The sequence below is a fragment of the Pseudalkalibacillus hwajinpoensis genome (assembly GCF_039851965.1).
In the GTDB taxonomy this organism is placed as follows: domain Bacteria; phylum Bacillota; class Bacilli; order Bacillales; family Guptibacillaceae; genus Guptibacillus; species Guptibacillus hwajinpoensis_E.
The window spans coordinates 3,456,290-3,513,960 of record NZ_CP156674.1 but is presented as its reverse complement, the minus strand read 5'-3'; the positions used below and the strand labels follow the sequence as shown (position 1 = coordinate 3,513,960).

Genomic DNA, 57,671 nt, shown 5'->3' with positions numbered 1-57,671 from the left:
GTGCCACCCAGAAATAAATAATGTCGTATCCAGTTACTAGAACATTAGTAGGGTAGAATCGGCTGTAATCTTCTGAGGATTCATCTGGCCAACCCATTGTTGAGAAGGGCCATAGAGCTGAACTAAACCATGTATCAAGCACATCTTCATCCTGTTCCCAGTTCTCGATGTCAGCTGGTGCTTCTAGCCCAACATAAATTTCGCCTGTTTCTTTATGGTGCCATGCCGGAATGCGATGACCCCACCACAGCTGTCTTGAAATACACCAATCACGAATGTTCTCAATCCAGTTTAAATACGTTTTCTCAAAACGCTCTGGTACAAAGTTAACCTTGTCTTCCGACTTCTGTAGCTCAATTGCTTGATCTGCAAGAGGTCCCATCTTTACAAACCATTGAGTTGAGAGATACGGTTCCACAACTGCTCCGCTTCGCTCTGAGTGACCAACTGAATGCACATGTTCTTCAATCTTGAAAAGAATTCCTGCATCCTCAAGATCCTTAACAAGCAGTTTGCGGCACACGAATCGATCCATGCCCTTATATTTATCCGCATTCTCATTCATTGAGCCATCTTCATTCATGACAAGAATGCGCTCAAGGTTGTGACGATTACCAATTTCAAAGTCATTCGGGTCATGTGCAGGTGTGATTTTTACAGCACCAGAACCGAAATCCATATCTACATAATCATCAGCAACGATTTCAATTTCCCGCCCGACGATTGGAAGAATCGCTTTCTTTCCAACGAGATGCTTGTAACGCACATCTTTCGGATGAACAGCGATGCCGGAATCCCCAAGCATTGTCTCTGGACGTGTTGTCGCGATTTCTATATGCCCGGATCCATCTGCAAGAGGATAGCGCATATGATAGAAGTGACCCGTTACTTCCTGGTGAATAACCTCAATGTCTGAAAGAGCTGTTTTCGTCTGAGGATCCCAGTTAATAATGTATTCTCCTCGATAAATTAAACCTTTTTCATAAAGTTTAACAAATACTTCGCGAACTGCACTTGAAAGCCCATCATCAAGTGTGAAACGCTCTCTTGAATAATCTAGAGATAGACCAAGCTTCGCCCACTGACTTCGAATGAAATCTGCGTACTCTTCTTTCCACTCCCATGATTTTTCAAGGAATTTCTCGCGACCAAGCTCATAACGGGACGTTCCTTCCTCGCGAAGCTTTCCTTCTACTTTCGCCTGCGTTGCAATTCCAGCATGGTCCATTCCAGGAAGCCAGAGAACATCGTATCCCTGCATACGCTTCACCCGCGAAAGAATATCCTGTAGCGTTGTATCCCACGCATGTCCGAGATGAAGCTTTCCTGTTACGTTGGGGGGTGGAATAACGATTGTATAAGGATCTTTCTTCTTGTCAGCTGTTGCTTCAAAAAACTCTCCATTTACCCAGTAAGGGTACCATTTCTGCTCAGTTGCCTTTGGGTCATACTTTGTAGGCATTGTTAACTCATTGTTCACCATCGTCACTCTTCCTTTCTCTTCTATCAGTCGAAGACAACAAAAAAAACTTCTTGCATCCCTATAAAAGGACGAAAGAAGTTTTTTCGCGGTACCACCTTTATTTACAGCTAAATAAGACCTTTAGCTGTACGCTTCGTTCGAATAACGGGTTTACCGGTTTCTCCTACTCCTCGTTCAGAGAAACAGCTCAAGGGCGACTTCGAATGCTATAATCCTGAGAAATCTTTCAGCGGATGATTTCTCTCTCTAAAGGGTTCACATTCTACTACTCCCTATCTTTGCCTGTCGACTATTTGTATACATAAGTTTACCGTTTTGATACATGACCGTCAAGATACGAAAAGCCCTTTTTCTTATAATAGCCAGGTCGATAGAAACCTAATCACCCAAATTCCTCTTTATACATACCCTAGTTGTATCTAAATTTCATGAAAAGAGTTGATCCCATATGAAGAAACGTTTTGGAGGATTGAATCGTTACCAGCTTCCACCGGCGGTTTATAAATTTAGAGATATATGTGCACAATTCGTACCGCCATTTATTGTATTTCAAACGATACGGACAATTTTGTTTCCAACATCCGTAGACGTATTGATTCTTCTAATTCTTGTTGCACTAGAAGTATGCTTTTATTTCGAATGGATTTAAAGCGATTGTAGTAAGTTGCTAATTCCATTCATGACTTCTATTTTTTTTGTGAATAACCGGACATGCTTAATGTGAGGCAAATTGTATCTATTTTCTTGAAACATCGCAACACTATTGAAAATTGTTTCTGGAAAATACAAATAGCTTGCAAGAAGCGCTTTCTCCTCTTCATATAACGAAAATTGATCTTCATATCTCGCGAGATGCCCTGTTGTTGTAGCTGGATTATATTGAAAAGGACGAATTGATGAGCGAACAAAATAGGCAAGATCTCTAACGGGTGTGTCCGCAACAGATTTCTCAAAGTTAATAAAATAACTCCCACCAGGACCAGTTAAGAAATGAGAAGGTGAACATTTCCCATGACAGAGGACACTTCGATAGCGCTTTGCATCAAGCACCTGAGCATACCAATCATCAAGACTTGATTTTGCGAGATCACAATTCTTCATCATCTGGTGGAATTGTGTAACAAAAGCCAGCTCAAATGGAGAAAGGTAAATTCTTTTCTCAATGGACCCAACGTATTTCTCCATCTCAAATTGGCGACTCTCTCGCAATAGCACCATCTTCTGATAAGACTGGTTTATTACTTCTTCTGAAAAAGATTGTTCCTTCACTGTGTATCCGTGCAATTCAGCCAGGCTGTGAACCATAAGTTCCTCTTTTTGAGCTGGATTGATTTCTCTTTCCTCAATCCACGGCGTTAAGTAGGCAATTCGATCACCTGTGAAAACAAAGGAGTCTCCATATTTTGTTTTCACTAGTGGAACGTAGCCCTGGAAATGAAGCTGCCTAAACCAATTTTCAAGATGAAGCATCCAGTCCATCTGATTTATTTGAAGTTCAGTTTCTTTTATTGCAAAGGACCCACGCTTCGTATCAACTCTAGTTACCTTGCCATGTTTCGATATATGCTCCGGATATAAATCATACTGAAATAGCAGTTCCTCATTCAATGACAACCCCCCTCTTTCTCACGGAGAGCCGCAGGACTTCAATAATCTCCTTTGAGCCTCCCACTCTTTTGTAAACCGATTCATGGTAGATTCAACATCAGCGGACGCTTTTAATGCTAAAATACAGGATCATCATTACTACGGGTCAAACAAGTCCTGTTCTAACCTTTCTTTACATATCCCCTCACCACAGGTAAAAGTTACTTTGATGTGGAGGATTCCTTGTGCTTCTAGCATCTATTAATGTAGCGATAAATAACCACTTTTCTCAGGATGTCGTTCAATTGATTAAGGTTCTTTAATAAGGTCATGGACGGACAGATAACCATCTTTAAAGGAGCTATACGGTCTCCCATCGAGCGTACGAATCATCCTGTTACATAGACTCGCTGATTGTAAAAAAAGACGGTCACGGAAGTTGAGATGATACTCAAGCAAATCCCGCTCCCGCCAATATGATAGCTTCTTTTTCCTTGAATCTGTTATGAATGTATGTGGTCCATCCAACCATGTTAATTCCCAAAAACCATACTCCTTCGCCAGTACGTCTTCTACATCCATTTCCATTACTCCCTATTATCTTATCGACTGCTAGCGATTTACAGGAATGTATAAGATCTGCCCTTCCTTTACCTCATCCTCCTCTAATCGATTTACACGTGCAAGATGACTCGGTAAAACCCGATACCGTTCAGCTATTTCTGTTAAAGAGTCCCCGGGCTGAATAATACACATTTTCATTCTTGAAAACTGCTCTTCTTCTTTTGTAAGCATACTCGTTAAATAAAGTGCATTTTCTTCACGCTGACTTCTCTTTTTCTCTTCTTCTTCAATTCGTTCGTCATCAGGTGACTCTTCATATTCAACCTCATCAACGTCTTCCTGGTTCTGACCAGCATTATAAAAGTTTGAATCCTCTATTTGTCTTGCCATTCGAGTTAAAAAATCATACGAAGGTTCTTCTGTTCCTTCTGCATTTTCATAATCCAGAAGATTAGCGATGTACCGCTCATCCCTTGTTTTAAAATCAACCTGTGGAGTACGAATCACATCTGATGACTCTTCTATGCTTTCATCAACATATTTAACATCTGTTTCCCAGGTGGTTTCATCAGCCTCCTCACTGGCTTCGTCCGTTTCATCAGAAGATACTAGCTCTTGCTCTTCATTGTATGCTTCTCCTTCTGCACGACCTTGATCACCTTGAATACCACTGATTGAAATGTCTGCCTTCAATTGAAGACAATTTGCTTCAAGAAGGGTGTAATCGAATGTATCGACAGTGACGTAAATATCCTCGAGACTTCGAACTCTACTTGAAGGGATCGTAATGTCAACCGGAAAACGGTGTCCAATCGATGCAGTCCCATCTTCTCTAACGTCTACTTCATGAATGGAGCGATAAGCTGATGCCTCATTGTCTTCCTCAGCCTCTTCATCTTGTTCACGCTGTAAATACTCCCCGGACAGGTATAAGCATCCTTTAACAGCGACATAGTCTTCATATTCCTCAATCGAAATGTCAGGATCCAGCGAGATGGACAACACTTCTTCAACTTCCTGTCCTTTCTTTAACCAGACCTGCTCCTCTACGGAGAAATGCAAATATGGGCCATCAGGCATGCTTTCTCCTCCTTTCAAACATTATCCATACATTACACATTTATGACCAATTCAAAGGATTATGTCTAAAACCTTTATTAATACAAAGAACAATCACTCTTGAAGCATTAAAAAAGCTGTCAGCGAAAGACGCTGACAGCTTAGATTATACAAGCTTCGAAAACGCTGCTTCGGCAGCTGCGATTGTTTCATCAATATCATGCTCAGTATGAGCTGTGGAAAGGAAAAGCCCTTCAAACTGTGATGGAGGAAGTGAAATTCCCTGATCAAGCATCTCTTTAAAATAACGTGTGAAATGATCCAAATTAGATGATGATGCCGTTTCAAAATTAATCACATCCTGATCAGTAAAGAAGAAACCAACCATTGAGCCTGCACGATTAACTGTATGTGGAATATTGTACTTACCAGCAGCTTTGGAGAGACCCTCTCCAAGACGCTCTGCTTTTCGTTCAAACTCCTGATAACTTTCAGGTGTTAGTTGTGATAGCGTTTCATATCCAGCTGTCATTGCCAGCGGATTACCGCTGAGTGTTCCAGCTTGATAAATTGGACCGCTCGGCGCGATATGGTCCATGATTTCCTTTTTACCACCGTATGCCCCAACCGGCAGTCCGCCACCGATCACTTTTCCAAGGCAGGTTAAGTCAGGTGTTACATTGTAAAACCCTTGAGCACAGTTATAGCTAACACGAAATCCTGTCATAACCTCATCAAAAATAAGAAGCGTCCCGTTTTCTTCAGTAATACTTCTAATTTCTTCCAGATATCCTGGTTGAGGTGGGACAACACCCATATTGCCAGCAACAGGTTCAATAATAACGCCCGCAATGTCATCACCAAATTCCTTAAACGCATATCGAAGGCTCTCAAGATCGTTGTAAGGAACCGTAATCGTATTTTTAGCAATGCCTTCTGGAACTCCAGGGCTGTCCGGGAGACCAAGTGTAGCAACACCAGAACCTGCTTTAATTAAAAGGGAGTCCCCATGACCGTGATAACATCCTTCGAATTTCAAGATTTTGTTACGTCCAGTATACCCACGTGCAAGGCGAAGAGCGCTCATTGTCGCTTCTGTTCCTGAATTTACCATCCGTACAATTTCAATTGATGGAACACGTTCAATGACAAGCTCAGCCAACTTCGTTTCATAAGTACTAGGAGCTCCAAAGCTTGTACCAAGCTCGGTGACACTCTTAAGACGTTCGACAACTTGCTCATCTGCATGCCCGAGAATCAGTGGGCCATAAGAGAGCACATAATCAATGTATTCATTTTGATCTATATCGTAAATTTTGGATCCTTTGCCCTTTTCCATAAAAATCGGATCCATTCCAACAGATTTAAATGCCCTCACAGGACTGTTTACCCCGCCCGGCATCACTTTGGATGCTTCTTTAAATGCTTCTTTTGAACGATCATAGTTACCCATTTTATAAGCCCCTTTCACGATACTATTGATCTAACCAGCGAGCTGCGTCTTTTGCAAAGTACGTAATAATAAGATCCGCTCCAGCACGCTTCATGCTAGTTAGCTTTTCGAGCACAACCTCCTGCTCATTTAACCATCCATTCTGACTGGCAGCTTTTATCATTGAATATTCCCCACTTACATTATAAGCAACCATTGGAAGCGGGAAGCGATCTTTTAACTCACGAATGATATCAAGATAAGCTAGAGCAGGTTTCACCATCAAAAAGTCTGCTCCTTCTGCAATATCGCTTTCTGCTTCTCTAATCGCTTCAAGACGATTTGCTGGATCCATTTGATAGGTTTTACGATCGCCGAATTGTGGTGTGCTGTGAGCAGCATCACGGAATGGACCATAGAATGCGGATGAGAACTTAACAGCATAGCTCATCACAGGAACGTCAACAAAACCTGCTTCATCTAGCCCCTGGCGGATCGCTGATACAAAACCATCCATCATATTAGATGGCGCAATAATGTCAGCCCCGGCCTTGGCTTGAGTAATGGCTGTTTGCGTAAGCAATTCAAGGGACTGATCATTCTGCACGTAACCGTCTTCGATTACGCCACAGTGGCCATGATCAGTATACTGGCAAAGGCATGTATCTGCAATTACTGTTAAATCCGGAAATTCTGCTTTAATTTGTTTAATAGCCCTTTGAACAATTCCCGTATCACAATACGCTTCAGAACCAATAGCATCCTTATGATTCGGCACGCCGAACATCATAACTGACTGGATTCCTAGCTCAACGACTTCTCTAATCTCCTCATTCAGGTGATCTAAAGAGTAGTGATAAACTCCAGGCATTGAAGGTATTTCACGTTTTACATTTTCTTCCTCAACTGCAAAAATTGGATAAATTAAATCTTCTTTATGTAAGTACGTTTCTCTTACCAGAGATCTCATTGATTCTGATCGTCTTAATCGACGATGACGGTGAAAATTCCCTTTTTCCATTGTTCTAGTCCTCCCTATTATTGAAAGTACTTTTCCAGACTCTCAAGCATGCCTTCTATCGTGTATTTATCAGGAACCACGTGTGCTTTAATACTGTAAGACTGAAGTGTTTTTTCCGTGATGGGTCCGATTACCACTATTGCGATCCCTTTAATCTGGTCTTTCAAATTCTCCGCTTCAAGAAGGTGAGCAAAATGATGTACAGTAGAAGAAGAGGTAAAAGTAATCACATCAACCGCACGGTTTTGGATCACTTTCTTTAATTCTGAACCTGAATCGTAAGGAATCACTGTATCATAAAGAGGCAAATCAGTAACATCATATCCTAATTTCATTAATTGCCTGGGTAATTCTTTCCGACCAAGATTCCCTCTTGGCAGCAAGATCTTCTCGTCCAATAATGCATTACGAGACAGGGCTGCAACAAGGCCTTCGCCAACAAAGTCTCGTGGCAGAAGATTAATTTGGACACCATGATCGTTAAGTGCCCTGGCTGTTTTACTTCCTACTGCACCTACCTTTACGTTATTAGGTAGAAAGGCCTCTTCGAAGAAAAATCTCACGCCATTCGCACTTGTAAATAGAATCCAGCTATACTGATTCAATTCAATCGTATCAAGTATATGAGGGCGTGGTTCGAACGAAATAAGAGGGATTTCAATTGAAAGCCCTCCGCGTTCCTCAATTAATTTCGTGAAAGCTGCCGCCTGCTCCCGAGCTCTCGTGACCAGTACACGCTTTCCTGAGAGCGGGGTTATCATTGATCCAGTTCTTCCTTAACACGGTCTAAAATATCTTTAGCTCCCTGTTCTTTCATTCGAAGGGCAAGCGTATTTCCTACTTGGATTGAATCATTTCCAGATTCCATTTCCTTAATAATGATTGAACCGTCAGGCTCACCAACAAGACCAGTAATTGTAATAGAATCATCTTTTAGCACTGCATGACCTGCTATCGGTACCTGGCATCCACCTTCAAGAGTATGAAGAAACGCCCTTTCTGCCATAACCGTTTTAGTCGTATTCTCATCTTTGAATTTCTCAATAATTTCAAGCAACTCATCATCGCTTTCGCGGCATTCAATGGATAGTGCTCCCTGACCAACTGCTGGTAAACAGAGATCCGGATCAAGGTATTCCGTCACAATATCTTTCGACCATCCCATACGATGAAGGCCTGCAGCCGCCAGAACAATCGCATCGTAATCTTCATCAGTAAGCTTACGAAGGCGTGTATCTATGTTTCCACGAATCCATTTAATTTCGATATCAGGACGGATGGCTTTCAACTGTGCACCACGCCGAAGGCTGCTCGTTCCAATCACTGCACCCTCGGGTAGTTCCCTGAATGTTTTCCCGGATTCAGAAATAATAACATCTCGGTGATCTTCACGCTCAGGAATACAGCCAATGATAAGTCCTTCAGGAAGAACGGATGGCATATCCTTCATACTGTGAACCGCCATATCAATCTCACCTTTAAGCATGGCGTCTTCAATTTCCTTAACAAAAAGACCTTTCCCCCCAACCTTCGAGAGCGTAACATCAAGAATTTTATCGCCGCGAGTTACGATTTCCTTTATTTCAAAATCGACTCCTGGATTCAATTCCTTCAGTTTACTAATCACCCATTTCGTTTGTGTGATTGCAAGCTTACTTCTTCTAGAACCAATAATAATTTTACGCATTCATTATCCTCCAAACTGTTATTTATCCGCTTAAACATACCAGAAATGGAATTCAGAAAATGTTCCTGATAAGAACACATTAATCAGAACAAAACAGAAAGCTGCGACGTTCCACCAGGCTAACGATTTCCCTTCAATATCTCTAGCTACTTTTTGATATAAGTAAGTGCTATAAACTCCAAGCACAAAAAACGAAATAATAACCTTCGCATCAAACAAGCTAAATTGCTCAACTTTTAACATTGCCCAGACGATTCCGAGAATTAAGCTCAACAAGAGCAATGGCACGCCAAGAACGCTACATAAGTATGAAAGCTTCTCAAGCTGAGATAAGTCTCCAAATCTCCTAAGTCTTTTACTCCATTTCTTTCCCTTTAGCATTTGGTAAACGATCAAATACATAATCGAGAAAATAAACGATAAAGAAAATGCCCCGTAAGATAAAAAAGCCATCGTAATATGAATAATTGAAAGCTCAGACATAAGCTGTTCTGTCAACATGCTAGAAGCCTGCTCCTTTGTTGCAAAGAGGTTAATAGCCATGATGCTGAAACCAAGTACATTTGCAAAAAATACAAAGAAATCAACCCGGAAAAACCAGTTAATCAATAGGGAAAGCGAGACAATGACCCACGCATAAAAAAATAACCCCTCAAAAGGTGTCAAAATCGGGAAGCCGCCAATCGTAATGATCTGCATTATCAAAAACGCACTTTGTAGAACCCATACAATAGAAAGCAACCAGAAGGCAAACTGATTTGCCCTCCGGTTGTTTTGCAAGAAATCAATAAAATATCCCAATACACTAAGGGCGTAAAGTAAGATGGTTACGTCATAAAGCCAGCTAGCGTTCGTCACAAATCAGGTCTCCTCTCCTAGGAGCGCAACTGCGATGCCTGTAATAAAGGGGAGTAAGCAACGGATTCATGGTGTCTTTTCTCTTCGTTTTCTTTCACTCGCTGCTTGTGGAGTTCTCTTTCAATCTCTTCCTCTATCGCAAAAATCTTCGTAAAGATTTCAAGTGACTCTTCTGCATTTGGTTCTGCAGCCATTTCCTTCACACGAACAATCGGATCTCTCAGCAGCTGGTTCACTATACTTTTCGTATGTTTACTTAGCACTTTACGTTCTCGGTCAGTTAAATCCGGAAGCTTTCGCTCAATACTCTTCATCGTCTCTGCTTGAATAGAGAGAGCTTTCGAACGAAGCGCTGTAATCATCGGAACAACACCGAGCGTGTTAAGCCATTCTCTGAATTGAACAAGATCCTCTTCAATCATAAGCTCAACCTTCTCAGCTTCCTTCTTTCGCTCAGCGAGGTTTGTTTCAACAATACCTTCAAGATCATCGATATCGTACAAGAAAACAGAGTCCATGTTGTTTAAAGATGGATCAAGGTCTCTTGGAACTGCAATATCCACCATAAATAGCGGACGGCCTCTACGTTTCTTGAGCAACGGTTTTACACTCTGCTCTGTTAAAACGTAGTTTGTTGAACCTGTAGAACTGATCAGAATATCGGCATCAGCAAGAGCAACATCCACCTCATCCATCGACCGAGCTTGTCCACTAAATCGAGATGCAAGCTCTGATGCTTTCTCAAGAGTACGGTTTACTACAGTGACTTGATTTACGCCGTTGCTCTGCAGGTTCTTCGCTGTAAGCTCACCCATTTTGCCTGCTCCAAGAATAACAACATGCTTATTCTGAAGGCCACCAAAGATCTTCTTTGCAAGCTCAACTGCAGCGTAGCTTACTGAAACAGCATTTTCCCCGATTTCTGTGACAGAATGAGAGCGCTTAGCAAGCGTAACAGCCTGTTTAAATAACTGATTAAAAATCGTTCCAGTCGTTTGCGACTCCTGTGCAAGTAAGAAAGCGTCGCGAACCTGTCCTAGAATTTGTGTTTCCCCCAGTACGAGTGAATCAAGTCCAGCTGCCACGCGATAAAGATGCTCAGTTGCAGCGTCATTTTCACGAATTACTAAATAAGGTGAAAAACCTTCTTTTTTAATTCCGAACCATTCAGATAGAAATGCTTTTGAATAATATCTCCCTGTATGAAGCTGATCAGCAACCACATATAACTCTGTACGGTTACATGTCGATAAAATCACAGCTTCTAGAATACTTTTAGAGTGACGCAACTTATCTAATGCTTCAGGAAGATTGTTCTCCTGAAATGAAAGTTTCTCCCGTATTTCAACAGGGGCTGTTTTGTGGTTCAACCCTACGACCAGGATGTGCATCGTTCCACCCCCCAAAAAATTGTTAGCCCAAAATCTCCTGCTATCATATCATTACTAATAATTGTAACATGTGACAAAACTCACAGAGTTAGTAAATGTGAACAGACTATGAAAGCAGTTATGATATGATAAAGTAAGTATTTTCTTTGCTTATTATTAGTAGTCATACAACTATTAATGTACCAGAAAATCAACAGTATAGCAAAAAATGAGTTTTTTTGACATTAGGAGGATTTCCATTGAAACGTCAAAGTGTTTTTCCAGGAGTATTATTTATTGGAATTGGTCTTTTCTATCTAATTCAAACGCTGAATCTTCCCTTCTCTGCTCAGATCACAAACTGGCAAATCATTTTAATCTTAATCGGAATTGCCATGATCATTCAGGGGCTAATTGCTAAAGAAGGACATATGCTTTTCCCCGGCACTCTATTACTGGGACTTGGATTGCATCTCTATTTCATCAATAAACTCTCGATTTGGCCGGATACATGGGGAATGTATGCCCTTATTCTGGGTGCAGCTTACTTAATCACGTATTACAAAACGAAAAAAACAGGGCTTGTACCGGGACTAATATTGCTTGCCATTGCGATTATCGAGCTTCTCTATACTGGCTTAGAAATCTGGCTTGCCTCTACTTTTTCTTTCATTGGTGAATTCTGGCCAATCGTTTTCATTGTTCTTGGTATTTATCTTGTCACGAAAAAAAAGTAAGGAGTCTGCTCCTTACTTTTTTTATCATTTTTATAGAATCGAACTTAGGAAATCCTGTGTTCGTTGCTCTTTAGGGTCATTGAATATTTCATTTGGATGACCTTTTTCTACAATTTTACCATCGTGCATATACACAACCCAATCACCTACTTCTCGCGCAAACCCCATCTCGTGCGTTACAACTACCATTGTCATGCCTTCTTTAGCCAGAGACTTCATCGTAGCGAGAACTTCTCCAACAAGCTCTGGGTCAAGGGCGGATGTTGGCTCATCGAAAAGCATGATATCCGGTTTCATCGCAAGAGAGCGCGCAATGGCGACACGTTGCTTCTGGCCACCGGAAAGCTTATTTGGATATACATCCGCTTTATCCGCTAGTCCAACCTTAGCAAGCAGTTCTTTTCCTTCTTTGACTGCATCAGCACGCTTCAACTTCTTCACCATTAATGGGGCTTCAATAACATTTTCTAGAACCGATTTATGTGGGAATAAATTAAAGTGTTGAAACACCATTCCGACACGCTGTCTAACTTTATTAAGATCGTTTTTCTTCGGGTCAATTGTATCCCCTTCAATAATGACATTTCCGCTATTTTTGATTTCAAGAAAATTCATGCATCGTAGTAGGGTGCTTTTACCTGAACCACTAGCACCAATCAACACGACAACATCACTTTCATTCACTTCTAAATCGATATCTTTCAGTACATGAAGATCACCGAATGATTTATTTAGTTTCTCAACACGAATCATCTGGGCTTTTTCTGTCATCGTCTACACCTCACTTCTCACTTAATCACTTGCGGATAATCGTTTTTCAAGCAGGTTAACCAGCATCGTAAAGATTAAAACAAGAACTAGATAGTATACTGCTACGATTAAAAGATAAGTCATTTCATCAAATGTTCTGGCACCCTGCGTTGTCGCTATGCTGAACAATTCCGGTAGAGCAATAAAAGCAGCTAGAGAGGAATCCTTTAAACCAATAATAAACTGATTTCCTAACGGTGGTAGAGCTCGTCTAAACGCCTGTGGGAGTATAATTCTTCTCATTGCAAGCGTATGACTCATCCCAAGAGAGCGCCCCGCTTCCATCTGACCTTTATCAATCGATTGAATTGACCCTCGGAAGATCTCCGCAATATAAGCCCCGTTATGCAGTGCTAGACCAATCGATGCTGCCCAGAACTTCGGGATGTTAAACTCGGTTAAACCAAAGTAGAAAATAAAGATTTGGACGATAAGGGGCGTCCCTCGAATAACTGCAATGTAAATATTCGCAATCCAATTCAAGATTTTTGATTGTGATATTTTAAAGAGTGCAAAGAAGAGTCCAATAAAGACTGCGATTAGAACAGAAACGAAGGTAACCCTTATAGTAAGCCATAGTCCTTCGAAGAAAACCGGATAACTATTTAATAATGTCTCAAAAAAATGAGCAAAAGTTGGCAAGTGCGATCAGCTCCTTAAGAGTTTGATAACAAACAAGGTTAAAAAGGAATGTGCGCATCGCACACATTCCTTTCCCTTACTCGCTGTCAGGATTCTGGGTGATGTCTACTCCGATGTATTCCTCGCTAAGTTTCGTTAGTGTTCCATCTTCTTTTAGTTCGGTAATAGCTTCGTTTACCGCCTCAAGAAGTTTCGAATTCTCTTTCTTGATTGCAACAGCCTGTTCACTTGTACCAAGCTGTTCAATCTTTTCAATCTTAAAACCTTCTTCTATTGCCTGCTTACCTGTAATATCATCTGTAATAACTGCATCATGCTTTCCTTCGCTTAATGCACGAAGAGCTGTCTGATCACTATCATAATTTGAGATTTTATCTGTATACTCCTGTGCAGATTTCTCGTAAGTCGATCCCTTTGATACCGCTACGTCCTTACCAGAAAGATCTTCTATACTTTTAATGTCACTTCCAGGCTGAACATAAAGAACTGGGCCAGAATAATAGTATGGTTCACTGAAATTCACGGCTTTTTTACGCTCGTCAGTAATCGTATGACTGGCTACCGCTGCATCATAGCGACCGGATTGAATGGCTGAAACCATCCCACTAAATTTGAATTTTTCAACTTCTGGCTCAAGACCTAACTTTTCGGCAATAGCTTTACCAACGGCTACGTCAAAACCTGAAAGATCCCCGTTCTCATCAACTGTACTGAATGGAGGAAATTCACCAGACACTACGAAACGGAACTTTCCGTCCTCCGTCAATTCAAGACCATCTTCCCCTTCTGATCCTGATGACTCACCACCGCTGTTTTCATTACTACCACATGCAGTAAGAACAAGAACAAACATTAACAAAATTACGGTAATAAAATTCCATTTTCTTTTCATCTCATGTCCCCCTTAAACGACTTTTTCATTGCAGTTATTAATTATGTAAACTGCGATACTACAATAATACCAATTTTTAGACATTTCTTTCAATTACAATTGAACCTTACTACACCCCCTAATCCCCCCTTTTTTTTGGATAAGCGCAGCTGAGCTCATCCGCTCTAGGGTTTCCTTCATCTTTCTTCAATTCCCTTTCTAAATGTTATTTAAACCAAAGATTTCAGAATAATCAAAACCAAAAGAAAAAGAATCAGTCCGACTTTTATGCCGGACTGATTCGAAATTATAGATAAGATCTAATTGCACTCCATACGTCCTCTTTCCCCTGCCCTGTATGGGAAGAGAAGGTTACGAGCTTGTCTGTTGGTTCAATCTTAAGCGTCTGGCTAACCACTTTTAGGTGCTTTGCCCATTTGCCTTTAGGAATTTTATCGGATTTCGTCGCCACAACAATGACTGGAATTTCATAGTGCTTTAACCAATCATACATGACCACATCATCATTTGAGGGTGCATGTCGTAAATCAACGATTTGAATGACAGCCTTTAACTGATCTCGATCAGTTAAATAGGTTTCAATCATTCGCCCCCATGCCTCTCTCTCTTTCTTAGACACTTTGGCAAACCCATAGCCAGGTACATCAACAAAATACAAGAACTCATTAATCATATAGAAATTGAGTGTTTGCGTCTTACCTGGCTTTTGAGACGTTCTAGCAAGATTTTTACGATTGATTAGCGTGTTAATTAAAGATGATTTTCCTACATTGGATCGGCCAGCAAGACCAACCTCAGGAAATCCATCTACCGGATACTGTTCAGGCTTAACAGCGCTAATAATAAAATCTGATTTTGTTACTTTCATTTATTTTCCCCCACAAGTGCGGTTTTTAACACTTCATCCAAATGTGAAACTGGAAGGAATGTTAAATCTTTGCGAATGCTTTCTGGAATATCGTCCAGATCTTTTTCATTTTCTTTCGGCATAATAATGGTGGTCAACCCTGCACGATGAGCACTTAATGACTTTTCCTTCAACCCTCCGATTGGTAAAACCCGTCCTCGAAGTGTGATTTCACCAGTCATACCGACATCTCTTCTCACAGCTTTTCCAGTCAACGCTGATACGAGTGCCGTTGCAATCGTTATTCCTGCCGAAGGCCCATCCTTAGGCGTAGCTCCTTCAGGAACGTGAATGTGAATGTCATTCGTTTCATGAAACATCGGATCAATTGACAGTTCCTCTGATTTCGAACGAATATAACTGAATGCTGCCTGAGCAGACTCTTTCATGACGTCACCAAGCTTACCCGTTAAAATCAGTTTGCCTTTACCGGGTGATAGTGAAACTTCAATAGCAAGCGTATCCCCACCTGCCGTGGTATAAGCAAGACCTGTAGCAGTTCCAACCTGATCTTCTTTTTCAGCTTCCCCGTAACGGAATTTTGGGTGACCAAGGAGCTCTTCAAGCATAGCTTCTGTTACAATCACGCGCTTTTTCTTACCTGACACAATTAGCTTCGTTGCTTTTCGGCAAACAGTAGCAATCTGTCGTTCCAGATTACGAACACCAGCTTCTCTTGTGTAATGACGTACGAGCTTATAAAGACTTTCTTCTCTCATTTGCAGGTTAGCTTTTTTAAGACCATGGTCTTCTAACTGCCTTGGCATCAGGTAATTCTTCGCAATATTCACTTTTTCAATTTCAGTATATCCTGCAATTTGAATAATTTCCATACGATCCAGTAGTGGTTCTGGAATCGTAGCAAGATTATTTGCTGTTGTAACAAACATGACTTTGGAAAGATCATAAGGCTCTTCAATGTAATGATCACTAAATGTATTATTCTGCTGGGGATCCAATACCTCAAGGAGGGCAGATGATGGATCTCCTCGGAAATCATTCGACATTTTATCAATCTCATCCAGTAGAAAAACTGGGTTGATTGTTCCAGCTTTTTTCATCCCTCGGATGATGCGGCCTGGCATAGCACCAACATAGGTTCTTCTGTGTCCACGAATTTCAGCTTCATCACGAACACCACCAAGGGAAATTCGTACAAATTCACGGCCAATTGAACGAGCTACTGACCTCGCAAGTGACGTTTTCCCGACGCCAGGAGGGCCAACAAGACAAAGAATAGGACCTTTTAATGACTTGGTTAGCTGTTGAACGGCAAGATACTCAAGTACTCGTTCCTTCACTTTCTCAAGTCCATAATGATCTTCGTTTAGAATTTTTTCTGCATGATTAATATCGAGATTATCCGTCGTTTCTTTCGACCATGGTAGTTGGATCAGCCAATCGATATAGTTGCGTATAACGGAACTTTCAGCAGAACTCTGCGGGATTTTCTCATAACGATCAAGTTCTTTGTAAGCCATCTCCTCTACGTTCTCAGGCATATTCGCTTCTTCAATTTTCTCCTTGAGTGTCGAAATTTCTCCAGTTTTTCCTTCTTTTTCTCCAAGTTCTTTCTGGATCGCTTTCATCTGCTCACGAAGATAATATTCTTTCTGCGTCTTTTCCATTGAACGTTTCACACGCTGACCAATTTTTTTCTCGAGATCAATAACATCCTTTTCATTTTGAAGAATCTCGATTAGCTTATTTAACCGTTCCTGTGCGTTGTAGGTTTCAAGGATTTCCTGCTTCTGACGAATCTTGAGAGATAAATGAGAAGCAATGATGTCTGCCAGTCTCCCGGGCTCTTCAATATCGCTTACAGAAGCGAATGTTTCAGCCGTTACTTTCTTGGAAACTTTAATGTATTGCTCAAATAAATCAAGAACCGTACGCATTAATGCTTCATCTTCCACATTTAAATCCGCGCTCTCATCAATTTGTTCGATTTCTACTTCATAAAAATTATCCGTATCTTTAAAATCAATGATTTTCCCGCGCTGAAGTCCTTCAACCAGGACTCGGATCGTTCCATTTGGCAACTTTAGCATCTGCTTTACCGTAGCAAGAGTTCCAATTTCATAAATATCTTTTTCCTCAGGCGTTTCAATCTCAACCTCTTTTTGTGTAGATAGAAAGATCTGTTGATCATCCATCATCACCTTTTCAAGTGCTTGGACAGACTTATCACGCCCTACATCAAGGTGTAGCACCATTGAGGGATAGACAAGTAACCCTCTTAAAGGGAGCAGCGGTAAGGTTTTATGTTCATTCTTCAATCTAGGCACCTCCAGACAACAAACTATAAAAACGTTATCTTGACTCGTTAAAACCCGAGCTTATATTGTTAATAAGTTGTACTTCATTGTATCCTAATTTTCTTATACTTGTCTAATCATCCTTGCTCAATCATCAAAAAAACTTATCTACAAAAAGAAAAGCCCAGCCCGTTAACTACCGGGCCGGGACTGACCTATAACAATAGACGGGAACTCCTTCGGTTTTTCAATTAAGAAGGCTGCATCAAACACTTCTGATAGGTGTTTAACAGGAACAACTTTAATTCCCTTAATTCCTTTTAACATTTCCTCAAAATTTTCTTCCGGAATTAATGCGACTTCTGCTCCAGCATCTCTTGCAGCAGTGACTTTAGCGAACACACCACCGACTGGCTTTACCGATCCATGAATACTAATTTCACCCGTCATAGCTAACTTATTACTGACCGGACATCCTTTTATAGCAGAATAGATTCCCGTAGCAATGGCGACGCCTGCGGACGGCCCATCTACCGGCACACCACCTGGAAAATTAATATGTAGGTGATATGAATCAGCCGGAATGCCCATGGATTTTAGTACAGTCATCACATTTTCAACTGATGATTTGGCGAGACTCTTTCTTCTGATCGATTTTGTTTGATTTCCGATGCTTTCCTCTTCCACGATACCAGTGATGGTTACTGATCCTTCTTTTTCTGTTTTGACAGCAGTCACTTCTATTTCGAGCAATGCCCCTGTATTGGGCCCATAGACAGCAAGTCCATTAACAAGTCCGGTACTTGGATGAAGCGGGATTTTCCTTTCAGGTCTTGGCGTTAATCGACTAGCATGAATTACCCACTCCATATCAGCCGCTGTAATGTTTTCTCTGTTTTCTGTGATCGCAAGTCCGGCTGCAATTTGCATTAAATTAACTACTTCCCGACCATTACGCGCATACCTACTAATTCTTCCGATTCCTTCTTCATCGATTGTAAGGTTTAGTTTCTTTGCTGCTCTTGAAGCAATCTTTGCAATCTCAACCTGACTGAGTTCTCTAAAATAAACTTCCATACACCTTGAACGAATAGCAGGCGGGATATCATCAGGAGTCCTTGTTGTAGCCCCAATCATTCTAAAGTCAGCTGGTAGTCCATTTTGAAAAATGTCGTGAATATGAGTCGGAATATTTGTATTTTCTTCACTATAATAAGCACTTTCGAAAAATACTTTTCGATCCTCAAGTACTTTTAGAAGTTTGTTCATTTGAATCGGATGAAGCTCTCCGATTTCATCAATAAATAAAATACCACCGTGTGCATTTGTCACCGCTCCCTGTTTTGGTTGAGGAATCCCAGCCTGTCCCATTGCGCCAGCCCCCTGGTAGATCGGGTCGTGGACAGAACCAATTAGCGGATCGGCAATGCCTCTTTCATCAAACCTAGCTGTTGTAGCATCCAATTCAACAAAAACAGCTGATTGCTTGAATGGCGTTGTTCGATTTCGTTTTGCCTCCTCAAGCACCAGACGCGCAGCTGCAGTTTTCCCAACACCTGGGGGGCCATAAATAATCACGTGCTGAGGATTAGGGCCACATATGGCAGCTCTAAGTGTACGAATCCCTTCTTCCTGACCGACAATTTCTGAAAAACCTGAGGGTCTAATGCGTTCTGACAGTGGTTCGCTGAGCGAAATGCTTCTGAGCCTTCGTAACTGCTCCATCTCTTTTCGTGATTCCTTATCTATTGAAATTTTCTGGGTTCGCTGATTACGGAGAAGGTTCCAGAAATATAATCCTATTACAATTCCAAAAAATAATTGTATCGCTAGTGCAACGCCTGTCCAATTCATTATCGTACCTCCTGGAGAATTTTCAATAGCTTTAGTATCTCCTGAGGCGTTGTTCCATAAACCGGAAATTCATAATTTAGAGATTTGATTCAATTATAAAGAGCCAATCACCCGGGGGGTGATTGGCTCTTATATTAAGCACTTTCTTTTGGGGATTTTTTATCTTCGTCAATGACAGAGCCATCTTCGAGGATTAAGCGCGGAGTTGATTTCTCACTTACAGTAGAAGCTGTAAGTACGCATTTCTTAATTTCATCACGAGACGGAAGATCGTACATCACATCGAGCATAATACCTTCAATGATAGAACGAAGTCCACGTGCACCTGTTTTTCTTTCGATCGCTTGTTTTGCAATTTCTACTAATGCATCATCTTCAAACTCAAGCTCAACATCATCAAGTTCGAGTAGTTTCTGATACTGTTTGACAAGCGCATTTTTTGGCTTAGTCAGGATTTCAACCAGTGCTTCTTCATCAAGCGGTTCAAGACTACCAATAACAGGAAGACGACCGATGAATTCAGGTATTAGACCGAAACGAAGGAGATCTTCTGGAAGAACCTTACCAAGGTATTCGCCTGGTTTCAGATCTTCTTGCTTAGCTTCACCGCTAAATCCGATGATCTTCTTACCGAGTCTACGCTTAATAATTTGCTCGATTCCGTCAAACGCTCCACCGCAAATGAAGAGGATGTTTGTCGTATCGATTTGAATAAATTCTTGATGAGGGTGCTTACGCCCACCTTGCGGGGGAACGCTTGCTGTCGTCCCTTCAAGAATTTTAAGTAGTGCTTGTTGAACACCTTCACCGGACACGTCACGTGTAATGGAAGGGTTCTCAGACTTACGAGCCACTTTGTCAATTTCGTCAATGTAGATAATGCCTTTTTCAGCTTTTTCTACATCATAATCTGCTGCCTGAATAAGCTTAAGAAGAATATTTTCAACATCTTCACCTACATAACCAGCTTCTGTTAAGGAAGTAGCATCAGCAATAGCAAATGGCACATTCAAAATTCTAGCAAGCGTCTGTGCAAGTAGGGTTTTACCGCTACCTGTTGGGCCTATTAATGCGATGTTACTTTTCGCAAGTTCTACATCGTCCGGCTTAGCAGACGCATTAATGCGTTTATAATGATTATAGACTGCGACAGATAAGGATTTCTTTGCCTTCTCCTGACCGATTACATAATCATCTAGTATCTGACAGATCTCATGAGGTTTTGGTACCTCTTTGAAATCCACCTCTTCTTCTGTTCCTAGCTCTTCTTCTACTATTTCAGTACATAGCTCAATACATTCGTCACAGATGTAAACACCTGGTCCTGCAACAAGTTTTCGCACCTGATCCTGCGTCTTACCACAGAAAGAACACTTAAGTTGTCCTTTTTCGTCGTTAAATTTAAACATGAATTCACCCCTAACCGTTGATCTCGATGAAATCCGAGTAGGTCTATCTGCAAAGGATCTAAATGTTTCAAATGAACAATTGATCACTTAATAAGCAATCCTAACGGGCATCCACCATTGGTTTCTCATCCTATTTATGTATTGAAATTGTATCATATAAAGCAAAAGGATACGAAGTAAAACGACTTTTTACGTGTAATATGTATCTTAGTATTTGTCTTACTAATATGTTTAGCTAAATCACGCGATTTCATTACTACTTCTTTTTTGTAAAAACAAGGCGCGATTAAGCGCCTTGTTTCAGATAAGCCAAATCATTAGCTTTTATTAAGCTTTTTTGCTGTTATTTACAAGTACATCAATTGCTTTACGGATGCGAAGGTCACCTTTAAGTGCATCTGTGCCACCTTGCATCATAAGCATTTGGCGAATTTGTTCTTCTTCCATGTTGTACATAGCTGCCATTTTAGAAAGTTCTTCATTAACTTCTTCTTCAGAAACTTCTACATTTTCAGCGTCAGCAATAGCTTCAAGAGTCAAGTTCGTGCGCACGCGCTTTTCACCGTCTTCTTGCATTTGCTCACGAAGTGCTTTTTCATCCTGTCCTGAGAACTGGAAATACATCTCAAGATTCATGCCCTGCTGCTGTAGACGCTGTTCAAATTCTTGAAGCATCCGGTCTACTTCTGCATCTACCATTGCAGATGGAAGATCAATTTCGCTATTTTCAGTAGCTTTTTCAATCAACGTATCTTTCTTTTGAACATCAGCATCTTCTGCTTTTTGTTTTTCAAGATTTTCTTTAGTAGTTTTCTTAAGTTCATCAAGCGTTTCTACTGATTCATTTACATCTTTCGCAAATTCATCGTCAAGATCTGGAAGCTCTTTGCGTTTAATGTCGTGAACTTTAACTTTGAAAGTCGCTTCCTGTCCAGCAAGATTTTCAGCATGATACTCGTCAGGGAAAGTAACAGTTACTTCTTTCTCAGCTCCAGCTTTCTCGCCAATCAATTGCTCCTCAAAGCCAGGGATAAATGTGTTTGAACCGATTTCTAGAGAATAGTTGTCACCTTGTCCACCTTCAAATGGTTCTTCACCAAGGAAGCCTTCAAAGTCAATAACAGCAGTATCGCCTTCTTGTAGCTCACCATCTTCAACAACAACAAGCTCCGCTTGCTTCTCTTGAAGTGATTTAAGCTCAGCTTCAACTTCTTCGTCTGTTACATTTGTATCCTGTTCTTCAACTTCAAGACCTTTGTATTCGCCAAGCTTCACTTCAGGCTTAACCGTTACAGTTGCTTTGAAGATCAAGTTTTGACCTTTTTCGATTTGCTCTACATCTACTTCAGGACGATCAACAGGGTCAATTCCTGATTCTTCTATAGCTTCTGAATAAGCTTTAGGAAGAATGATATCAAGAGCATCCTGATATAGTGATTCTACGCCAAAACGCTTTTCGAAAAGTGAGCGTGGCATTTTACCTTTACGGAATCCAGGTACGTTTACCTGTTTAACTACCTTCTTAAATGCCTCGTCCAGTGCACTATTTACCTCAGTAGCGTCCACTTCAACTGTAAGGACACCCTGGTTACCTTCAAGCTTTTCCCATTTTGCAGTCATTTACACATTACCTCCAACAATAAATATATTTCCACTAATCGAGCGTTTAAAAAAGATGACGCCTTTTGGAGTATAAAAGCGTCTCTAGTCTTTTAAACGATCTCTTTTACTAGTAAATATTAGTTTGCAACCACTATATTATAACATAGAATAGGCGTTTATCAACACTTACGACATGGGGGGCAAACCGTTTCACCAATGAACAGCTTAACGACCTTCTTTCTAACTCGCAAGCATAATTGTTTCATTACCAGGTATTTCTAGTCAAACGGACGATAAAATGGTTGTTTTTCAATGTTCATGATGCGATTTGCAGCTACCTCGAAATCCGCTGGCTTCACTTCATAATAGTCGCCAAGCTCCTGATAAGTCATCTCCTCACCATTCAACCCAGAGGCTACTTTATGAACAGCCGCTGCCCAGATCGAGCTGTTCGCAGGCTCTGCTTCAAATGGTGAAATGGCGAATAAGTAATGCCACCAGATTTGCATACACATCTCAAAAAGAACCGGATTTTCTTGCTCAACAATATCGGAGAGCTTTTTCTTAACACTCAAAGAGAACTCCTGTAAAAAAATATCTTCTAACTTCGAAGGATTAACATGAATTTCTCTTCCAAACTTATGTACGGTGACTTCTTGATCTAGCTCTTTCTCCATTAGCACTTGCAGTACCAGGCTTTTTAAAAGAGGATCTTTGTCTGTAGCATTTAAATATGTAAGGTAAACAGGTATCGACTTTTCTTCATTTACAGAACTTAATTTCTGTATAGCAAGCCATTGTTTTTCCGTCTTATCGCTTTCAAGGAACTCAATCAGCTTTTCTACATCTTCTTCATGAATTGGGCCATCGTCGTCATGGTGGTCAATGTCATAACTTGTCATTTGTCTGCTAAAATGCAGAAGCTGATAGAGCGATTCCGCAACACTTGACGGAAGCTGGTTTTCTTGCAGTACCACCTCAATCATCGTAACTACTTTCTGATACTTTCCAAGCTGAACTAATATCGATATGTATACTTGAAAAATGTCGTAATAATCCCCGATACCCTGCTGCATCATTGTTTCACAGCGTTCAGAAGCTTCGTTCAACTCTCCCATTTCCACCAGACTGAGCACCATCCCGAAATGCCCCTGGGGATGATCCGGTTCAATTTCAAGAAGCTGACTGAAGTGTTCATGTGCATCCTTTATTTCCTTTGCTTTAAGGGCTGCCATTCCTTTTTCGACAAGCTTGCCTGCCACGTTTGGAAAATAAACTACTTTCCTTTCATGCTTTTCTTTATCCATGACGTAATCGCTCCACTCTCTTATATTCTCTATTAAAAGAGTTTACAGCAGGAAAGGCGCAGCTACGATTAGATATCAGTTTATCAGTATCCACATGTAAACTCAAGCTGAAGCATGCGGGGCGCTTTCAGTACAGTCACTTTCTCGCTTAAACTACTCCATGAAACATTAAGATAATGATACCTCAAGCTTCTAAACACACAAAAAAAGCCTTCCATCAAAGTGATAAAAGCCTTACTAGAAATTAGATATGGTGTCCCAGGAGAGATTCGAACTCCCGACCGACGCCTTAGAAGGGCGTTGCTCTATCCTGCTGAGCTACTGAGACACTATGTAAATACATTGAATTACGAATATAACTTACGCTAATTCAAACTCATTTTTGCAGAGACAAATATTAATATAGCGAACTTGCAATGTAAAGTCAATAGTCTTTATTTCAATAAAAGTAAAACGAACCATCGGTGAAGGAAGCAGTCATCCCTCACGGATTGTTCGTTAAACTAATCGGAGCCTTGCTCGCTGTTATCGATGTGTTACTTCTTGCTTCTCAAAGGTTAATTTAAAGTGAACGTTCTGGATATATCAGCTACACTTTCTCCCGTTTCATCGTAAAACGTTACCCTAACTTCCCTTTCAGACCAATCGACGATGGCATAGGTTTTGATCGCTGGTTTTCTAGGAAGGCTAATACTACCCGGGTTTAGAAAAAGTGTGCCTTCTTCATACAAAGCGAATGCCTCGTGAGAATGTCCGAAACAAACCAGATCAGCATTCGTTTCTTCCGCTTTATAAGCAAGTTTCATGATCGTCATTTTCACATTATACAAATGACCATGAGTTGCAAAAATCGTTTTTTCACCAATGAATTCTGCGATTTCATTAGGATACCTGCTGTCGAAATCACAATTCCCTCTTACTCTCAATTGAAACGGAGCCATTTCCTCCGCATCATAATTGAATTCAGAGTCACCGCAGTGAATCATGCCAGCCACATCATTACCGTGTCTTTTCACTAGAAGATCAAGTTCTTCATTTGATCCATGATTGTCACTTACTACTAATACTTTCACGTCTCTCACTCTCCCTGTCTAGAGTAACGTTTTCAATCCTTCTTCCAACCGATCAAGCGCCTGGCCGCGGTGTGAGATCGCATCCTTTTCTTCTGGCGAAAGCTCTGCCATTGTCTTTCCGTGCGTCGGCAGATAAAAAATCGGATCATATCCAAAGCCAAAATCCCCTGAGCGCTCAAATGCAATTGAACCCATGCATGTACCAGAGAACACTTCTGTTCCCTTACCAGGAATAGCAACCGCTAACAGGCATTGAAAAGAAGCTGTACGTCTTTCTTTGGGAATATCTTTCAGCTCCGTTAAAACCTTATCGATATTTGCCTGATCATCTTTCTCAGGTCCCGCATAGCGGGCAGAATAAACGCCAGGATCGCCATCAAGAGCATCAACGACAAGACCGGAATCATCTGCGATCACGATTTGATTCGTTAAACGCATAATAGCTTCTGCTTTTAAAACAGCATTTTCAGCGAACGTACTTCCCGTTTCCGCTACGTCCGGTGCTTCATCAAGATCCAACAGTGATTTAACCTCAAGGCCAGCTGATTCAAACCTGCGCTTAAATTCCTTTACTTTCCCTTCATTTTTCGTTGCAATAAGAAGATTACGCATTTTTGGGTTTATCCCCCTTGATCGTCGTAGCAAATTCACCTATGACTTCCTTTTGCTTTTGAATCAATTGTTCTACCCCTTCTTTTCCAAGAGAGAGCATGTTATTCAATTGGTCCATTGAGAAAGTTGCTTCCTCACCAGTCCCCTGTAATTCAACGAATTTCCCTGCACTTGTCATAACAATATTCATATCAACCTGTGCAGATGAATCTTCTTTGTAACACAAATCAAGGATCGCTTCTCCATTTTTATCAATTCCAACAGAGGTTGCTGCTAGAAAGTCAGTCAGCGGCATCTTTTTGAACTGCTTTCTAGTTAAACCCTTTTCAACCGCAAGCGCAAGAGCAATAAAAGCACCTGTGATCGAGGCAGTCCTAGTGCCTCCATCCGCCTGAATCACATCACAATCAATCCAAATTGTGCGTTCCCCAAGGGCTTCTAGGTCGACAACGGTTCGGAGAGCTCTCCCAATCAACCGTTGGATTTCCATCGTTCTCCCCGCTACTTTTCCTTTACTGGATTCGCGAATATTCCTCTGTTCTGTAGCCCTCGGAAGCATTGCGTATTCAGCAGCAATCCATCCCTTTCCCTGCCCTCTCATAAATGGTGGCACACGTTCTTCAATCGAAGCAGAGCAAATAACCTTTGTATCGCCTACTGATATTAATACAGAACCTTCAGGATGTTTAATATAATCTTTTTCAATATGTATCTCTCGCAATTCATTAACTTCACGTCCGTTAACTCTCATAATCGTCCTCCTGTTCACCATATTCTTTGACAAGCTCCAGAATAGATGAATGATATTCGTCATTTTCTTTCGTCTAAAACGAAAAAAAGAGGCAGTATTCCTGCCCCTCCATCCTATCATATTCTATTTTAAAAACCTACTTTGTTCACATCCACTGGCCTTGAAACAGGCTCTGAGAGAACGTTCCCGGCTTCATCAACCAGTTCTGAGTGACCGTCCACTGTAATCGCCACTTCGCTTACATCTTTTTGTTCAGTTAATGAGAGAACTAAACTTTTCAATAACTCCTGCTGGAGAACTTTGTCTTCAGCTCCTGTTAAAATGGCCTCATTAAATTCGAGCGTTAACAGACCATCTTCCTGATCTGCATTGAGAAGTTTAAGATCTTTTGAAAATTGACTGAACAACCCGGAGTGAACAGGCGGACCTTCCATCAACCCTTTTAATACGCCGCTAACATCATCAGATACCCCCTCCATCCGTTTCGTCACTGGTACATAATAAGCATAATCCTCACTTTGTGCCATAAAGTACACCGTAACATCAGTACTGTTTGAAACGTCAACTACATTACCCATTTCGTGATTAATACCATTTGATCGACTAAAGCTGTCCCCAATCGGTGTGCCATTCACTGGCATTTCCATTTGATCATAGCCATTAATTTGTATTTTAACCTTTTCTACCCCATCAAATTGAGTTAGCGTCCACGTTACCGCTTCAAGAATTTGCTTTTCGTTTTCAGCTGCATAATCCCCGAACTCTTTAGAAAAATCAACTACTAGCGTATCATCCATCTGATCAATTCCATTCACAACTGTTCCGGCTGGCAATACTGCTTGAAAACCATTAGGAAGCATTTCGGTAATAGGTCCATCTACAACAAGGTACTCTAGAGCCTGTTTAGCAGCACTTTCAACAGCAGGAAGCTGGAAACTTTGTGGTACAACCATGCCATTTGCGTCAAGCAGATAAAGCTGGCGAGTGGTCACCCCTGTCGTAGCATCAGCAGATTGATCCTCGGTCGCTTCTTCTGAGCTACTTTCCTCCCCTACAGCCTCCGTCTCTTCCCCATCCGATTGCTCACCTTCTTCAACATAATCGACCTTAGGAGGATCGATTTCTTTCAATGATTTTTCAAAACCAAACCCACACCCTGATATTGTCAGTATGCATGAAAGCAACAATAACGTGAATCCAATCCCGCGTAAACGCATAGCTATCCCTCCCCGGATGGTTTGTACTACCATTTATACGAGTTATATTAAAATTTATAACCAACGATGGTGAAAGACTTTATAAGAATAAAAAAACTCCAGTCCTCTTTTTGAGGGCTAGAGTTTAATTTGTTTTACGGTTAGAACTGGATAATCAAGCCAGTGACTGGCGATCTTCGAGAAATTATCGATTGATCCAGTGGTCAAAAAGGTATGGGAAGGTTTCTCATCACCAATGTAGAGAAGGGAGCTGTATTCTAAAATACCACTCACCTCATAAGCCGTCTCATCACCCGAGCAAATAATCGCTGTTTCTTTTCCCATTACAGACTGGATGACAGGTTCCAATAAAGGATAATGGGTACATCCTAGTATGAGCGTATCAATCCCTTTATTAAATAATGGAGAAAGAGTAGAACTAACAATTTCATATGTTTCCTTACTATTAAGGTTTCCTGTCTCCACAAGGGGGACAAAGGGTGGGCAAGCAAGACTTTCTACTTTTATCTCATTATTTATTGCTTTAAGTGAATGCTCATAAGCTCCACTCTTAACTGTTCCTAACGTGCCTATTACACCAATATTTCTGTTCGTTGTTTCCTTAATGGCACTTCTTGCACCTGGAAGGATCACACCTCGTACAGGAATATCGAGTTGTTCCTGAATTTCTTTTAATACAACTGCTGTCGCTGTATTACAAGCGATGATCAGCATTTTAATTTGGTATTGCTCCAGAAGGTAGTTTGTCATCTCCCAGGTATACTGCCTGACCTCTGTTGCTGACCTTGGACCGTACGGACATCTTGCTGTATCCCCAAGGTAAACAATCTCTTCCTTTGGCAGCTGCCGCATGATTTCTCTTGCAACAGTTAATCCCCCTACTCCTGAATCAATAATCCCTATCGGTTTCTTCAATATATTTCGCCTCTCAGTTACGGGTCCAGTTAGTTCTTTTTCATTTCGTCGTAAAGTAAATGCAAACTTTCTTCAAGAGCTTTTACTTGATCACCAGAAAATCTTTGTGTGATGTTTTCCAAATAGACCTGTCTTTTGTGAATAACTTTTTTAATAATGTCATTTCCCTTATCCAATATATGAATTCGAACCACACGTCGATCATGTGGGTCTTTTACCCTTTTAACTAAATCAGTTTTTTCCATACGATCAACAAGGTCCGTCGTTGTACTGCAAGCAAGGTACATTTTATTAGAAAGTTCACCAATGGTTAAATCACCATGTTCAGAAAGCCATTGGAGCGCAAGAAATTGAGGAGGTGTAATTGAAAATTCGCTAAGAAGTTCACGCCCGTGTTGTTTAATAATACCTGCTACCATACGGAGTGATTTCTCTATATCAACAATTGACGCTGGTTCTCTCGTTAATTCTTCAGGCATCTGTTATCCCCCTTAATGATTCTTACTCTCTATTTTGATTGTAACTCAATTGAAAAGCAAGAGTAGCGCTTTATGTAAAATAGCCAGTATTTCGTCGGTTTAAACGTTCGCCCGCTAAGTTTGAAATGAGGTGTGCCTAGCTTTCAGCACCACTTGTAATATCAAAAAAAGAGCTATAGTTACCTATAGCTCTTCCGTTGCAAAATGCTCTTGTACATAAGCGATCACTTCTTCGTTCGTAGCGAGCGTAAGTATATGATCAATATGAGAAGCGATTTCTTCTTTAGATAGCTTTGTCATCTGGCTTCTAGCTGGCAGAATGGATGTTGCACTCATACTGAACTCATCCAGCCCGAGCCCAAGCAAAATTGGGATTGCAATTTGGTCGCCTGCCATTTCTCCACACATACCTGCCCACTTGCCTTCTTTATGAGCTGCGTCAATAACCATTTTCACAAGTCGCAGGATAGCAGGGTTATATGGCTGGTAAAGATAAGAAACTTTCTCGTTCATCCGATCAGCCGCCATTGTATACTGGATAAGATCATTTGTTCCAACACTAAAGAAGTCAACTTCTTTAGCAAAAACGTCTGCCATGGCAGCCGTCGCTGGAATTTCAACCATCATACCAATTTCAATGTCGTCTGAAACTTCAACTCCTTCCCCAATTAGCTCTTCCTTGACAGAAAGAAGCATCTCTTTCGCCTGACGGAATTCTCCAACCGTCGCAATCATAGGGAACATGACTTTTAAGTTACCATGTACGCTTGCGCGAAGAAGAGCCCGAAGTTGAGTACGGAAAATTTCAGTTTCTTCCAGGCAAAGACGAATCGCACGGAAACCTAGAAATGGATTCATTTCTTTTGGAAGGTTTAAGTATGGTAGTTCTTTATCTCCACCGATATCAAGCGTTCTGATGACAACCGGCTTTCCTTCCATTTTCTGAAGGACTTCTTTATATGCATTAAACTGTTCTTCTTCTGAAGGCAACTCATTTCTACCCATATAAAGGAATTCTGTACGGTAAAGACCTACTCCTTCTCCACCGTTCTCAAGTACACCTTTCACATCTTCAGGAGTTCCGATGTTTGCAGCAAGCTCAACGTGTTTCTCGTCTTTAGTCGTTGTTGGCTCGTTAACAAGCTTGGCCCATTCTTGCTTTTTGGCTTCGAAATCTTCCTTTTTCTTAGTATAATGAGCCACTTCTTCTTCAGAAGGATCAACAATTACTTCGCCATCAATGCCGTCAATAATAATCAGTTTACCTTCCACTTTTTCTGAAGTAACTGTTTTCGTTCCAACGACTGCTGGAATTTCCATTGAACGGGCCATGATAGCTGAGTGAGATGTTCTACCGCCAATATCAGTTGCAAATCCTTTAACAAACTGCTTGTTAAGTTGTGCAGTGTCAGATGGCGTCAAATCTTCGGCAAGAACAATCACTTCATCCGTAATCGCTCCTGGAGAAGTAAATGTAACACCAAGTAAATGTGCAAGGACACGCTTGGATACGTCACGGATATCAGCAGCACGTTCTTTCATGTACTCGTTATCCATGTTCTCAAACATGCTAATAAACATATTTGAAACATCGCTCATTGCACTTTCAGCATTAACTTTTTCATTATTCACTTTATCTTTTACTGCATTCAACAACTCTGGATCAGATAAAACGAGAAGATGAGCAGCGAAAATCGCTGCTTTATCTTCCCCGAGCTGTTCATTGGCATGATTTTTAATAACTTCAAGTTCTTCTTTAGCACGGTGAACCGCTGCTTCAAAACGTTCGATCTCAGCACCTGCATCGGTAATTGAAGATTTTTCAATTTCAAGTGCAGGATTTTCGAGAACGAATGCTTTTGCAATCGCAATCCCCGCAGAAGCGCCAATCCCAGTTAATTGGATAGACATTACTTGCCCAGACCTTCGTTTTCCATAACTTCAGTTAGTCCCGCAATCGCATCGTCAGCATCTGATCCTTCTGCTTTGATTGTGATTTCAGAGTTTTGTTGAATACCAAGGCTCATAACACCCATGATTGACTTAAGGTTTACTGATTTACCGTTATATTCAAGAGCTACGTCTGAGCTATATTGACCAGCTTTGTTAACTAGTGCTGTTGCTGGACGTGCATGAATTCCTGATTCGCTTGTTACTGTGAAATTTTTCTCTGCCATTTTTAATTCCCTCTTTCAATTTTTATATTTTATTTGGATATTGTAATAATATCTTTGTCTTCCCGAGAAACAGAACCTTCTTTTGCCAGGTCAATTGTCTCTCCTTCTTCAAGGTTTGTGAAAACGATAGGCGTGATTGTTGAAGTTGCATTTTCTTTAATATAAGCTAAATCAACTTTCATCAGCTTCTGTCCCTGCTTAATTTCATCGCCTTCATTGATAAATACCTCAAAACCTTCTCCTTTGAGGTTTACCGTGTCAATACCAACATGAATGAGAATTTCGCGACCATTAACGGACTCAATACCAATTGCGTGCTTTGTCGGGAACACATTCATTATTTTGCCATCAACTGGTGCGACAATCAAGCCATCAGTTGGTTCAATCGCAAAGCCGTCTCCCATCATCTTTCCAGAGAATACCTGATCAGGTACTTCTGTGATCGGTAAAATCTTTCCTTCAATCGGTGCAATAAGATGATCCTCGCCTTTAGGACCTGCTGATTCTTTAGGCTTCTCTTCTTTTTGCTGATCCTGAATCGGCTTTGGTGTTTTGCCACTAATAATATCTCTAATTTGTCCTTTCAAACCATCGGACTGCGTCCCAAAAATAGCTTGAATGTTGTTACCTACTTCCATAACACCTGACGCGCCAAGACGTTTAAGTCGCTTCTTGTCAACTTCGCCTTTATCCGCTACGGATACTCGGAGTCGAGTAATACAAGCATCTAGATTCGTAATATTGCTTTCTCCACCAAGAGCTTGAAGAACATTATAAGCTAAGGCAGTATTCTCTTGACCATCATCAGCGATCTCATCTTCTTCGTCTTCTTCACGTCCCGGAGTCATCAAATTGAATTTGCGAATTGCAAACCTGAAACCGAAGTAATAGATTACAGCAAGCGCTAACCCTACTGGAATAACAAGCCACCAGGCTGTTCTACCCTGGAGAACCCCGAAAAGGAGAAAGTCAATAACGCCACCTGAGAATGTCATACCAATTTTAACATCAAGCAGTGCCATTGTCATAAAGGAAAGCCCTGCAAAAATAGCGTGGATTCCAAAAAGAACCGGTGCTACAAATAGGAATGAGAATTCAAGTGGTTCTGTAATACCTGTTAAAAATGATGTTAGTGCTGCGGAACCCATAATACCAGCAACCACAGCTTTTTTCTCTGGGCGTGCTTCGTGGTACATAGCAAGTGCTGCAGCTGGAAGTCCAAACATCATGAATGGGAATTTACCAGTCATAAATGTACCTGCAGTAAGTTCCGCTCCATCCTTCAACTGTTCAAAGAAAATCTTCTGATCTCCTCGAATAATTTCACCAGCATCATTTGTATATTGACCAAATTCAAACCAGAATGGTGAATAGAAAATATGGTGAAGTCCGAATGGAATAAGAGATCGTTCAATGACACCGAATACAAATGCAGCAAGAGCTGGATTAGCATCAAGCATGTTATGTGAAAAAGCATTTAGTCCAGATTGAATTGGAGGCCATACAAATATCATGATCACACCAAGTATCAAAGCTGAAACCGCTGTCGCGATTGGAACAAAACGTTTCCCAGCAAAGAAGCCAAGATATTGAGGAAGTTGAATATTATAATACCGCTTATACATATATGAGGCAAGAATACCGACGATAATTCCTCCAAATACCCCTGTCTGTAGAGTCGGTATACCAAGAACATTGGCATATGATGCGCTTTCAGCTACTTGATCAGCAGATACGCCTTCAAGAACACCCATTGTAACGTTCATTACAAGGAAACCGACGATTGCAGCAATACCTGCTACTCCGTCTCCATCTGACAATCCAATTGCTACCCCTACCGCAAATAGTAATGCAAGGTTAGCAAAGACAATACCTCCAGATTCCTCCATAACAGTGGCAAGAAGCTGGAACCACTCAGCTGACAAGATCGGTAGTCGTTCGAGCAAGGTTGGATTTTGAAAAGCGTTACCAAATCCGAGCAACAAACCTGCAGCTGGCAGAATTGCAACTGGGAGCATTAGCGCTTTACCTACCCGTTGTAAAACCCCAAAAGCCTGTTTAAACATGTTTTTTCCTCCTTTTTTCTTTTCCCAAATAATGATTAAACATAAAAAAGACATGAGTGGACGGTATGACAATTCAATCAGGATATACTATACCCCAATAAGACTGTGTCATTCCGGATTCACTCATGCCTGATCGTATCAGTAACACGTTACCGTAGTATTAAATTATTTAGGAGAAAGCCTTTGCAAGTGCATCGTTAAATAGACTGATTCTGCATCGGGAAATTTCGTTTGAAGATCCTTCTGCATAATTCTAATCAACTTCCAAGAGAGATTATAGCACAGTGGATACTCCTCTTTCAACACTTTTTCTAATCGCTCATGTGCTTCAACAGGCTGATTGAGCTCACTTCGTTCTATCGCATGTCGAAGATGGCGAACGAGCCGTAAATAATCAATTCCAGTTCGAGTTATTTGTATAGTTAGAGATTCTTCAATCACCATAACAAGTCGGTTAATTAACTCAGAGTATTTATTTAACTTACCAATACTCCGATTCGTTATCGCACTGTGAATGTGAAGAGCCACGAAACCAATCTCACCCTCTGGGAGGGCAACATCAAGCTTGTGATTTAGTAACTGAATAACTTCCTCCGCAACCGTATATTCTTTAGGATACATGGTTTGCGTTTCAATCAGGAATGGATTTTTAACGTCCATGCCCTGACGAAGTCTCTTAATCGCAAATGAAAGATGATCAGTTAAGGAAACATGAATGTGTTCATCTAAGTCCGCATCCAATTTCTCTCCTATATATGCAATCGCATCGTTCATAATACCAATAAAAGATTCTGGTAAATGTGGGACTAATAGCTTGTACTGTTCTTGCTCATGTTTATCGATCAGCACAAAATATTTATCTACTTTTGACTCATCCAGTCTCTCGCCCTGTTGCTGATTGAAGCCAATCCCTTTTCCAGTCAGTACAACTTCATTATTCCGCTCTGTAAGGGCAATCACAACATTATTATTTAGAATTTTTTTTATTTCAAATGGACCATTCATGTTCAAATTCCCCTTATTAAACCGGTTTCATTTATGGTTTGAACGTATTAATAATAGTAAATAACACATGGATCGTCAATGAGAAAACGTTCCAATCCTATGTAAACATTTGTTAGCATCAGCTACTCACAGTAATTCGCTAACTTAATTGACTTCCATTCATGCTGACTACCTTGGTTTAGTTTACTACCATTGTCAAAAAAAAGATAGTGCTCTACTACACATTCAATGATATAACTAAGTATTTCAAGATAGTAAATAGTAACTTTTTATGGCGTTTTTAGAGAAGATAAAAGGCCGGCTTTTAACCCAGCCGGCAATTCTAAATTTCTAACTCTCCCAGTCGAAGCAATTCGACAACAGCCTGGGAACGCCCCTTTACCCCCAGCTTTTGCATCGTATTGGATATATGGTTCCGAACTGTTTTTTCACTAATAAACAGCTCTTCTGCTATTTCTCTTGTTGTTTTGTCCTGTACAAGTAATTCAAATACTTCTCTTTCTCTCTTTGTTAATAGCGGCTTCGGTCGGTAGTGGTTACCTTTCAACATTCCACCCTCCTCGATAGGGCAACAAAGCAACTTCATCTGAAATTATATAGTCCATACAATATATGTATTTCACTCCGACGTGTTACAGATAAACAGTAGTCTTTTACGTTCACTTCGATCGCTTCCTTATCCTGACATGCTTCTTGTGCATTCTTCATTTCCTGAGAAATATTTAACATCGCTACAAAAGTACTCTTTTTATCAAAGTTTTTAAGTAGCCGCCATAAGGAAGCTCGGCTATAAATGCAAAAAAAGGATCCCGAAGTGGGATCCTTTTTCTTAATGATCACTTCCGAAGAAGTTCTTAAATGTTTGTAGAGATGTTGCTCTATTCATTGCAGCGATTGACGTTGTAAGTGGAATCCCTTTCGGACAGGATTGCACACAGTTTTGTGAATTACCGCAATTCGCTAGTCCTCCATCCCCCATCAATCCTTCAAGACGTTCTTCTTTGTTCATCGCACCAGTTGGATGAGCATTAAACAGTCGAACCTGTGAAACAGCTGCAGGTCCAATAAATTCTGAACGACTATTTACGTTAGGGCATGCTTCCAAACAAACACCACATGTCATACATTTTGAAAGTTCATAAGCCCATTGTCGCTTGTTCTCTGGCATTCTTGGTCCAGGACCCAGATCATACGTACCGTCAATCGGAATCCACGCTTTAACCTTCTTCAGAGCATCGAACATTCTGCTTCGATCCACCGCAAGGTCTCTGACAACAGGAAATGTTGTCATCGGCTCAAGACGAATAGGCTGTTCCAGTTTATCGACAAGCGCCGTACACGATTGCCTTGGCTTTCCGTTGATCACCATTGAACACGCACCACATACTTCTTCAAGACAACCCATTTCCCAAACAACTGGGGTTGTTTTTTCCCCTTTTGCATTAATCGGATTCCGTCTAATCTCCATTAAAGCAGAGATCACATTCATATTCTGACGATAGGGAATTGTAAACGTTTCTTCATATGAAGAGGATTCAGGTCCATCCTGCCTTTTTATCTTTAGTGTAACAGTACGTTCTTCACTCATTAATTTTTCCCCGCTTTCTTCTTCGAATAATCACGTTTACGAGGTGTAATTAATGATGTATCAACTTCTTCATAGTAGAATTCTGGTTTATTGTTTACTGCATCGTATTTCGCCATTGTTGTTTTTAGCCATTCATCGTCATTTCGCTCAGGAAAATCAGGTTTGTAATGTGCGCCACGGCTTTCATTGCGGTTAAGTGCGCCTATTGTAATCACTCGTGCAAGCTGCAACATATTTGAAAGTTGACGTGTAAACGACGCTCCCTGATTGCTCCATTTTGATGTATCATTAATATTGATGTTCTCGTAACGTTCCATCAATTCCTGGATTTTATTATCTGTTTCCTTAAGTTTCTCGTTATTTCTTACAACCGTAACATTAGCCGTCATCCATTCGCCAAGCTCTTTATGGATTTGATAAGCATTCTCTGTTCCATTCATTTTTAAAATAGCATCCTGCTTTGACTGCTCTTCCTGCTGATGCTTCTCGAATAGCGTTGATGAAAGATCTTCAACTGTCGTTTCAAGCCCATTAATGTAATCAACTGCATTAGGTCCCGCAACCATTCCGCCATAGATAGAAGATAGAAGTGAGTTTGCTCCAAGACGATTTCCACCATGCTGAGAGTAGTCACATTCTCCTGCTGCAAATAACCCTGGAATATTGGTTTGTTGATTAAAATCAACCCATAGACCACCCATAGAATAGTGAACTGCCGGGAATATCTTCATTGGAACTTTTCGAGGATCATCACCCATGAATTTTTCATAGATTTCAATAATTCCGCCAAGCTTTACATCAAGTTCTTTCGAATCTTTATGTGAAAGATCAAGATAAACCATGTTCTCACCGTTAATACCAAGTTTTTGACTAACACAAACGTCAAAAATTTCTCTAGTTGCAATGTCACGTGGAACAAGGTTTCCATACGCAGGGTATTTTTCCTCAAGGAAATACCATGGCTTGCCGTCTTTATATGTCCAAACACGCCCACCTTCTCCACGTGCCGACTCACTCATTAGTCTTAATTTATCGTCCCCAGGTATGGCAGTTGGGTGAATTTGGATAAATTCACCATTAGAATAGATCGCACCTTGCTGATATAATGCTCCAGCAGCTGAACCAGTATTAATAACGGAATTTGTACTCTTACCAAAAATAATACCTGGTCCACCGGTTGCCATAATAACAGCATCTGCTTCAAAACTTCGAATTTCAGAAGTTGTAAGGTTCTCACCTACAACCCCACGACATACACCTTCGTCATCAAGAATGGCAGAGAGGAATTCCCAGCCTTCATATTTTGTTACAAGGCCTGCTACCTCATGACGACGAACCTGTTCGTCAAGTGCATAAAGAAGCTGCTGACCTGTCGTTGCGCCTGCAAACGCAGTACGGTGATGCTGTGTACCACCAAAGCGTCTAAAGTCAAGCAGGCCTTCAGGTGTTCTATTAAACATAACACCCATCCGGTCCATCAAGTGTATGATCCCCGGTGCAGCGTCACACATTGCTTTTACCGGAGGCTGATTTGCAAGGAAGTCTCCTCCGTAAACTGTATCATCAAAGTGCTCCCATGGAGAATCCCCTTCTCCTTTTGTATTAACAGCCCCGTTAATGCCTCCCTGCGCGCACACAGAGTGAGATCGCTTAACTGGAACGATCGATAACAAATCTACATTCATTCCTGCTTCTGCCGCTTTGATGGTAGCCATCAGCCCGGCAAGGCCGCCTCCAACTATTACTAATTTACCTTTACTCATAAGAACGGTTCCCCCTTAATTGCTGGCTCTGTCTGAAAGTTATGTATCAGACTTGGTGGTGAAGACTGTTCAATTTCTTATACAAATGCGAATAGTGCGCGAATACCAACGACTGAAAGGGCAAGGAAAATCACCATTGTCACATAAGTCATTGCACGCTGTGATTTCGGTGTTACTGTAAAGCCCCAGCTTACGAAGAATGACCATAAGCCATTCGCAAAATGGAAGACCGTACCAACGACACCAATGATGTAAAAGATCATCATTCCTGGATTAGATAGAATATCAGTCATCATCTGGAAGTTAACTTCTGCTCCCATTGCAGCCTGTATCCTTGTCTGCCATACGTGCCAGGTGACAAAAATAAGCACGATCACACCAGAAATCCGCTGTAAATAAAACATCCAGTTTCGTAAATAGCTATAGCTGCTTACGTTATTTTTGGATTGAAACGCGATATATACACCGTATATCGCATGGAATAAGAGCGGTAAGAAAATGACAAAGATCTCAAGAAGATACCGATAAGGGAGGCTCTCCATAAAATGTGCTGCGTCATTAAATGCCTCGGGGCCTCTTGTTGCAAAATAGTTTACTGTAAGATGTTGCGTAACATAGAGTCCGAGTGGTATTACTCCAAGAAGCGAATGCAATTTTCGGCTTACAAAGTCTCGACTTGCGGCCATGTTTAGTGTGTCCCCCTTTTAAGTTGTTAAGCTACCATCTGTCAGTGCATTTTCTACTATTAAAAGTCTTTGCATGCACAGAAATCATCGCTTTCTGTCGATTATATTTGACATAACCATTGTACTCTCATCATTTAGGAGCGTCAAGAAAACGCGTACATTTAGACTTTTCAAAATTGGTTTAATTGACACCATTTTTTCTCATTTTCTTTCTTTAGAACTTTTCTTAATTTATATCTATCGTGCTATAGAGCATTTTGCAAGTAAACGTTATAATTGAAGCAGATAAGCTAGGAGGAATCTATGTTTAAGAAGCGTACAGACACAATTGATTATAGTCATGAAATCGAAACAACAGCGTTCGGCTATGAATTTTATAGAGAGATTCTACTGCCAGAACTTCTTGGTACCGAACAGGCCGCTGTCCTTTATTGGACCGGAAAAGAAATGGCCAGAAAGTTTCCGCTTTCTTCAAAAGAAGAAATTGAGCAATTTTTCATGAATGCAGGATGGGGAAAGTTAGAAGCTCAACAAGAAAAGAAAAACGAAATGACTTACTCGCTCCAGTCTCCATTAATTGATGAACGCATGAAAACAAGTCGAACAGGTTGTTATCAGCTTGAAGCCGGCTTTTTAGCAGAACAGTTTCAAAATATGCTGCGTTGCATCACTGAAGCCTATGAAACTGACAAAAAGAACGATGTGCAGTTCACCGTTAAATGGGACTTAAAAGATAAAATCGAGTAAATAAGGAGACCAAATCTGGTCTCCTTTTTGATTACATTTGCTTTACCGGTGTTCTCTCATCAAGCTGAAATTGATCGTGAAGTGATTCAATTGCATAAATCATTTTTTCTTCAGGTACGATGGTTGAAACTTTGATTTCAGAAGTGCTAACCATTTTCATTTCAATTCCATGATCTGCAAGAACTTCAAACATTTGCGCTGCTACACCTGGATTTGAAATCATTCCAGAACCAACAATCGATACCTTTGCCAGATTAGATTCATGGAAAATATTTTCATACGGTAATTTAACTTTAATGCGACGAAGAACATCAAGAGTCAGTTCAAGAAAAGCTGTTTCAATTGAAAACGAAATACTTGTTGTATTCTTTTCATTCGTACTCTGGATAATAATATCGACATTTATGCCATTCGCTGCGAGTGAAGAAAACAGCGAAGGAAGCGTTGTAATTTCATTTGGAAGTCCCGAAATGGTAATTTTCGTAACGTTACTTTCAAATGCCAGACCTCTTACCACTAAATTTTGTTCCATTGATACAACCTCCTCGATTAACGTACCTGGTTCATCCGTAAAGCTTGAGCGTACCTCAAGCAAAATGTTGTAATTCTTGGCAAATTCAACAGCTCTCGGGTGTAATACACCAGCTCCAAGATTTGCAAGTTCAAGCATTTCATCATATGAAATCGTAGAAAGTTTTCTAGCTGCTTTTACGTAGCGTGGGTCCGTTGTGTAGACCCCATTAACATCTGTATAGATTTCACAGCGATCTGCTTGAAGGGCTGCGGCGATAGCAACAGCCGTTGTATCTGACCCACCTCTTCCGAGCGTTGCAATATCATCTGTTTCGGTAAGTCCCTGAAATCCTGCAACAATGACAATCTTACCTTCTGCAAGGTGCTTATTCATTCGTTCTGCCTCAATATCAAGGATTCTTGCATTACCGTGAAGCGCTTCTGTTTTAATTCCAGCCTGCCAGCCTGTTAATGATATCGCATCATAACCAGCATCATTTAGGGCCATTGAAAGCAGTGCTGTTGTCACCTGTTCCCCTGTTGTAAGAAGCATGTCAAGTTCCCGAGAAGACGGTTTAGCTGTGATTCCTTTCGTTAATCCAACAAGTTCATCAGTTGTTTTCCCCATAGCAGATACGACGGCTACTACTTCATCACCTGCATTTACAGCATCAATCAGTCTTCGCGAAACATTTTTAATTTTCTCTACATCGCCAACAGACGTACCTCCGAATTTCAATACACGTAGTCCCACTCTCTCAAATCCTTTCTCTCCTGTAACTGGTTTCTCTTTTTTCATAAAGTGCCTGAGCACTTCTACAATACTCACTTAACAAGAGTTGAACTGGATATTTCAGAAAGCGATGGAAAACTATTCGCTTTCCTTATACTTTGATCCTTTCTTAATAATTCAGGATGCTTAAGTACAAAAAAACAACAATGAGAAGAACCTCACTGTTGTTTTCAAAACAAATCCAAGAAAACGCCCTTATGTGAGATAGTTCTCCATCCATAACCCGGGTTGGCCCTGGATGACAGCCCTGTATTTCTTCAATACAGGTCCAGCTTCAGACGTATAAGCGCCTTTCTGCTTCGGCAAATTCCCCTTTCAGCTTCTATCACGGAGCCTTATCACTCTCAAGTAAGCATACTATTGGTTTTTGCGCCTCTACCATCACTTCAAATATCGAAGTGTTGGAACTATTAAATTTCACTCATTATAACGGACTTATTAGAAAGCCGCAAGATGTTCTCACAAATTAGTTCGTTTGATTTTCAAACCGTACTACTAATTCCTCTGCTACACTTTTTGGTAAACCAGCTTCCTGTAGATCATTTACGCTTGCTTCCTTCATCTTCTTAATCGATCCGAAATGATTGAGAAGCTTCTTTTTACGTTTCTCACCAATCCCCGGGATATCATCAAGGCTTGATTTTAACATCGATTTTCCGCGAAGCTGACGATGAAACGTAATGGCAAATCGATGGACTTCATCCTGAATGCGTTGCAGAAGATAAAATTCCTGACTGTTTCTTGGAAGATAGACACCTATGGGGGGATCGCCAATGAGAAGGTGAGATGTTTTATGCTTCTCATCTTTTGTTAAAGAACACACCGGGATATCAAGCCCAAGCTCATTCTCAAGCACATCTTTCGCAGCCTGTATTTGAGCAATTCCTCCATCAATTATAATCAAATCAGGAAGTGGACCGCTCTCTTTTAACATTCTTGAATACCTTCTCCGAACGACCTCTTTCATTGAACCAACATCATTAGGACCTTCAACCGTTTTGATTTTGTACTTTCTATACTCGTTTTTCTTTGCTTTACCGTCCAAAAATACAACCATAGCAGAAACCGGGTTTGTTCCCTGAATATTAGAGTTATCAAATGCTTCAATGCGAAGTGGTGCATCAATTCCGAGTTTTTCCCCCAGGTTTTCAACAGCATCAATGGTTCGATTTTCATCACGCTCAATTAATGAGAACTTTTCATTTAACGCAATCGATGCATTTTTCATTGTCAGTTCCACAAGTTCTTTCTTTTTCCCACGCTTAGGCTGAAGTACTGGTGTTTGAAGAAGCTCTCCAACCATTTCAGCATTCACTTCATGTGGCAAAAGTATTTCCTTTGGCTTTGGATGGTTCTTTTGAAGATAGAACTGTCCAATGTACGTTAGGAAATCTTCTTCAGCTTCATTATAAAATGGGAAAAGCGACACATCCCGCTCAATCAGCTTCCCCTGCCTCACGAAAAAGACCTGAACGCACATCCAGCCCTTATCAAAGCTGTATCCAAAAATATCTCGATCAATTCCATCATTTGTTTGGATCTTCTGTACTTCCATCACTTTATCAATATGAAACATCAGATCACGGTATTCTTTCGCTCGCTCAAAGTCCATATTTTCAGAAGCGATACCCATTTTGTGCTCCAGATCCTCCTTTACTTCCTGATGGCCACCATTTAAAAAGCGCGTAATTCCTTCAATCATTTCCTTATTCTGTTCTTCAGAAACGTCTTTCACGCACGGGGCAAGGCATTGACCGATATGGTAATAAAGACAGACACGATCGGGCATCTTTCTGCATTTTCGTAATGGGTAAAGTCGATCAAGTAACTTTTTCGTAGCACTTGCAGCATAGGCATTAGGATAAGGACCAAAGTATTTCCCTTTATCTTTCTTAATCTTTCGAGTTGTAATTAGCCGGGGGTGTTCTTCTGAAGTAATTTTTATATAAGGATAGCTTTTATCATCCTTAAGCATAACGTTATATTTTGGATCATGTTTTTTAATTAAGTTTAGCTCGAGAATAAGTGCCTCTAAATTAGTGGATGTTACGATGTATTCAAAATCACGAATTTCACCTACGAGGCGCTGTGTTTTTCCATCGTGTGATCCACTAAAATATGAACGTACTCTATTTTTTAACACTTTAGCCTTTCCTACATAAATAATCGTTCCCTGGCGATCTTTCATTAAGTAGCACCCGGGTTGATCGGGAAGGATGGCTAGCTTGTTTTTAAGATGTTGTTCCATGCTGACTCCCCCCACTACTCTCTTTTAAGGCGTATCTATGTTCCCCTCTGATTGTAACACAATTCCTGTTCGTTCTTTAACGGATATACTCGTACAAAACAATTTCATTGTAGACTGGATCATATAGCGACGATGAATGAAATTCTGCTACCTTCTTTATCGAGTCTTCGATTGATACTCCTGCAGTTGCCATTTTCTGGTGGTACATATGGAGCTTGCATGTTGCCTTCAGACGAAAATCTTACAAAAGTGTGCTCGTCTCATCATTTCTATTACTTGTTTCATAAATCCTTCTACAACTCGATCAGTTATAAATACGCGTTCATTGTTGTAAGGCTTCGCTCATCGGCTGAATTGCCATCACATTCAGAAAGCCATACTTTGTAATAAAGCCGCAATAGCTATACTTCCTGTTCGTGACAGTATGGATCGACTAATCGAGTACACCGGATATAGTGATGAGATGACCAGGAGAGAGTCGTCTGATATCCTGCATCATTGAGATGCCCTGAACAAATAATGCACCAGCAATTAACACAATGATAATTCCTGTTACTTTAAAGAAAGCTTTACGCATGGTTCCTTTGAAGAACAGATATGATACTACTGCAGCAATTTAAACTCCTGTTATTGCTCCCCAACCTTCAAAACCTTTTCCCATATCTCCACCTGTGATCGCAGCGAAGAAGAAGGCTGTCACTACTCCTTCACGAAGGACAACAAGGAAGGAATGAATAACCATACCAACAACCTTTCCGGTTGTGATGTACTCGGTCATTTTCCCCTCTGTCTTGCCTTTCAGATTCCGCCTGTGCGAAGCCATCCAGAAAACCATCTGCGTTAGCAGCACCGCAGAGATAAGCATAATGGAAAATCTTCAGATAAATCTCGCTTCCCATTGCAGCAAATCCAGTAAAGACTACCTGGAACAACATGGCGACACCTACGCTTGCAACAACGGCAAGCCAGACAAACTTATTGTACTGATAGCGTTTCCAAGTTCAAACGTCTGAACTAAAAAAATCACCCTGCTCTCAAAAGAGGACAGGGTGATTTTCAAATTATTTACTGATGTTTAGAAAGCGTTTGTGCTAGAGCTTCTTTTGGTTGGAAACCAACAACCTGGTCAACAACTTCCCCGTTCTTAAACACTAGAAGTGTTGGAATGCTCATTACACCAAACTTGCTTGCTGTTTCCTGATTTTCATCAACATCAAGCTTTACAACTTTTACGTCAGCCATTTCAGCGTCAAGTTCTTCAAGAACAGGCGCAATCATTTTACAAGGGCCACACCATGGTGCCCAGAAGTCAGCAAGAACTAAACCTTCACTTGTTTCTTCATTGAAACTTTGATCTGTTGCGTGTACGATAGCCATTTGTATATTCCTCCTTAAAACATTTATCACTTGAGAATACCAGGTTAAGGCCGGTTGCCTCAGTGTAACTGCCAGATTGATGACTGGCACAAATTGAGTATATCATTAATACTCTTACGGATTCCATTTTTTTGACTCACGTTCATTCTTCCCTAAATTCAAGAAATAAAACGATTAGTAATAACGTATTGCTATCAGTCTTCATTAAAAAAGCGAGCTGAATTCAGCTCGCTTTTCCGTTAGTTTGTTTGAAGCACTTTCTTGAATTCTTGAGTTAGAAGGGGCACGACTTCAAAAAGATCCCCAACAATTCCATAGTCAGCAACATTAAAGATACTTGCTTCAGGATCTTTATTGATAGCTACAATGACTTTGGAGTTTGACATTCCTGCTAAATGCTGAATTGCACCAGATATCCCACAGGCAATATAAAGATCCGGTGTTACAACTTTCCCGGTTTGCCCAATTTGTAGGGAATAATCACAGTAGTCAGCATCACATGCGCCGCGAGAAGCGCCTACAGCAGCGCCTAAAAGATCAGCAAGCTCTTGAAGAGGTTCAAATCCCTCTTCACTTTTAACGCCGCGTCCACCTGCAACAATGATTTTTGCCTCGGAAAGATCCACTCCTGAAGTTGATTTACGCACAACTTCTTTCACAATCGTACGGAGGTCTTTGATGTCGACACTTTCTTCATATACCTCACCGGATCGAGACTCATCTTTCTCAAGCGCAGCGATATTATTTGGACGAATTGTTGCCAGAATAACACCTTCTTTAACCTTCTTCTTCTCAAACGCTTTACCAGAATAGATTGGTCGTGTGAAAATCACTTCATCACCATCAATCTCAAGACCAGTTGCATCTGAAACAAGCCCTGCATCAAGCTTACTAGCAAGCCTTGGAGCCAGATCTTTCCCCATCGACGTGTGAGGCATGAGGATTGCATCTGGATCAACAGACTCAACAACCTGCATAAATGCCTGTCCATATCCATCACTTGTATAGTTTTTCAACTTTTCATGTTCAATTTTTATCACACGGTCGGCTCCATAGTGGAATAGGTGATCCGTAAAAGCACTCACACTATCTCCTGCTATTGCGACGATAACTTCACCGCCCGCTGCGATTTCTTTACCAGCACCGATTGCTTCAAATGATACATTTCGTAATTCATTATCACGAGTTTCTGCGAATACGAGAACTTTTTTAGCCATAACTGAACCCCTCCTATATAACTTTCGCTTCCTGACGAAGCAACTTTACTAGTTCTTCTACTTGATCCCCAATTTCACCCTCTAGAACTTTCCCAGCTTCCTTCTTAGGTGGTAAATAACGCTCAACTGTCTCTGTTTTTGCCACAATTTCGTCGTCATTTACGTCAAGATCATCATAGTCAATTTCTTCTAATGGCTTCTTCTTTGCCTTCATGATTCCTGGAAGCGACGGATAACGCGGTTCATTAAGACCCTGCTGTGCTGTAACGAGTAGTGGAAGCTGAGCTTCAACAACTTCCATGTCCCCTTCAACATCTCGCTCCATTGTCACTGTCATTCCATCAATATCAAGTTTTGTAATCGTCGTCACGTAAGCGATTCCAAGTTTCTCTGCAAGGCGTGGTCCAATTTGCCCAGTACTGTTATCGTTGGATACATTTCCCCCAAGGATAATATCGTATTCTTTATCCTCGAAATAAGATGCAAGAAGTGCAGTTGTTGTATACTGATCACTATCATCGAGCTCTTCATTATTGATTAGGACAGCTTTATCTGCTCCCATTGCGAGGGCTGTTCTTAGTTCTTTTTCAACCTCTTCATCACCAATACTAACTACCGTTACTTCGCCACCATGGTCGTCGCGAAGCTGAATCGCTTCTTCAATCGCGTACTCATCATAAGGGTTAATGATGAACTCGACACCTTCTTCACTGATTTTCCCGTTTTCGATAACGATTTTTTCCTCTGTATCAAAAGTTCTCTTCATGATTACATAAATATTCATGTATTTATCCCTCCCTGAAATATTTCTGGTTATTTGTCTTTAAAATCTGGCTTTCGCTTCTCAATAAAAGCACGAATTCCTTCCTGTCCATCGTGAGAAGCAAATGCTTTGCCAAAATACTCTCTTTCTTTCCTAACACCTTCATCAAAATGCGCAGATTTTGAGTAGGTGAGAAGCTTAAGTGCATAGTTGATTGCCACAGCGCTTTTTAAGGCGATCTTTTCAGCAAGTTCTTTTGCCTTTGGAAGGAGTTCATCCTCACTATAAACTTGATTAGCAAGTCCAGCTGATACCGCCTCACTACCTGAAATCGGATCACTTGTGAGAAGCATTTCAGTAGCCTTTGCTTTACCCACAAGGGCCGGTAATCTTTGTGTCCCCGCAAATCCCGGAACAAGACCAAGTTGAAGCTCAGGAAGTCCAAGCTTTGCACTTTCTGTCACCAGACGAATGTGACAGGCCATCGCAAGCTCAAGTCCACCCCCAAGTGCAGCGCCGTGGATAGCTGCTATTATCGGTTTTGGGAACGCTTCCATTTTATCGAAAAGCTGCTGGCCAAAACCACCTAAATCAGCAAAACCCTCTTCACTGTCTACAGTTGTAAATTCTTTAATATCGGCCCCGGCTGAAAAAAACCTTCCTTCACCCGATAATAAAATAACTTTTGACTCGGGATCCTGCTCAATCTCACCTAGAATCTCTGATAACTCTCTTAAAACATCAGATGCAACCGCGTTAGCTGGTGGGCGATTCAAGGTGACATGCGCTACCCGGTTCTCTTTAGATAACTTAATAAATTCCACTTCTCCACTCCTCTCACATCGTGATGGTCCCGGTCAACGCCGGGACATCATTTTATTTGCTCAAGCCGTTAATCAACAAATTGTGAAGCGGCTTTGCAAGTGGTTCCAGTTCGAACTTATGATCCTTCATGACCCAGTTGGTTACAGTTTCATCTAACGTACCGAAAATCATCTGTCTGGCCAGCCGAATGTCCAGCTCTTCTATAAACAGCCCTGATTTAATGCCTTCATAAAGAATGTGATCAACCAGAGTAAGATATTTCTTCAACACTTCACCGATCTGGGCTCGAAGCGCTTTGTTCGTTTGCCTTAACTCCAATTGAGTAACAATAGCAAGCTGATAATCAGATCCAAGGTGTTTGAAGTGCATATCAATCAGCGTAAATAATTTATCCATTGCATTATCTTTACGTGAGATTTGCTCTTCTGTTTTGTCGATAAAACTGCCCATTTTCTTTTGGAATAATGAAATCAGCAGGTCTTCTTTATTTTTGAAGTATAGATAAATGGTGCCATCTGCCACACCGGCTTCCCTTGCTATCTTTGATACCTGCGCCTGATGGTAACCATTTTGTGCAATAACCACGACAGCGGCATCAATGATTTTATCGTACTTCGGACCCCTTTTTTTTCCCTTATCTACCATGTGAGTTCTCCTTTATTCTTTTTCCGCCACTCGCTCAAAATGAATGAGTATTCATTCATAAACTATTTATATTGTAGCGATACAAGAGTGCTGCTGTCAATATAAGATTTCTGAACGAGCGCTCGATTAGAATACGGAGTTTTTCGCAAATTCATCATACCACAATAAGCTGAAATGTGCGAATTTTTCCAGAATATTAATTTATTTTTCTGTGTAGCATAAATGGTGAGAAACCAATCGCTAAAGCGATTGGTTTCTGTTTTCCTTCTCCTCATCGACAAGAACGCGGCGCAGAATCTTCCCAACAGTTGTTTTCGGAAGTTCATTACGGAACTCATAGAGACGCGGGACCTTATACGCAGCAAGAAATCGACGACAATGCTGATTCAATTCTTCTTCCGTTACAGTTGCTTTATTTTTCAAAACGACGAATGCTTTGACTGTTTCTCCCCGATAGGCGTCTGGTACTCCGATAACCACTGTTTCCTGTATAGAGGGGTGCTCATACAGGATTTCCTCAACCTCACGTGGATATATGTTGTAGCCTCCCGCGATAATCATATCCTTCTTACGATCAACAACATAAAAGTAACCTTTTTCATCACGGTAGGCCATATCACCAGTGTAAAGCCAGCCGTCTTTTAATACCGCCGCAGTCTCATCTGGGCGATTCCAATAACCCTTCATCACCTGAGGTCCTTTTACAATAAGCTCCCCAATTTCTTTCAGGGCAGCTTCTTCATCTGTTGGAGTGATAATTTTTGCGTCAGTGTCGGGCCATGGTACCCCGATACTTCCAATAACCGTACCATCGAGTGGATTCGAATGCGTTACAGGGGATGACTCTGTTAACCCATACCCTTCTACAAGACGGCCACTGATTTTCTCCTGAAACTTCTGTTGTACTTCAATAGGAAGTGGTGCCGAGCCGCTAATACAGGCTTTAATTGATGATAAATCATATCGATCAATTTCTGGGTCATTTAATAGTGAGATGTAGATGGTTGGAGCACCTGGGAATAGCGTCGGCTTTTGCTTTTGTATAGCCTTTAAGGTATCTTTCGGTTCGAATTTAGGAAGGATAATCATTTTGGCAGCATACATGATCGATAAATTCATAACACACGTCATACCGTAAACGTGGAAAAATGGAAGAATACCTAGCACACGTTCCTCACCATATTTCGCATCTCGAATCCAGCTCTTGCACTGCATCGTATTGACTACAAGGTTGTAATGGGTGAGCATAACCCCTTTTGCTAAACCTGTCGTTCCTCCAGTATATTGAAGAAGGGCAAGATCTTCTTTCGGATTCACGTTAATCTCAAGGTCATCGTCCCTACCATTTGTAACCCAATCTTGAAAGGTGTGTATCTCATCAGTGGAGGGCAACTCAACAAGCAAACCCTGCTTCTTCTGCTTTTGAACGAGCGGGTAAAGAAGGTTTTTAGGAAAAGGTAAATAGTCTTGAATTTTTGTTACAATAATATGCTCAAGTTCTGTCTTCTCTTTTACTTTCAATACTTTTGGTAGCACAAGATCAAGACAAATCATCATATTCGTTTTCGAGTCTGTTAGCTGATGCTCGAGCTCACGTTCCATATAAAGTGGATTCGTTTGAACAACAACACCACCTGCCATTAACACAGCATAATAGCTAATGACAGCCTGGGGACAATTCGGTAGCATAATTGAAACACGCCCACCTTTTACTAGACCATGATCTCGCAAGGAATTGGCGAGACGCTTTGAGCGATTAAGTAGTTCATGAAAAGTAAGTTCTTTTCCAAGAAAATGAACGGCTTTTTTCTCAGGGTGCTTTGAAGCGGCATCAATTAAATAAGCATGAAGCGGTTTATCTTCATAGTCAATTGACGTTGGCACCCCATCCTGGTAATAGTGAAACCATTCTTTTTCGGTGATTTTCGTCATCAATCGTCAACCTCCCTTTCACTACTCCTTCCAAACCCTAATTCTCTCTATATGATAATTATAATGAAAACGCTTAAATTATCCTATCTTTTTTTGATTTTTTTGAATACATTGGCATTTTTCGTCGGAATATTAGTGACAAGCTTTCAAACTAATAATAAAAACACCAATCAAAATACTTTTTCTCAACATAAAAAGACAGGCTACTCACCTGTCTTTTGCATTAAACAAAATAAATTAAATAAATTATACCGGCAATAAAAAATATGCCAGAGACAACTATTAGAACTTTCCATAACGTTTCCATTCTATGCTCCCCTTATGAAATGCCTGCCCCAATCACAAAAGATAGGCCAATCGATATTACCATAGAAATAAAACCAACGGCACGATTATCTGCCGCAATTTCTTTATCAATTCTAAATTTAGGCGTCAAAAATTCGAAAGTAAAGTAGCCAATTAAAAGTAGAACAAAACCAAATACTCCCCAGCCCATCATTGTTACAAGAGAATCATTGTGCTCTATTGAAAATCGAAAGATATTGGCGATTCCAAAAATTTTACCCCCTGTAGCCATCGCTACAGCAAGATTTCCTTTCTGAATTTCCTCCCAGTTTCGATAGGAAGTAACAAATTCAAATAATGAAAGAAAAACAATCATGCAGACAATCACAACACTGTAATTTGCGGCTGTTTGAAAAGCTACACTCTCCCATAATTGTTCCATTATGATAATTCCTTTCTCTACTTCAATTCCACAACGGTCACGCCACCGCCGCCTTCATTCATACCACCCATTCGAAGGTTTTTCACTCGAGAATGCCGTTTAAGCCATTCATGAACACCTTTCCTAAGGGCCCCTGTTCCTTTACCGTGAATAATGGATACCTGATTGTATCCAGCTAGAAGGGCATCATCAATATAACGTTCCACTTCTACCTGGGCATCTTCGTATCGTTTCCCTCGTAAATCAAGCTCGGTTTTTACCCGGCTATCACTACCCCTTACCGTAACGAACGGTTTACGTTCTACTTCAGGTTTTGATTTTATTGGCTCAAGATCTTTCGCTTTTACATTCATTTTCATTATTCCAAGCTGAACCTGGTATTCATTTTTCCCGACCGGTTCAACGATATGGCCTTTTTGATTAAAGCTGATGACCTTTACTTCATCACCAGGTTGATAAGATTTAGCTTTACCTTTACCTTTCTTTTGAGCCGGCTTCTTGGATCGAAGTTCTGGCTTAGCATCTTCAAGCTGCTTCTGTGCATCAATCAATTGATGTTCCTTGACATCGCCGCGCTGGAACGTCCGAAGATCATGAATGATTTTCTTCGCCTGCTCTTGTGCTTTTTCAACCTCTTCAGCCGCCTTTTGTTCTGCTTCTTCAAATAGACGTTCACGCTGTTTTTCAAACTTTGCAAGTTGAGTTTTAAGGTCGTCCTTCAACGACTCTGCTTCTTTTCGAAGTTCAGATGCACCCTGTCGATCCAACTCGGCTTGTTTCTGGCTATCCTCAAGAGAAGAAATCATTCGATCTACCTTATTGCTTTCACTTGAAATCTGAGAACGTGCATCTTCAATAATATCATCCATCAAGCCTAGGCGCCTTGAAATTTCGAACGCATTGCTTCGGCCGGGAACACCAATGAGGAGACGATAAGTTGGACGAAGCGTCTCTACATCAAATTCTACACTGGCATTCATTACCCCTTCTCGATTATAAGCATAAGCTTTTAGCTCACTATAATGTGTTGTCGCAATTACTCTTGCGCCTCGGTTATAGACATAGTCAAGTATGGATATAGCAAGTGCTGCCCCTTCCTGAGGATCAGTTCCGGCACCAAGCTCATCAAATAGAACAAGGCTGTTTTGATCAATGTTTTTCAAAATATGGACGATGTTCGTCATATGAGAAGAAAACGTACTTAAACTTTGCTCGATTGATTGTTCATCACCAATATCAGCAAAGATTTGTTGAAATACAGACATCGTCGATCCTTCATCAGCAGGGATATGTAAGCCTGATTGTGCCATCAATGTTAATAACCCTGCTGTTTTTAAAGTAACCGTTTTACCACCGGTATTAGGCCCCGTAATGACAAGTGATGAATAATCTTGTCCTAGATAAAGCGACGATGGTACTACTTCATCCTGTGGAAGGAGTGGATGTCTCCCCTGTTTAATCTCAAATTCTCCTTCATCGTTCATCGAAGGCTTCGTTGCTTTCAATTCGTTGGCGTATCCTGCGCGCGCAAAAATAAAATCAATATCCGCCAGAATGTCTACATTGTGACGCAACGTTTCAGAGGATTCTGCAACATGTCCTGTTAATTCGGTTAGAATGCGCTCAATTTCAAGCTTTTCTTTTACCTTCACTTCTTTCAACTGGTTGTTTATTGATACAACAGATTGTGGTTCTATAAACAACGTCGCACCAGAAGAAGATTGATCATGAATCATACCGCCAAACGAGCCTCTGTACTCCTGCTTAACAGGAATAACGTAGCGTTCATTACGAATGGTTATGAGTGCGTCAGATAGCATTTTCCGGGTGCTTGAAGATCGAATTAAGCTTTCAAGCTTTTCACGAACGCGTGATTCAAAGCTTCGTAACTGTGTACGGATCCGGCGCAGGGCATCACTTGCTGAATCGAGCAGTTCACCGTCCTGGTCGATACAGGCATTGATTTCCTGTTCTAGCTCAGTTTCATTCATGATCTGACCGACAAGATCTCCAAAAAGAGGGAGTTCCACTCCATCTTCAATCATGTTTTCAAGGAAGGTTTTTAACCTGCGTCCACCATAAATAGTACTGGAAATATCCAATAATTCTGATGGATTAAGCATGCCCCCGATCTCAGCTCGTTTAACACTCTGACGGATATCTCGAATTCCACCTAATGGTGCGTGACCACGTAAGCGAATAACCCTTCGTCCCTCGTCCGTACCCTCAAGCTGATGTTTTACTTCCTCAAGCGTAAAAAGCGGGACTAACTGTTCAGTTTTTTGTTTCCCTAGTGAGGATGAGACGTGTTTACCAAGTCGTTCTTTAACTTTGTCATATTCAAGTAACCGTAACACTCTTTTTTGCAATGGGCGTTCCTCCTAGAAGCAATATTTATCAAGTTATTGATGACGGTTAAAAAATGCTTCAAGATCTTTTACCGTATAGGTGTTTAAGACACTCTCCGCTCGGAGCCATCCTCTTCTGCCCGCTGAAACACCAATTTCCATATGTTCAAGCATGTCCATGTGATGGGCATCCGTATTAATCATTATTTTAACATTTTCAGTTTGAGCTTTTCGAAGCCATTCGGCAGCTAGATCAAGACGATTTGGATTCGCATTCAGCTCAAGGGCTGTACCCGTTTCTTTTGCAAGCTGAATAAGTTTTTCATGATCAAGCGCATACCCATTCCTTCTTCCAAGGAGTCTTCCCGAGGGATGGGCGATTAAATCTACATGATGGCTGCGGAGAGCCGTCTCAAGACGTGCCATAATGGTATTCTGATCCTGTGAGAAGGAAGAATGAATTGAAGCGATAACGAAATCCATTTCCGTTAGTAGTTCATCATCATAATCAAGCGACCCATCAGGAAGAATGTCCATTTCAACACCTGCGAAAATTTTAAAATCAGTCCATTTCTTATTTAAGCGCTCCACTTCATTTCTCTGTTCGCGCAGTCTTTCAGCAGTTAACCCATTTGCTACCTTTAAGTACTGGGAATGGTCCGTTATGGCTATATAAGAATACCCTTTTTCTCTCGCGCGCTCAGCCATTTCCTCAATGGTATATGCACCGTCACTCCAGGTTGAGTGCATATGGAGATCACCTTTAATATCCTTCAAATCCACTAACTGAATGTCATTTCCCTCTGCTTCCTCAATCTCACCATCATCTTCACGGATTTCAGGAGGAATATAAGAAAGTCCGAAATGGTTATAGAATTCCGTTTCACTTTCAAAAGTAAGGACCTCACCTGTTTCGAGTGACTCGACGCCATATTCGCTAATTTTCTCGCCCTTTTTTTTCGCAATCTGTCTCATTTTCACATTATGAGCCTGAGAGCCAGTAAAATGATGAAGAGTTGATGTGAATTCATTCGGCTTCACGATTCGAAAATCTACAGAAACTCCGAATTCATCGTTTAATTCAAGCGTGATTTTTGTTTCTCCCTTGACAACGATCTTCGAAATTCCTTCTATCTCCAGAAGCTTCTCAGATACGCTGGCCGCATCATTCGTGGCAATAATAAAGTCGAGATCTTTAATCGTTTCACGAATGCGACGTAAGCTGCCCGCTCTCGCATAGCGGTCAATGCTTTCTATATGATTCAATTGTCTTTCGATTTTTTCAGCGAGTGGAAGCATATAAGCAATGGAAAGTCGATCAGGTCTCTTACCGGCTTCCTCAATAGCTGCAAGGATCTTTTCCTGGCTTTTCTTCCCGAATCCTGGCAGTTCTTGAATTTGATCTTTTTCACACGACTTCTTTAAGGTAGCCATATCGACGACGTTCAGTTCCTTATAAAGCTTTGCAAGCTTCTTTCCGCCAAGACCGGGCAATTTCAGTAGTGGCACGAGTCCTGCCGGGACTTCTTTTTTAAGAGATTCAAGTGTTTCAGATTCCCCATTTTCAAGAATTTCCTTTATTACAGCAGCTGTACCCTTTCCGATGCCAGTAAGCTCAGCCGGGTCCTCTATTTGATCCATGTTTCTATCATCCGTTTCGAGCGCACGAGCTGCTTTTCGAAAGGCGGATATTTTAAAAGGATTCTCACCTTTCAGTTCCATATAAACAGCTATTTCTTCAAGAAAATGAATGACGTTTTTTTTATTCATTGAATTCTCACCCTTCTTAAGGAATACATTAATTCTATCGTATCCATATTTGGAACGAAATCCAATCATTTACGCTTGATTACAACAAACAAATAACCCTTCTAAGAGAAGGGTTATGCTACGTGCGTGCTCCAGAGATCTTTAATTTGTTCAGTCAGCACTGGCGTATGCTTCACGATACTCTCTGCAAGAATGGAATTGGATATAGTGGATTGGACTGTTTCATTCGGAAGAAGCGCAGCAAGAAACAAGAATAGGAAAACCACAATATAGACTTCTACAAAACCAAGAACGCCACCGAGCCAACCATTAACAGTTCTGAGAATGGGCAAATCGGCCAGAAAATCAAGCATTGATCCAATAATTTGCATAATAATTTTTGTGCCAAAGAACAAAAGCGCAAAGGCAATTCCACTATAATATGTAGCTTCGAGATTGATGGCATCAAAAACCATTGCTGATGCAGCAGCCTCATTACCAAAGGAAGGATATGGAATCCAGAGCTTTAAATGAGGAGCGAGATCACGAAAGTACATATAAGCTACAATAATTGACACAATGAATCCTGTTAAATGAACTACTTGTAAAATAAGACCTCTACGAAGTCCGATAAGAAAGCCACCAACTAATATGATTAAAAGAATAAGATCAACCATGTTACGTTATTCCTCTTCTCTCAGTTTTTTCTTCAATTCTTTAAGTTCTTTTTTGATCATGACATATTCATTCACTATATTTACAGCGGTCAATACCGCAAGTCGCTTTGTATCCAAATAAGGGCTCATCCCTTTAATTTCATTCATCTTCTCATCGACTAAATTTGAGACTTCGCGAATATGTTGATGACTTTTATCGCCGACAATTGTATACTGCTCTCCATGTATTTCCACAGTTGTACGTATTTTTCCTTGACTGTCTGCCACCCATTAAGCCTCCTATCATGAGAAAGAATTCCACCTTATATCATAGCATGAAAATATACCTTTGGAAATACAGTGGCACTGCCCCATTCTATTTCACTTGTCCAGTCTGATATAATAGGATGCAAGTATCGTTCACAAAGGGAGTTTTGTTATGCCACAGGTAGTTCTAACTGTATCACCATCCATTATGAATGAAATAAAAAAGAAATACAACAGTGACTTAAGCGACAAACAGCCGCCAGGAAGCGTTTTTGTAGCAAAGACCTCTTCCTGTACTATTACAGGATATAAATCGGGAAAAGTTATGTTTCAAGGTTCAGCAGCAGAATCTGAAGCAATGCCCTGGCAGTCAAGTGGCGTTTCTTCATCGAGAAAAGCTCCTGCTAAAAAAAAGGTTAGCGATCATAAATACGCACCTCCAGCTCACATCTCATCTCTATCAGCAATTGGAAGTGATGAAGTTGGGACAGGTGATTTCTTTGGTCCGATTACTGTAGCCGCAGCTTACGTTGATCATAGTCACATTCCACTCTTAAAAGAACTCGGTGTAAGAGACTCGAAAGGAATGAAGGATCCAGAGATTATTGAGATTGCAAGGAATCTCATTAAAACCATTCCATATAGTCTACTGATTCTACCTAATGAGAAATACAATGCGATGCAGAAAAAGGGTATGAATCAAGGGAAAATGAAGGCTCTATTACATAACCAGGCCATACAAAACGTTCAACGAAAAATCGCTTCATATGATGCCATTTTGATTGACCAATTTGCCAAACCAGATATCTATTTCAATTACTTAAAGGGACAATCCACGATTGTGAAGGATAAAGTGTACTTTGCGACTAAGGCCGAAGAAATCCATCTTGCAGTGGCAGCAGCCTCAATTATTGCCAGGTATTCATTTGTAATGGAAATCGATCGTCTTGGAAGAGAAAACAACGTAAAACTACCAAAAGGAGCAGGAGCAGCTGTAGATCTTGCAGCCGCTAAACTCATTCAAAAATATGGAGATCAGGTACTTGGTAAGCTCGCCAAGCTCCACTTCGCAAACAGCTTGAAAGCAAAAAAACTGGCTGAACAGTCGGACCGTTCATAAGCGATTGAATAAATAAAGCTGGCTCAAAAGGGCCAGCTTTTATTTATTCAATCGCTTTTTATAAGTATAATTGTCGGGCGCCGACTCTTCGCATATAGGAGCTTCAGTGCTATTTTCACTAAGTACTTAAGCATATAGCCCCTACTGATTCAACACGTTTTTTATCGTACGCTTACATTTCAGGAGTGAATTTTGGAAAGATTCCTACTATCATAATAGGTCTTGCTACCTACCAATTATTTTGCTAAATTGATGAATACAACTTCACATTTATCTCTATATAATTTTGGAAATAGGGTCCAAAGAGTTTCTACCCGGCAACCATGAATTGCTGGACTATAGGGAAGTTAGGCATCGTAAACTATAAACACGTATGTTTTGTTTATCATTTTTATGTCTCAATTCTTCCTGTATTATACCCGAACTTACCAGTTCGGGTTTTTTATATTTTAGATAGCATTTATACATGTGGAGTAACAACTACTTAACAGGGGGATTGAGTCATCATGAATATTATCACCGGCCTTTTATCAATTGCAGGAGTACTAGCAATCGCCTGGCTACTTAGCAATAAGAAAACAGTCGTTAGATGGAGAACGATTGGAATTGGACTTTTAATCGAGGGACTATTTGTCCTATTCGTTCTTAAAGTAGATGCCGGAAAACGGTTACTAGAAAAAGCGTCTGAAGCTGTACAAAATGTGATCAATTATAGTAACGAAGGTATTCAATTTGTTTTCGGTGGACTTTATGAACAAACGGATTTAACGTTTGTGTTCGCAATTAACGTACTAGCGGTAATTATTTTCATATCAGCTCTTGTTTCAGCTCTTTATTATTTGCGTGTGATCCCTCTTATCGTACAGGCGATTGGCGTTACAATCGGTAAACTGATGGGAACAACCAAAGTTGAAACCTTTAACGCAGTAGGGAACTCATTTCTAGGATTAGCCGAAGCGCCTTTACTCGTTAAACCATATTTAAAACTTCTTACACGATCTGAAATTTTCGCGATTATGGTAGGTGGAACAGCCTCTGCAAGTGGAGCTATCCTAGTTGGGTATTCATTAATGGGAATTGAACTGAAATATTTGCTCATCTCCGTCTTCAGTGTTCCTTTCGTCTCTCTTGTTATTTCAAAAGTGATGGAACCAGAAACAGAAGTATCAAAAACAAATGACAATGTGCGCATGAAAAAATCAGAACATGCTAATATTTTTGAAGCCATTGCTGATGGTACCGTTAGTGGTGTGACACTTGCCCTAAATATTGGTGGACTTCTAATCGCATTTATAAGTATTCTAGCTGTTTTGAACGGCTTACTTGGAGTTGTCGGCACTGATCTAAGTTCGATTCTCGGCTATATTTTCTATCCGTTTGCGTTACTCGTCGGTATCCCAATCGATGAAGCCTTCCGTGCTGCCTCCATTATTGGGACAAAAATGTCGATAAATGAATTTGTTGCCTATCAAAACCTTACCGCTATTCAAGCTCAATTATCTGATAAAACAGTCGCTATCCTATCTGTTGCTCTTTGTAACTTTGCAAACTTCTCGTCCATAGGTCAGCTTATTATCGGACTGGGATCACTGGAGCCTTCAAAGCGGTCACAAGTATCAAAATTAGGATTAAAAGCGATTGTTGGCGGTACACTTGCTTCCTTCATTACTGCAATCTTCGTTGGCATGTTTATGTAATTCCATTATAACCTAAAAAACACTCCCTTCTTAATAAAAGGGAGTGTTTTTGATTACTTACGCAGCGCAGCACCAAATTGTTCTTCAGCAGCTGTTAGCACAAGATCATGTGCTTTCTTTACTTCTTCTTCTGTTAGGGTTTGTTCAGGGTTGTAGTAACGTAATGAGAAAGCAAGTGACTTCTTACCTTCTTCAAGATGCTCACCCTGATAAACATCAAACAAATTAATTTCTAC

General features: G+C 40.7%; 52 protein-coding genes, 1 tRNA gene, 1 pseudogene, 2 riboswitches and 1 other annotated feature (2 of these 57 running past the window's edge). Of the genes and pseudogenes, 5 read left to right on the top strand and 49 right to left on the bottom strand.

From position 1 onward, the window contains the following. Window positions 1–1,483: the 5' portion of a valine--tRNA ligase gene (locus ABFG93_RS18060; protein ID WP_347549409.1), read on the bottom strand. 1,160 nt of this gene lie to the left of the window's left edge; only the first 1,483 of its 2,643 coding nucleotides appear in the window; the start codon lies at window positions 1,481–1,483; its stop codon lies beyond the left edge, outside the window. Between the two features lie 61 nt (window positions 1,484–1,544). After that, window positions 1,545–1,771: a binding site (T-box leader), on the bottom strand. A 160-nt stretch (window positions 1,772–1,931) separates the two neighbouring features. Here ABFG93_RS18060 and ABFG93_RS18055 point away from each other — a divergent pair. Beyond that, window positions 1,932–2,132 carry a hypothetical protein gene (locus ABFG93_RS18055; protein WP_347549408.1) on the top strand — a complete coding sequence of 67 codons (201 nt, stop codon included), beginning with the start codon at window positions 1,932–1,934 and terminating at the stop codon, window positions 2,130–2,132. On the opposite strand, the gene ABFG93_RS18050 is transcribed toward ABFG93_RS18055, so the two are convergent. From ABFG93_RS18050 to hemA, 9 genes are all read right to left on the bottom strand, one after another. After that, on the bottom strand, window positions 2,129–3,091 hold the full coding sequence (locus ABFG93_RS18050) for a phosphotransferase (protein ID WP_347549407.1): 963 nt from the start codon (window positions 3,089–3,091) through the stop codon (window positions 2,129–2,131). The two genes, ABFG93_RS18055 and ABFG93_RS18050, sit on opposite strands and share 4 nt — an antisense overlap. Window positions 3,092–3,379: 288 nt before the next feature. Beyond that, a complete protein-coding gene (locus ABFG93_RS18045; protein WP_347549406.1) occupies window positions 3,380–3,652 on the bottom strand; it encodes a hypothetical protein in 273 nt (90 codons plus the stop codon). 30 nt (window positions 3,653–3,682) lie between these two features. Beyond that, window positions 3,683–4,714, bottom strand: coding sequence for a stage VI sporulation protein D (spoVID, locus tag ABFG93_RS18040; RefSeq protein WP_347549404.1), 1,032 nt, complete (start codon window positions 4,712–4,714; stop codon window positions 3,683–3,685). A gap of 145 nt (window positions 4,715–4,859) precedes the next feature. Next, window positions 4,860–6,146: a glutamate-1-semialdehyde 2,1-aminomutase gene (gene hemL / locus ABFG93_RS18035; RefSeq protein WP_347549403.1), complete on the bottom strand. Its 1,287-nt coding sequence runs from the start codon at window positions 6,144–6,146 to the stop codon at window positions 4,860–4,862. A 22-nt stretch (window positions 6,147–6,168) separates the two neighbouring features. Further along, a complete protein-coding gene (hemB, locus tag ABFG93_RS18030; RefSeq protein ID WP_347549402.1) occupies window positions 6,169–7,146 on the bottom strand; it encodes a porphobilinogen synthase in 978 nt (325 codons plus the stop codon). Window positions 7,147–7,163: 17 nt separating this feature from the next. Then, complete coding sequence (locus ABFG93_RS18025; protein WP_347549401.1) at window positions 7,164–7,907, bottom strand: uroporphyrinogen-III synthase; 744 nt, start codon at window positions 7,905–7,907, stop codon at window positions 7,164–7,166. Further along, a complete protein-coding gene (gene hemC / locus ABFG93_RS18020) occupies window positions 7,904–8,833 on the bottom strand; it encodes a hydroxymethylbilane synthase (protein WP_347549400.1) in 930 nt (309 codons plus the stop codon). The genes ABFG93_RS18025 and hemC overlap by 4 nt, the downstream gene beginning before the upstream one ends. Window positions 8,834–8,863: 30 nt before the next feature. Next, window positions 8,864–9,691: a cytochrome C assembly family protein gene (locus ABFG93_RS18015; RefSeq protein WP_347549399.1), complete on the bottom strand. Its 828-nt coding sequence runs from the start codon at window positions 9,689–9,691 to the stop codon at window positions 8,864–8,866. Between the two features lie 17 nt (window positions 9,692–9,708). Next, entirely contained in the window at window positions 9,709–11,082 is a 1,374-nt protein-coding gene (gene hemA, locus ABFG93_RS18010; RefSeq protein WP_347549397.1) for a glutamyl-tRNA reductase, read from the bottom strand. 239 nt (window positions 11,083–11,321) lie between these two features. Between hemA and ABFG93_RS18005 the strand changes: the two genes are divergently transcribed. Further along, complete coding sequence (locus ABFG93_RS18005; RefSeq protein ID WP_347549396.1) at window positions 11,322–11,798, top strand: LiaI-LiaF-like domain-containing protein; 477 nt, start codon at window positions 11,322–11,324, stop codon at window positions 11,796–11,798. 30 nt (window positions 11,799–11,828) lie between these two features. On the opposite strand, the gene ABFG93_RS18000 is transcribed toward ABFG93_RS18005, so the two are convergent. The 24 genes from ABFG93_RS18000 to ABFG93_RS17885 all read right to left on the bottom strand — a co-directional run bounded on the left by ABFG93_RS18000 (window position 11,829) and on the right by ABFG93_RS17885 (window position 37,811). Then, the gene (locus ABFG93_RS18000; protein ID WP_347549395.1) at window positions 11,829–12,569 is read right to left on the bottom strand and encodes an amino acid ABC transporter ATP-binding protein; all 741 of its coding nucleotides are present in this window, start codon (window positions 12,567–12,569) and stop codon (window positions 11,829–11,831) included. 21 nt (window positions 12,570–12,590) lie between these two features. Next, entirely contained in the window at window positions 12,591–13,250 is a 660-nt protein-coding gene (locus tag ABFG93_RS17995; RefSeq protein ID WP_347549394.1) for an amino acid ABC transporter permease, read from the bottom strand. Between the two features lie 76 nt (window positions 13,251–13,326). Beyond that, window positions 13,327–14,142: a transporter substrate-binding domain-containing protein gene (locus tag ABFG93_RS17990; RefSeq protein ID WP_347549393.1), complete on the bottom strand. Its 816-nt coding sequence runs from the start codon at window positions 14,140–14,142 to the stop codon at window positions 13,327–13,329. Window positions 14,143–14,428: 286 nt separating this feature from the next. After that, on the bottom strand, window positions 14,429–15,010 hold the full coding sequence (yihA, locus tag ABFG93_RS17985; RefSeq protein WP_347549392.1) for a ribosome biogenesis GTP-binding protein YihA/YsxC: 582 nt from the start codon (window positions 15,008–15,010) through the stop codon (window positions 14,429–14,431). Continuing rightward, on the bottom strand, window positions 15,007–17,328 hold the full coding sequence (gene lon / locus ABFG93_RS17980) for an endopeptidase La (RefSeq protein WP_347549391.1): 2,322 nt from the start codon (window positions 17,326–17,328) through the stop codon (window positions 15,007–15,009). The genes yihA and lon overlap by 4 nt, the downstream gene beginning before the upstream one ends. 171 nt (window positions 17,329–17,499) lie before the next feature. Next, window positions 17,500–19,161 (bottom strand): ATP-dependent protease LonB, encoded by a 1,662-nt coding sequence (lonB, locus tag ABFG93_RS17975; protein ID WP_347549389.1) that lies wholly within the window; start codon window positions 19,159–19,161, stop codon window positions 17,500–17,502. A 134-nt stretch (window positions 19,162–19,295) separates the two neighbouring features. Beyond that, the gene (gene clpX / locus ABFG93_RS17970; protein WP_347549388.1) at window positions 19,296–20,570 is read right to left on the bottom strand and encodes an ATP-dependent protease ATP-binding subunit ClpX; all 1,275 of its coding nucleotides are present in this window, start codon (window positions 20,568–20,570) and stop codon (window positions 19,296–19,298) included. 327 nt (window positions 20,571–20,897) lie between these two features. Further along, entirely contained in the window at window positions 20,898–22,190 is a 1,293-nt protein-coding gene (gene tig / locus ABFG93_RS17965; RefSeq protein WP_347549387.1) for a trigger factor, read from the bottom strand. Window positions 22,191–22,450: 260 nt separating this feature from the next. Beyond that, window positions 22,451–23,479: a tetratricopeptide repeat protein gene (locus ABFG93_RS17960; protein WP_347549386.1), complete on the bottom strand. Its 1,029-nt coding sequence runs from the start codon at window positions 23,477–23,479 to the stop codon at window positions 22,451–22,453. Window positions 23,480–23,730: 251 nt separating this feature from the next. Then, a tRNA-Arg gene (locus ABFG93_RS17955) sits at window positions 23,731–23,807 on the bottom strand. A 229-nt stretch (window positions 23,808–24,036) separates the two neighbouring features. Beyond that, the gene (locus tag ABFG93_RS17950) at window positions 24,037–24,552 is read right to left on the bottom strand and encodes a metallophosphoesterase (protein ID WP_347549385.1); all 516 of its coding nucleotides are present in this window, start codon (window positions 24,550–24,552) and stop codon (window positions 24,037–24,039) included. Between the two features lie 18 nt (window positions 24,553–24,570). Beyond that, on the bottom strand, window positions 24,571–25,164 hold the full coding sequence (locus ABFG93_RS17945; RefSeq protein WP_347549384.1) for an XTP/dITP diphosphatase: 594 nt from the start codon (window positions 25,162–25,164) through the stop codon (window positions 24,571–24,573). Next, window positions 25,157–25,915: a ribonuclease PH gene (rph, locus tag ABFG93_RS17940; protein ID WP_347549382.1), complete on the bottom strand. Its 759-nt coding sequence runs from the start codon at window positions 25,913–25,915 to the stop codon at window positions 25,157–25,159. Before rph ends, ABFG93_RS17945 begins: the two co-directional genes overlap by 8 nt. A gap of 128 nt (window positions 25,916–26,043) precedes the next feature. After that, entirely contained in the window at window positions 26,044–27,132 is a 1,089-nt protein-coding gene (locus ABFG93_RS17935) for a GerMN domain-containing protein (RefSeq protein WP_347549380.1), read from the bottom strand. A gap of 117 nt (window positions 27,133–27,249) precedes the next feature. Further along, window positions 27,250–28,047, bottom strand: a complete 798-nt coding sequence (gene racE, locus ABFG93_RS17930) for a glutamate racemase (RefSeq protein ID WP_347549379.1) — start codon at window positions 28,045–28,047, stop codon at window positions 27,250–27,252. Window positions 28,048–28,076: 29 nt separating this feature from the next. Beyond that, complete coding sequence (locus tag ABFG93_RS17925; protein ID WP_347549378.1) at window positions 28,077–28,526, bottom strand: MarR family winged helix-turn-helix transcriptional regulator; 450 nt, start codon at window positions 28,524–28,526, stop codon at window positions 28,077–28,079. 183 nt (window positions 28,527–28,709) lie between these two features. Then, window positions 28,710–30,437, bottom strand: a complete 1,728-nt coding sequence (gene ptsP, locus ABFG93_RS17920) for a phosphoenolpyruvate--protein phosphotransferase (protein ID WP_347549377.1) — start codon at window positions 30,435–30,437, stop codon at window positions 28,710–28,712. Further along, the gene (locus ABFG93_RS17915) at window positions 30,437–30,703 is read right to left on the bottom strand and encodes a phosphocarrier protein HPr (RefSeq protein WP_347549376.1); all 267 of its coding nucleotides are present in this window, start codon (window positions 30,701–30,703) and stop codon (window positions 30,437–30,439) included. Before ABFG93_RS17915 ends, ptsP begins: the two co-directional genes overlap by 1 nt. Before the next feature lie 29 nt (window positions 30,704–30,732). Further along, window positions 30,733–32,769: a glucose-specific PTS transporter subunit IIBC gene (gene ptsG / locus ABFG93_RS17910; protein WP_347549375.1), complete on the bottom strand. Its 2,037-nt coding sequence runs from the start codon at window positions 32,767–32,769 to the stop codon at window positions 30,733–30,735. A gap of 165 nt (window positions 32,770–32,934) precedes the next feature. Beyond that, the gene (gene glcT, locus ABFG93_RS17905; RefSeq protein WP_347549374.1) at window positions 32,935–33,774 is read right to left on the bottom strand and encodes a glucose PTS transporter transcription antiterminator GlcT; all 840 of its coding nucleotides are present in this window, start codon (window positions 33,772–33,774) and stop codon (window positions 32,935–32,937) included. Between the two features lie 322 nt (window positions 33,775–34,096). After that, window positions 34,097–34,324, bottom strand: a complete 228-nt coding sequence (locus tag ABFG93_RS17900; protein WP_369810531.1) for a helix-turn-helix domain-containing protein — start codon at window positions 34,322–34,324, stop codon at window positions 34,097–34,099. Between the two features lie 279 nt (window positions 34,325–34,603). Then, window positions 34,604–35,362: a succinate dehydrogenase iron-sulfur subunit gene (gene sdhB / locus ABFG93_RS17895; RefSeq protein WP_347549372.1), complete on the bottom strand. Its 759-nt coding sequence runs from the start codon at window positions 35,360–35,362 to the stop codon at window positions 34,604–34,606. Next, window positions 35,362–37,125, bottom strand: a complete 1,764-nt coding sequence (sdhA, locus tag ABFG93_RS17890; RefSeq protein ID WP_347549371.1) for a succinate dehydrogenase flavoprotein subunit — start codon at window positions 37,123–37,125, stop codon at window positions 35,362–35,364. Before sdhA ends, sdhB begins: the two co-directional genes overlap by 1 nt. 77 nt (window positions 37,126–37,202) lie before the next feature. After that, on the bottom strand, window positions 37,203–37,811 hold the full coding sequence (locus tag ABFG93_RS17885) for a succinate dehydrogenase cytochrome b558 subunit (RefSeq protein ID WP_347549370.1): 609 nt from the start codon (window positions 37,809–37,811) through the stop codon (window positions 37,203–37,205). Between the two features lie 303 nt (window positions 37,812–38,114). On the opposite strand from ABFG93_RS17885, the gene ABFG93_RS17880 reads away from it, so the two are divergent. After that, window positions 38,115–38,558: a YslB family protein gene (locus ABFG93_RS17880; protein ID WP_347549369.1), complete on the top strand. Its 444-nt coding sequence runs from the start codon at window positions 38,115–38,117 to the stop codon at window positions 38,556–38,558. A 31-nt stretch (window positions 38,559–38,589) separates the two neighbouring features. On the opposite strand, the gene ABFG93_RS17875 is transcribed toward ABFG93_RS17880, so the two are convergent. The 14 genes and pseudogenes from ABFG93_RS17875 to zapA all read right to left on the bottom strand — a co-directional run bounded on the left by ABFG93_RS17875 (window position 38,590) and on the right by zapA (window position 54,639). Beyond that, window positions 38,590–39,825: an aspartate kinase gene (locus ABFG93_RS17875; RefSeq protein WP_347552884.1), complete on the bottom strand. Its 1,236-nt coding sequence runs from the start codon at window positions 39,823–39,825 to the stop codon at window positions 38,590–38,592. Window positions 39,826–40,061: 236 nt separating this feature from the next. Continuing rightward, window positions 40,062–40,250, bottom strand: a riboswitch (Lysine riboswitch). 80 nt (window positions 40,251–40,330) lie between these two features. Next, a complete protein-coding gene (gene uvrC / locus ABFG93_RS17870; protein WP_347549368.1) occupies window positions 40,331–42,112 on the bottom strand; it encodes an excinuclease ABC subunit UvrC in 1,782 nt (593 codons plus the stop codon). Window positions 42,113–42,596: 484 nt separating this feature from the next. Continuing rightward, window positions 42,597–43,098, bottom strand: a pseudogene (locus ABFG93_RS17865) (FTR1 family iron permease); the annotation flags it as partial. Window positions 43,099–43,177: 79 nt separating this feature from the next. After that, entirely contained in the window at window positions 43,178–43,489 is a 312-nt protein-coding gene (gene trxA, locus ABFG93_RS17860) for a thioredoxin (RefSeq protein ID WP_347549367.1), read from the bottom strand. Window positions 43,490–43,728: 239 nt separating this feature from the next. Further along, window positions 43,729–44,706 carry an electron transfer flavoprotein subunit alpha/FixB family protein gene (locus tag ABFG93_RS17855; protein ID WP_347549366.1) on the bottom strand — a complete coding sequence of 326 codons (978 nt, stop codon included), beginning with the start codon at window positions 44,704–44,706 and terminating at the stop codon, window positions 43,729–43,731. 13 nt (window positions 44,707–44,719) lie between these two features. Then, on the bottom strand, window positions 44,720–45,490 hold the full coding sequence (locus ABFG93_RS17850; protein ID WP_347549365.1) for an electron transfer flavoprotein subunit beta/FixA family protein: 771 nt from the start codon (window positions 45,488–45,490) through the stop codon (window positions 44,720–44,722). A gap of 29 nt (window positions 45,491–45,519) precedes the next feature. Continuing rightward, window positions 45,520–46,293 carry an enoyl-CoA hydratase gene (locus ABFG93_RS17845; protein WP_347549364.1) on the bottom strand — a complete coding sequence of 258 codons (774 nt, stop codon included), beginning with the start codon at window positions 46,291–46,293 and terminating at the stop codon, window positions 45,520–45,522. Window positions 46,294–46,345: 52 nt separating this feature from the next. Then, window positions 46,346–46,939, bottom strand: a complete 594-nt coding sequence (locus ABFG93_RS17840) for a TetR/AcrR family transcriptional regulator (RefSeq protein ID WP_347549363.1) — start codon at window positions 46,937–46,939, stop codon at window positions 46,346–46,348. A 240-nt stretch (window positions 46,940–47,179) separates the two neighbouring features. After that, window positions 47,180–48,871 (bottom strand): AMP-binding protein, encoded by a 1,692-nt coding sequence (locus tag ABFG93_RS17835; protein WP_347552883.1) that lies wholly within the window; start codon window positions 48,869–48,871, stop codon window positions 47,180–47,182. A gap of 319 nt (window positions 48,872–49,190) precedes the next feature. After that, the gene (locus ABFG93_RS17830; RefSeq protein ID WP_347549362.1) at window positions 49,191–49,598 is read right to left on the bottom strand and encodes a DUF350 domain-containing protein; all 408 of its coding nucleotides are present in this window, start codon (window positions 49,596–49,598) and stop codon (window positions 49,191–49,193) included. A gap of 17 nt (window positions 49,599–49,615) precedes the next feature. Further along, window positions 49,616–51,967 carry an endonuclease MutS2 gene (locus ABFG93_RS17825; RefSeq protein ID WP_347549361.1) on the bottom strand — a complete coding sequence of 784 codons (2,352 nt, stop codon included), beginning with the start codon at window positions 51,965–51,967 and terminating at the stop codon, window positions 49,616–49,618. A 33-nt stretch (window positions 51,968–52,000) separates the two neighbouring features. Then, window positions 52,001–53,716, bottom strand: a complete 1,716-nt coding sequence (gene polX, locus ABFG93_RS17820; RefSeq protein WP_347549360.1) for a DNA polymerase/3'-5' exonuclease PolX — start codon at window positions 53,714–53,716, stop codon at window positions 52,001–52,003. Window positions 53,717–53,829: 113 nt separating this feature from the next. Beyond that, window positions 53,830–54,372 carry a CvpA family protein gene (locus ABFG93_RS17815; RefSeq protein ID WP_347549359.1) on the bottom strand — a complete coding sequence of 181 codons (543 nt, stop codon included), beginning with the start codon at window positions 54,370–54,372 and terminating at the stop codon, window positions 53,830–53,832. A 6-nt stretch (window positions 54,373–54,378) separates the two neighbouring features. After that, window positions 54,379–54,639, bottom strand: coding sequence for a cell division protein ZapA (gene zapA, locus ABFG93_RS17810; RefSeq protein WP_347549358.1), 261 nt, complete (start codon window positions 54,637–54,639; stop codon window positions 54,379–54,381). A gap of 151 nt (window positions 54,640–54,790) precedes the next feature. Here zapA and rnhC point away from each other — a divergent pair, with 151 nt between their 5' ends. Together rnhC and ABFG93_RS17800 are read left to right on the top strand one after the other, a co-directional pair. Next, window positions 54,791–55,738, top strand: coding sequence for a ribonuclease HIII (gene rnhC / locus ABFG93_RS17805; protein ID WP_347549357.1), 948 nt, complete (start codon window positions 54,791–54,793; stop codon window positions 55,736–55,738). A 256-nt stretch (window positions 55,739–55,994) separates the two neighbouring features. After that, window positions 55,995–56,097: riboswitch (purine riboswitch) on the top strand. A 147-nt stretch (window positions 56,098–56,244) separates the two neighbouring features. Beyond that, entirely contained in the window at window positions 56,245–57,435 is a 1,191-nt protein-coding gene (locus ABFG93_RS17800) for a NupC/NupG family nucleoside CNT transporter (protein ID WP_347549356.1), read from the top strand. Between the two features lie 53 nt (window positions 57,436–57,488). Here the strand turns inward: ABFG93_RS17800 and pheT are convergent, their stop codons facing one another. After that, window positions 57,489–57,671, bottom strand: the final stretch of a protein-coding gene (gene pheT, locus ABFG93_RS17795) for a phenylalanine--tRNA ligase subunit beta (protein ID WP_347549355.1). 2,229 nt of this gene lie beyond the right edge of the window; the window shows 183 of its 2,412 coding nt (coding positions 2,230–2,412); its start codon lies beyond the right edge, outside the window; its stop codon occupies window positions 57,489–57,491.

Coding starts and splice junctions, on each gene's coding strand:
- ABFG93_RS18055 (WP_347549408.1), top strand. CDS start 1,932: ATGAAGAAACGTTTTGGAGGATTGAATCGTTACCAGCTTCCACCGGCG.
- ABFG93_RS18045 (WP_347549406.1), bottom strand. CDS start 3,652: ATGGATGTAGAAGACGTACTGGCGAAGGAGTATGGTTTTTGGGAATTA.
- spoVID (WP_347549404.1), bottom strand. CDS start 4,714: ATGCCTGATGGCCCATATTTGCATTTCTCCGTAGAGGAGCAGGTCTGG.
- hemL (WP_347549403.1), bottom strand. CDS start 6,146: ATGGGTAACTATGATCGTTCAAAAGAAGCATTTAAAGAAGCATCCAAA.
- hemB (WP_347549402.1), bottom strand. CDS start 7,146: ATGGAAAAAGGGAATTTTCACCGTCATCGTCGATTAAGACGATCAGAA.
- ABFG93_RS18025 (WP_347549401.1), bottom strand. CDS start 7,907: ATGATAACCCCGCTCTCAGGAAAGCGTGTACTGGTCACGAGAGCTCGG.
- hemC (WP_347549400.1), bottom strand. CDS start 8,833: ATGCGTAAAATTATTATTGGTTCTAGAAGAAGTAAGCTTGCAATCACA.
- hemA (WP_347549397.1), bottom strand. CDS start 11,082: ATGCACATCCTGGTCGTAGGGTTGAACCACAAAACAGCCCCTGTTGAA.
- ABFG93_RS18000 (WP_347549395.1), bottom strand. CDS start 12,569: ATGACAGAAAAAGCCCAGATGATTCGTGTTGAGAAACTAAATAAATCA.
- ABFG93_RS17990 (WP_347549393.1), bottom strand. CDS start 14,142: ATGAAAAGAAAATGGAATTTTATTACCGTAATTTTGTTAATGTTTGTT.
- yihA (WP_347549392.1), bottom strand. CDS start 15,010: ATGAAAGTAACAAAATCAGATTTTATTATTAGCGCTGTTAAGCCTGAA.
- lonB (WP_347549389.1), bottom strand. CDS start 19,161: ATGAATTGGACAGGCGTTGCACTAGCGATACAATTATTTTTTGGAATT.
- clpX (WP_347549388.1), bottom strand. CDS start 20,570: ATGTTTAAATTTAACGACGAAAAAGGACAACTTAAGTGTTCTTTCTGT.
- tig (WP_347549387.1), bottom strand. CDS start 22,190: ATGACTGCAAAATGGGAAAAGCTTGAAGGTAACCAGGGTGTCCTTACA.
- ABFG93_RS17960 (WP_347549386.1), bottom strand. CDS start 23,479: ATGGATAAAGAAAAGCATGAAAGGAAAGTAGTTTATTTTCCAAACGTG.
- ABFG93_RS17945 (WP_347549384.1), bottom strand. CDS start 25,164: ATGCGTAATCTTCTTATTGCAACGAAAAATGAAGGGAAAGTAAAGGAA.
- rph (WP_347549382.1), bottom strand. CDS start 25,915: ATGAGAGTTAACGGACGTGAAGTTAATGAATTGCGAGAGATACATATT.
- ABFG93_RS17935 (WP_347549380.1), bottom strand. CDS start 27,132: ATGCGTTTACGCGGGATTGGATTCACGTTATTGTTGCTTTCATGCATA.
- ABFG93_RS17925 (WP_347549378.1), bottom strand. CDS start 28,526: ATGCCTGAAGAATTAACGAGAGAACCAGCGTCAATTGTTGATATAGAG.
- ptsP (WP_347549377.1), bottom strand. CDS start 30,437: ATGTCTATCCAATTAACTGGGATTGGCGCTTCTGCGGGGATTGCGATT.
- ABFG93_RS17915 (WP_347549376.1), bottom strand. CDS start 30,703: ATGGCAGAGAAAAATTTCACAGTAACAAGCGAATCAGGAATTCATGCA.
- ptsG (WP_347549375.1), bottom strand. CDS start 32,769: ATGTTTAAACAGGCTTTTGGGGTTTTACAACGGGTAGGTAAAGCGCTA.
- glcT (WP_347549374.1), bottom strand. CDS start 33,774: ATGAATGGTCCATTTGAAATAAAAAAAATTCTAAATAATAATGTTGTG.
- ABFG93_RS17900 (WP_369810531.1), bottom strand. CDS start 34,324: ATGTTGAAAGGTAACCACTACCGACCGAAGCCGCTATTAACAAAGAGA.
- sdhB (WP_347549372.1), bottom strand. CDS start 35,362: ATGAGTGAAGAACGTACTGTTACACTAAAGATAAAAAGGCAGGATGGA.
- sdhA (WP_347549371.1), bottom strand. CDS start 37,125: ATGAGTAAAGGTAAATTAGTAATAGTTGGAGGCGGCCTTGCCGGGCTG.
- ABFG93_RS17885 (WP_347549370.1), bottom strand. CDS start 37,811: ATGGCCGCAAGTCGAGACTTTGTAAGCCGAAAATTGCATTCGCTTCTT.
- ABFG93_RS17880 (WP_347549369.1), top strand. CDS start 38,115: ATGTTTAAGAAGCGTACAGACACAATTGATTATAGTCATGAAATCGAA.
- uvrC (WP_347549368.1), bottom strand. CDS start 42,112: ATGGAACAACATCTTAAAAACAAGCTAGCCATCCTTCCCGATCAACCC.
- trxA (WP_347549367.1), bottom strand. CDS start 43,489: ATGGCTATCGTACACGCAACAGATCAAAGTTTCAATGAAGAAACAAGT.
- ABFG93_RS17855 (WP_347549366.1), bottom strand. CDS start 44,706: ATGGCTAAAAAAGTTCTCGTATTCGCAGAAACTCGTGATAATGAATTA.
- ABFG93_RS17850 (WP_347549365.1), bottom strand. CDS start 45,490: ATGAATATTTATGTAATCATGAAGAGAACTTTTGATACAGAGGAAAAA.
- ABFG93_RS17840 (WP_347549363.1), bottom strand. CDS start 46,939: ATGGTAGATAAGGGAAAAAAAAGGGGTCCGAAGTACGATAAAATCATT.
- ABFG93_RS17835 (WP_347552883.1), bottom strand. CDS start 48,871: ATGACGAAAATCACCGAAAAAGAATGGTTTCACTATTACCAGGATGGG.
- ABFG93_RS17830 (WP_347549362.1), bottom strand. CDS start 49,598: ATGGAACAATTATGGGAGAGTGTAGCTTTTCAAACAGCCGCAAATTAC.
- polX (WP_347549360.1), bottom strand. CDS start 53,716: ATGAATAAAAAAAACGTCATTCATTTTCTTGAAGAAATAGCTGTTTAT.
- ABFG93_RS17815 (WP_347549359.1), bottom strand. CDS start 54,372: ATGGTTGATCTTATTCTTTTAATCATATTAGTTGGTGGCTTTCTTATC.
- rnhC (WP_347549357.1), top strand. CDS start 54,791: ATGCCACAGGTAGTTCTAACTGTATCACCATCCATTATGAATGAAATA.
- ABFG93_RS17800 (WP_347549356.1), top strand. CDS start 56,245: ATGAATATTATCACCGGCCTTTTATCAATTGCAGGAGTACTAGCAATC.